The sequence below is a fragment of the Streptomyces sp. NPDC005794 genome (assembly GCF_042871445.1).
Classification (GTDB): domain Bacteria; phylum Actinomycetota; class Actinomycetes; order Streptomycetales; family Streptomycetaceae; genus Streptomyces.
Map to the genome: position 1 here is coordinate 468383 of NZ_JBIAIN010000002.1, position 54578 is coordinate 522960.

Genomic DNA, 54578 nt, shown 5'->3' on the forward strand with positions numbered 1-54578 from the left:
TGCTTCGCCAGGAGGCCCAGCAGATACGAATCGAAGGCGGGGGAGATGTCCACCCCGCGCTGCCGCACCGGCACCGGGGGAGTGTCCACGTGCTGGTAGAGCGTCGCGGTCGCCGTGTCCGAGCGGAACGGCGGCTGCCCGACCAGCAGTTGGTAGATGACGCAGCCGAGGGAGTACATGTCCGACGCGGAGTCGGCCGTACGGCCGAGGGCCCGCTCGGGAGCCAGGTACAGGCTCGTACCGACGATGTGGCCGGCCGTGGTCAAAGCCGTCGAGGGATCGTCGACGAACTGGGCGATACCGAAGTCCCCGATCTTCACCGACCCGTCGGCGTCCAGCATCAGGTTGCCGGGCTTGATGTCACGGTGGACGATGCCCTGCCGGTGTGCCGCGGCCAGACCTGCGGCGGCCTGTTCGGCGATACGGGCGACCTGCTCGGGATGGACCGACTCCTGGTCCTTCAGCAGATCGCCGAGGCTCTTGCCCTCGACCAGCTCCATCACGAGGAAGAAGCGGTCCTCCCAGGAGCCGAAGTCGAACACGGCCACCAGGTGAGGGTGGCTCAGACGCGCGGCCGTCTGCGCCTCGAGCCGGAAGCGCGCGGTCGACGAGGCATCGGCCTGATCGCCCAGCAGCAGCTTCACCGCGACGGCCCGCCCCAGCACTTCGTCCGTGGCGCGCCACACCTCACCCATACCGCCACGGCCGATGGGGGATATCAGCCGGTACCGTCCAGCAACCAGCACCTGTGCACACCAATCTCGAATTGTGGCCCGCTCCGACTGCCGCGGCGGCGACCTCCTCGGGCTCATCGCCTCGGTACGGTGCGTCGGGGTGCGCGGCATGATCAGGATATCCGTCCCCCGGACCTCCGCTCGCCCGGCCGGAGAGCGGGGCGCCGGATCCGGCCAACCGGGACGCCGTACCGGCCTGTTCTCACCCGGTGGAAAGCCAGTCGAGCACGGCGGCAGCGGTGAACTCCGCCTGTCCGCCCGGGAACAGCAGCTCCGCCTTCCCGAACGCATCCTCGTCCGCCGTCGCCGCGGCGTCAGGAACCGCGACGCAGCGCATTCCCGCCGCGTGAGCCGCCCGGACGCCCGGGACGGCGTCCTCCAGGACCACACACGAGTCCGGCGCCACGCCGAGCCGCCGGGCCGCCTCCAGGAACACGTCGGGCTCCGGCTTTCCGCGTGACACCTCCTCGGCGGAGACGTACAGGGGAAGGTGGGCGTCCAGCCCGGTGACGGCGAGCGTGGCGGCGATCGCGGCCCTGGACGACCCGGACGCCACCGCCATCGGCACCCCGTCCTCATGCAGCCGCTCGACGAGGGTGCGCATCTCGGGGAACGCGGTGGTGGACGTCCCGGCGAGCTCCAGGTACAGGGCGTTCTTGCCGGCGAGCAGTTCGTCGACCGGCGCCTCTATGGCGTACTCCTGGCGCAGGACGGTGAGGGTCTCGCGGGTGCTGATCCCGATGAACCGGGTGTGGTTCTCCCAGCTGAAGTCCCGCACGCCGTACCGGGCGAGAAGCAGGCGCCCCGCCTCGTAGTAGTTCGGCTCGCTGTCGACGAGGGTGCCGTCGAGATCGAAGAGGACGGACGGGGCGAAGGAGGACGGGGTGTTCATGGCTTCCAGCATGCCTGACGGTGATCAGCCGGGGCCCGCTGCCCGCCCCACCGCCTCGACCAGGGGCAGGACACGGTGCGCCACCCGCTCGCGCAGAGCCACGTCGGTCCGGGTCCTGACGACACCGGGCAGCTGGATCAGCTGCTGGATCACGTCCTCCAGGTGCCCGTTGTCGCGGGCCACGACGCGGGTCAGGAGGTCGCCGCCCCCGGTGGTCGAGAAGGCCTCGATGATCTCCGGGACGGCCGCGAGCGCGTCGCCCACCTCGTCCAGATGCCCCTGGGTGACCTCCAGGTGGACGAAAGCGAGTACCGGGTGGCCGAGGGCCGCGGGGGAGAGAGCCGGCCCCGTGCCGGTGATCACTCCGTCCCGCTCCAGGCGGTCGAGCCGGGCCTGAAGAGTGCCGCGTGCCAGGCCGAGGATGCGGGCGTACTCGCGCACACTGGTGCGCGGCTGCTCGATGAGCAGCCGAAGGATGCGGGTGTCGAGTGCGTCCACCGCCATGTCCGGCTGTGCTCCTCCAGGCTCGGTGATCGGTCGCCCGACTGTACCCAGAACAGGGCCGTGCACGGCGACGCCGTCCGGCACCACGGGTGGTCAGGGCGCGGCCGGTCCGGGCGGGGGCGCCCGTGGGATCAGCGGCCGGTGACGGGCGCGGTCGACTCGCGCCATACGACGGAGGTGATCAGGTCGTGTGGGGCGGCGTCGGGCTCCGGGGTACCCCGCAGGCCGTCCAGGAGCCTCCGGATCGCACGGCGGCCGAGCCGCTCGTGGTCGACCGCCACCGTGGTCAGTGAGGGAACCATGGCGGCACCGAGGGGGTTGTCGTCCCAGCCGGTGACACTCAGGTCCGCCGGCACCCGCCAGCCTCGTTCCACGGCGCCGCGGATGGCGCCCGCGGCGAGCAGATCGTTGGCGCAGACGACCGCGGTGACGCCGCAGTCGGCCGGCAGTCCGAGCACGGCCTGCCGCGCCTTGTCCGCCTGCCAGTCGCAGTCCGCGACGCCGTGGGACTCGAGCCCGAGACGCTCGACCGTCTCCAGATAGACCTGCCGGCGCAACCGGGCCGAGGTGTGCGCGCGGTCCCCGGCAGCGTGCAGGAAGCGGCGGTGGCCCTGCTCGGCCAGCCGCTCGATGATCTCGGCGAGCGTCGACGCGTCCGCGAGGTCGCCGATGCCACGCATCCGTTCGTCGTAATCGGCCTCGATCACAACCGGGATGCCCCCGGCCTGCCTCCGCGAGGAGAGCTGGGGCAGGGGCGTCAGCGACAGCATCCCCTCGAACAGTCCGGAGTCGGCGAGATCGAGCACACGTGCGGCCCTGGACTCCGGGGCACCCCCCAGCGTCACGACCTCGACGACGTACCCGGCCTCATGGGCGGCGGCCGCGGCTCCCGCGAGCAGTTCCAGGGAGCTGACCGCCGTACCCGCCGGGACCAGCAGCGCCAGTCGTCCGGTCCTGTTGTCCCGCATCGCCCTGGCCACCAGGTTGGGCCGGTAGTCGAGCTGGGCGATCGCCTGCCCGATGCGCTCCCGCAGGCCCTCGCCGATCGACCGGTCGGCACGCAGGAAACGCGAGACGGTCTGGTGCGACACCCCCGCGAGGCGCGCGACGTCGCGGATGGTCGGCCGGCGGGTCGGTGCTTCCCGGTTCACCCGATGCTCCTTCCTGGGGCCACCGCACGGTGATTGACACCTTGAGTGACCGTTCACTACCGTCTCGATCCGACACGGCACACGTCCATGAGCTGATCCACGTTATCAAGGGCTGGGGGAGGCATGGAATGGCAAGTGACCGTTCACATGGCTCTCTTCGCCCGGAATCCGGACACACGACAGACAGAGGGACGAGGAACGTGGTGACCAAGCACAGCCCGGTGGACCAGAACCCGACCGCCCCGGCGCCCGCGTCGAGCACCGGCACCCGAGCCGACCCCGGCGTGGTACCGGCCTTCACGGCCCCGCCCCCGGACCGCCGCCGCACCCGCTACGCGGTGGCCGGCACCGGCCACCGCGCGGGCATGTACGTCGCGGCACTGACCGGTGAGCACGCTGACGTCGGCGAACTGGTGGCGTGGCTGGACCCGAACCCCGCGAGGATGGACTACTACGACGCGTACGTCGGACAGGCGCTCGGCTCCGCCACCCCCGCAGGCCTGCCGCGCTACCGGCCTGAGGATCTGGAGACGATGATCGCCGAACAGGCCGTCGACACGGTCGTCATCACGAGTGTCGACCGCACGCACGCCGAACTGGTGGACCGCGCCCTGCGGGCAGGGGCCGACGTGGTGGTGGAGAAGCCGCTCACGACGGACGCGGCCGGGTGCCGACGGATCACCGCGGCCGTCGCCGACACCGGCCGGGACGTGGTGATGACCTTCAACTACCGCTACGCGCCCCGCAACTCCTCGCTGCGCCGGCTGATCCGGAGCGGTGCGATCGGACAGGTGACGGGCGTGCACTTCGAGTGGGCGCTCGACACCATGCACGGTGCGGACTACTTCAGGCGCTGGCACCGCGACAAGGCCAACTCCGGCGGCCTGCTCGTGCACAAGGCGAGCCATCACTTCGACCTGGTCAACTGGTGGCTGGACGACGTCCCCGTCCGCGTCTACGCCTCCGGCGCGCTGAGGTTCTACGGCGACAGGAACGCGGCCGGCCGGGGTATGGGCCCGCGTCCTGAGCGCGGAACCGGTGCGCAGGGGGACCCCTTCTCGCTCGACCTGAGGGACGATCCCCGCCTGGAGGCGCTGTACCTGCGGGCCGAGGAGCACGACGGATACCTGCGCGACCAGGACCCGTTCGCGCCCGGCATCACCATCGAGGACAACCTGTCCGTCCTGGTCGACTACGAAGGCGGAGCGACGCTCAGCTACTCGCTCAACGCGCACAGCCCGTGGGAGGGGTACAAGGTCACCGTCAACGGCACGCAGGGCAGGGCGGAGCTCCACGTCGTGGAACGCGGCCACCTCCAGCTGGACACGAACGGCGGCATCGATCTCGATCCGTCGGCCGCCGGTACCGGCCTGGCCGACGATGTCAGGCCGACGGGCCACCGGCTGGTCCTGCAGAGGCACTGGAGCCGCGCCGAGGAGGTTCCCGTCCCGGAGGGCATCGGCGGCCACGGGGGCGGTGACGCGATCCTCCTCAAGGACGTCTTCCGGCGGGACCTGCGGGTAGGGCCGGATGCCCTGGGCCGGTCCGCCGGATATCTCGACGGAGTGCGTGCCGTCGCGGTCGGCGCTGCGGCGAACCAGTCACTCGTCACCGGACTCCCGGTCATGGTCGAGGACCTCGACCTGGGCGTTCGCCTCGCGGACGGCGCGTTCACGGGCGGCCCCGAGGTGTCACCCTGAGGCCCTGAGGCCCTGAGGCCCTGAGAGACGCGGAACGCTCGAGTCGTACGGCGACTTGACCGGCCCGCCGCTCTGCCGTGGCACGCGCGCGTGCCACGGCAGAGCGGCGTCCGCTGCCCGGATGCCGTTACCGGACGCCTTACCGCGGCCCGGACGGGGTCAGCCGGAGCAGGGTGCCCTCGCCGTTGCCCGAGAGGACGAGCGAACCGTCCGGTGCGGCGGCGATACCGGCGAAGCGGCGGGCGAGCCCCGGCAGGCCGTTGGCGAACAGCGCGGGTTCGGCGTCCGGCGGGAGCGGCACGGCCTCCGGCGACGGTCCGACCGGCAGGTCCTCCGCCTCGGTCCAGCTCGCCGCTGAGGTGAGGGAGACCGCGCGCACCCTGCGGTGCCGGGTCTCCACCGTGTACAGCTCGTCGCCCAGGACCGTCAGTCCCTGCGGTGCGCCGAGCCCGTCGGCGACGACGGTCGCCGACGCGTCCTGCTCCAGCCTGAGTACGGTGCCCGCCTGCTCGTCACTGACGTAACACCGCCCCGCCGCGTCGAAGGCCACGTCGACCGGCCGGCCGAGCCCTTCCGCGAGGACGGTGACCTTGTCGTCCTCGGCGACGGCCAGCACCCGGCCGCCGTCCGTCTCGGCGACGACGAGCGAACCGGTCGGGCTCACCGCGATGCCCATGGGCCGGTTCAGCCCTCCCACGCGCGTCCGCATCGACCCGTTCTCGGGGTCGCAGGTGCGGACATCACCGAACTGAGAGGTGATGTGCAGGAGTTCGCCGTCCGCGGCGATGCCGTGGACGAAGGGTGCCAGTACGCGACCGGTCGGTTCGCCCGTGCCCGAGCCGTCAGAGGCCTGCGCGTCCGGCTGGTCGGCCGGAGGGGTCGCCACCCGGTAGTGGTCGGCCGCGTACACCGTGCCGCCGAGATCGACCGTGACGCCGTAAGGGCCGTCGAAGCCGCGCGGCACGATCACCCGGGTCCTACCGTCGGGGTGCATCTCGGTGATGCCGCCACTGGCGTAACTGGAGACGAACATCCGGTTCTCCGCGTCGAACGCCGCGTTGTCCAGGCCCGCCAGACCACTGGTGACCAGGGTCCTGGCCCCGGTGCCGTGCAGGTCGATGCGGGTCACCCTGCCCTCCGGACCGAGCGACAGGACATGCAGTACACCGCCCTTGTCGAAGCGCACCGCGACCGGCCGGTCCACATGGTCCGCGACCAACTCGGGCTCGCCGCCGTCCGGTGGGATGCGCCAGATCTGCTCGCTGATCATGTGCGGGTAATAGAGGCAGCCGTCCGGCCCGCGCTGCATCGCGTTGCCCAGGGCGAGTCCCTCGGTGAGCACGGCCGGCTCACCGCCGTCCGGAAAGAGCTCCAGCAGACGGCCCTCGGGCTTCATCTCGTTGACGAACAGCCGGTCGCCGATGCAGGTGATGCCGTTGGGGTTCTTCACCTCGTCGCAGACCAGGGAGTACTCGCCCTGCGGAGTGCGCCGCCAGACCCGGCCCGGGACCAGGTCGGCGATGTACATCGAGCCGTCCGCCCCGAAGGCGAGGTCGTCCGGTGACTGGACCGGCCCGCCCGCCGGTACGACGACGTCGAGGTCACCTCCCGCGAGATCGACCGCGCTGATCCTGCCTCCCAGGAACTCGGCGACGTACAGCCGCCCGTCCGGGCCGAACGCGATGCCGTTGGATCCCCACAGCGGGTTGGCCGGGTTGAGCCTCTCGGCGGACCGGTGGCCGCTCGCCGGGGCGGTGCCGTCGAACCTGCTGGGGAACGGGGCTGTCTGCTCGTCCGTTGCGCGCACCGCGGTCACTCCGCCCCGGCCAGGACGTCGTTCATGCCGTCGCCCTCGCGCCAGCTTCTGAGCAGCTCGTGGAACGCGACCGGCCCGTCGCCGAAGGATTCGCTGCGGGCCCGGGGCTTGCCCTCGTTGTTGTAGTACCCGGGGGTGCACTCCGCCTGGAACGCGTGCAGGCTCGGCGCCTTCCGGCGGATCGTGGCCACCCAGTCCTCCTGCGCCTCGACGGTCGGCTCGATGAGCCGCGCCTGGCGCCTGCTGGACTCGGCGACGACCTCGGCGACGTGCGTGGCCTGTTCGTCGAGGATGTGCACGTAGTTGACGGCGCTCGCGTTCTGCAGCGGGCCGAGCTGGAAGAAGTTCGGGAAGCCGTGGCTGTAGAACCCGTGGAGCGTCTTCGGGCCCTGGGCCCAGGACTCCAGCAGGGACACCCCGTCCCGGCCGTGCACCGGGAGCTTCCCGGACATGACACCGGAGATGCCGACCTCGAACCCGGTCGCGAAGATGATGCAGTCGACCTCGTACTCGACGCCGCCGACGACCACGGAGTTCCTGGTGATGCGCTCGACCCCGTGGCTGTCCGCGGTGTCGACAAGAGTGACGTTGGGGCGGTTGAAGGTCTGGAGGTAGTGGTCGCTGAACGTGGGCCGCTTGCACATGTAGCGGTACCAGGGCTTGAGCTTCTCGGCGGTCTCGCTGTCCTCCACGACGGCGTCCACGCGGGCGCGGATCTCGTTCATCTTCTGGAAGTCGGCGATCTCGTAGGCCCGTTCGCGTTCCTCGGCCGGAACATCCGCGTAGGCGTCGGTCGGGATGAGCTTTTCCTGGAGGCGGGCCGTGCTGGTCCAGGCGTCGTTCACCAGGTCCTCGTCGACCGGTTTGCCGGTGACGATCTTGAGGAAGTTCTCCATCCGCCGCCGCTGCCAACCGGGCGTGAGTGACCCGGCCCACTCCGGGTCGGTGGGCCGGTTCTCCCGGACATCGACCGAGGAGGGGGTGCGCTGGAACACGTACACCTGACGCGCGTCGGCTCCGAGGTGCGGTACGACCTGGATGGCCGTGGCACCGGTGCCGATGAGTGCCACACGCTTGTCGGCGAGCCCCACCAGGCCGCCGTCCTGGTCGCCTCCGGTGTACTCGTAGTCCCAGCGGCTTGTGTGGAAGGTGTGGCCCTCGAAGTCCTCGATACCGGGAATGCCGGGCAGCTTCGCCTGGCTGAGGGTCCCGCTCGACACCACCACGTAGCGGGCCCTGATGTGGTCTCCGCGGTCCGTGGTGACCGTCCACTCCGACGCGCTGTCGTCCCAGCGGAGTTCGGTGGCCTCGGTCTGGAAGCAGGCGTCGCGGTAGAGGTCGAAGTGCCGTGCGATGGCCTGCGCGTGCTCGCGGATCTCCTCGCCCGGCGCGTACTTCCACTTCGGGACGTAGCCGACCTCCTCCAGCAGAGGCATGTAGGTGTAGGCGTCGATGTCGCAGTGGATGCCCGGATACCGGTTCCAGTACCAGGTTCCGCCGAAGTCCCCGCCCTTCTCGATCACCCGGATCGACCGGACACCGGCCTGGCGCAGGCGCGCCGCGGCGAGGAGACCGCCGAATCCGCCGCCGACGATCACCGCGTCGACCTGGTCCCGCAGGGGCTCCCGCGTGACGTGCGGATCGGCGTGGGGGTCGGCGTCGTAGTAGCCGAACTCACCGGCGGCACGCCGGTACTGGGCGCTGCCGTCGGACCGGATCCGCCGGTCGCGTTCCGCGCGGTACTTCAGGCGCAGTTCTTCGGGATCGAAGCCCAGCTCGTGCGTATCGGGGCCGTCGGGCGTGGGTGACGTGTGGAGGGAGGGCATGCAGGGCCTCATTCCTCTTGGGGTGGGATCGGAGCGGGTGTCGCTGTACTTCGCCGGGCAGAGGTGCGGAACGGATCGGGGGAGAGGCGGATCCGGGGCGGACGTACCGGTCCCCCCGGTGGCTACGAGGGACGGAGCCCGGAGGCCGCAATGAGCAACTCCCCTCGCTCCTCGCGGCACTTGGGACCTGCCCCGACCCTTGGAAGTGCATAGTACACAGCATGTGGTTGATGCATATTTTGAAGGGGGTGGAGGTGTCGCCCCGCCCCCTGGCCGGCCCGTGCCGCGCCCTCGGTCAAGGGGTGTTCAGACCGCGGACCAGCCGTTGTCGACCGGCAGGATGGCGCCGTTGATGTTGCTCGCGGCGTCGGACGAGAGGAAGACGATCGCCGCCGCCTGCTCCTTCGCCTGGGCGGGCGAACCGATGTTGCCCATGTAGGGGGCGAGGGCTGCGGGCCCGTGGGCACCCCGGTCGGCGTCGACCCGGATGTTGGTGACGGTGCCGCCGGGCGCGACGGCGTTGGAGCGGATGCCCTTGTCGCGGTACATGACCGCCAGGGACTTGGTGAGACCGGCGATTCCGTGCTTCGACGCCGTGTACGCGGCACCCGCCGCGCTGCCCCTCAGTGAGGCCTCGGAGGCGGTGAAGACGATGGCGCCCTTCCCGGCGGCGAGCATGTGCGGCAGCACGGCCCGGGTGAGGCGGAACGGGGCCGTGAGATTGATGCCGATGACGCGCTCCCACTCGTCGTCGCCGGTGTCGGCCGCCGCCGACATGCTGTCCATGACCCCGGCGTTGTTGACCAGGACGTCTATGCCGCCGAACTCCTCCACCGCCGTCGACGCGACCCGGTCGACGACGGTCTGGTCCCGCAGGTCCCCGATCACGCTCACCACGGTCCCGCCGGCCTGCTCCGCCTCCTCGGCGACGGCGCGTGCGGCCGCCTCGTCGACGTCGGCGATCACGAGGCGTGCGCCCTCCTCGGCGAACAGCAGGACGGTGGCCCGGCCGATGCCCGATCCGGCGCCGGTGACGATGATGCTGCGGCCCGGGCCGTTGCTGATGACGCTCACGTGGTGCTCCTCGCGTTCGGTGGCGGAGCAGGCACGCTACCTTTAATGGCGGACAGTGCCAAAATGGCGAGTGGCGCCAGAAAAGATATCGCTACGATGGGCTCAGCTCGATGGAAGGTGGCCGAGAACCGTGGAAACCGTGCACGTGGGAGCGACGCGAGATCCCGCCTCGGCCCCCGCCGGAACCGTGGCCGGCGCTGGAGCCCGTCTCGGACGTCCTCCGCTGACCGAACGGCGCAAGGCCGCGACCCGGCTGGAGATCGCCCGCGAAGCCGTACGCCTCTTCGCCGAGCGTGGTGTGGCCGCGACGACCGCCGACGAGATCGCTGCCGCCGCGGGGGTCTCGCAGCGGACCCTGTGGCGCTACGCCTCGTCGAAGGAGCTGTGCGTCGGCCCCCTGCTGACCTACGCGCTCGACTTCGTCACCGCGCTCATGAGGTCGTGGCCGCGCGACCGGCCGCTGGTGGAGGCCGTCGTGGGGACTTCGCCCTCGCTCCCGGAGGTGCCGGCCGGCACCGAAGCGGAAGCACTGCGCGATCTGGTCCTGCTCACCCGTACCGAGCCCGGACTGCGCGCCGTGTGGCTCCAGGTGCACCACGACGCGGAGCTGGTCTTCGCCGAGGTCATCGCCGAGCGGACGGGCCACGGGCCGGACGACCTCGAGCCACGGGTGCAGGCGTCCCTGCTCAACGGCACGCTCCGCATCGCGGTCGAGCAGTGGGCGTGGAGCGCGGACGCGCAGCCCGCTTCCCTGTCCCGCACCATCCACCGCGCGCTGGCCATGGCCCGGACAGGCCTGTCCGGCTGAGCGTCGCCGCCCCGCCCGGGAACGAAGGCTCAGGTCGTGTCCGCTCGCGCGGCCCGTCGTTGATCAGGGCATGAACCTGCGGTCCGTGTCTCTCGCGCTCGTTGCCCTGTTGGGTACGGCCGGTTGTGTCTCCGTCCAGGCCGAGGCGGAGAGGTCGGTGCCCGGGGCCTCCGTGCCCTCCGGTAACGCCCCGGCTGCGCAGACGTCCACGCCGCCCACCGCGCCTCCGGCCGTTCACGACGCCCTGGGCAAGGCCGAGGAACGGCCGGACCGCGCGGGCGGTAAGAAACGGAAGAAGGAGGAGGCGGGTGTCCCGGCCCGGCGTGCGGGCGCGGTCGCACCACCGGCCCGCCAGGAGGCCGGGAGTCAGCCGCGACGCGCGGATCCCGCCAGGCCCGAACTGCCGCGCGGCGCGGGTGCTCTCCGCCCGGTCCAGCCGTCGCAGACGTACGACATGCGCACCATCTGTGCGACGGGTGAGGGAGTCGCGTCCTCCGAGATCGTCGACCTGTGCCGCTCCACGTACGGACGCTGATGGCGCGTCGCGGCGGTGCGAGGCCGCTCGGGCCGCGGAGTGGAAGACGGCGAGGCCGGAGGAGTGGGCCGCGGCCAGGTCCTCGTCCGCGCCGTGGCCCGGCCGGTGCGGCACCCGGTTCCTCGCCACCCGGGAAACACCGTGCACCCCGATTGCGAGGAAGCGGTCCTCCCCATACGCGCCGGGGGCCGTGATCACCGTACCGACGGGTGCTCCGCCGTACGGCAATCATGAGCCGGCGCACCGGGCCTTGCTCATGCCCGAGGCACAACCGCCCGGCCATTGGTCAAGCCTTGGTAGGTAATCGAGGCGATTCACTGTACCAATGGCACAGTGCCTCAGTGATCTGTTGAGCCAACAGCCGAAGACGTGGTGTGATGGTCCCGTCGATGGCGCTGCGGATTCCGTGGCGCCCTTTTTCATGCGAAGGGGCGGGCAGTTGTGCTGAAGAGGGCGTTCGTGGCTCCGGATCCGGGACGGCTCCGGCTGCGCCACGCGACCAGGGCCGTCCTCGGTATCGGACTGGCCGTCGTCCTGTGCGGACTGGCCGGCCACTCGCTCGTCGGTGCCGTCACGGGCGGGCTCGCGGCGCTGCTGGCCCTTTTCACGGTGACCGACCCCACCGTGCGCGGGCAGGCGGTCACGACAGCGCTCCTGCCCGTCGCGGGGCTTCCCGTACTCGCCCTGGCGGCCGGACTGCACGACCTTCCCGTGGCACGTGACCTGGCCTTCCTCGCGGTGATGGGCATGGGCGTCTATGCCCGGCGATGGGGGCCACGCGGTCACTCGCTCGGGGTGTTCGCCTTCATGGCCTTCTTCATCACCCAGTTCCTCCACACCCTCCCGGGCCAGCTGCCCGAGCTGTACTCCGCTGTCCTCCTCTCACTGCTCGCCTCGTCGGCCGTCCGTTTCGGGTTCTGGTGCTACGAGCGACGGCTGCCCGTCGCCGCCCTGCTCGCGCCCGTGCCCGGCCGGGGGCTGGCCCGGACGACTACGCGTCAGGCGATCCAGGCGACGGCGGGCGGGGCCCTCGCGCTGCTCGCGGGCCAGTTCCTCTCCGGGGAGCGCTGGTACTGGGCCTTGGGCGCCACCTGGTGGGTCTTCGTCAACACGGCCTCACGCGGCGAGACGCTGGTCCGCGGATTCCGCCGGGTGCTGGGGACCCTCGCGGGCATCCCCGTCGGGCTGTTCGTCATCGCTCCGCTGCACGGTTCGGCTCTGCCCTCCGCGGTCCTGGTGGCGCTCGGCGTCTTCGGCATCTTCTACAGCGCGGCCGTCTCCTACACCTGGATGATGTTCTCGGTGACGGTCCTCGCGGGGACGCTCTACGGCGTGCTGGGCGTCCTCGATCCCGCGCTGCTCGCTCTGCGCCTCACGGAGACCGGCGTCGGCGCGGCCGGAGCGATGGTGGCGGTGCTGTTCGTCCTGCCGGTCACCACCCACGCCACCACCGACGCCTGGATCCAGCGGGCCCTGCGCTGCGTGCACGCCTGTACGGCGGAGGCCGCCGCACGGCTCGCCGGCTCGGCGACCGCCGACCCCGCTCCCAGGGTCACCGAGCTGGAGGCGCTCCTCGGGCGGGTACGGCTGTCGCTCGGCCCGCTCGTGCATCCGCTGAGTCCGTTCCGCGCCCGTAAGGCACGGGCCGTACAGGTCCTCGCGCTGCTCGACGTCTGCGTACGCGAGGTGCGGGGTCTGGCGTCCGTCGCCGCGGACCCGGAGGCGTCCCACGACGCCCGCCTGGCCGCTGCCTGCTGGCGTGTGGAAGCCTCGGTGGAGGCGCTGACCGCGCCGGTACGGAGGCGCCGCGCCACGGCGGCCTGTGCCGACGTGCTCCCGCATGCCGGTGCGGCGGAACCCGCGCTGGCCCATCTGCACAGCCTGGAGAGAGCGCTCGCCGAACTCGCCACCCCCCTGCACAGCTCCCCGCGCGCTCCGCTGATCGGCGCCTGACGCCCTCCGCTCGCAGCCCTTTCCGGTCCGGACCGGAAAGGGCTGCCTGCTACCGTCGGCCGGGAAGATCGTGACGGACGTGAAGAGGGGTAGCGCGATGGGCGCCGACCACGCACAGCGGGCATTCATAGGGTCGTTCACCTCGGCGGGCGGCCGTGGCATCACCGTCGCCGCCGTCGACCGGGACACCGGGGCGCCGTCCGTGCTCGCGTCCACGGATGTCGTGGCCGACCCGTCCTTCCTCGCGGTCGGCCACGCTCCCGGGTCGGGCGACACCGTGCTGTACACGGTCAGTGAGACATCCGAGGGCGCCGTCGCGGCATTCGGCATCGACGGCGACGGCACGCCGCGGCTGATCGGAGAGGCGCGGTCGGTCGGCGGGAGCAGCCCCACCCACCTGGCCCTCGCCGCGGACCATCTGCTGACGGCCAACTACGGCTCCGGCAGCGTCACCGTGCTGCCCGTGCGGGACGACGGCTCGCCAGGCCCGGCGACCGACGTGCTGCGACACGAGGGTCGCGGTGCTGACGAAGGCCGCCAGTCGGGCCCGCACGCGCACCAGGTGCTGACCGACCCTTCGGGGAACTGGGTGCTGAGCGTGGACCTCGGTACGGACTCCGTGCGTGTCTGTGCGCTCGGCCCCGGCTCCCTGCGGCTGCATGCCGAGACGGCGCTGCGACCGGGGACCGGACCCCGTCATCTCGCCTTTCACCCGTCCGGGAGGCATGTCTACGTCCTGAACGAGCTGGAGCCGACGGTGACCGTGTGCCGCTGGGACGCGGTCGGCGGCCTGCTCGAACCGCTGGGGGAGACGCAGGTGCTGCCCTACGACCACGACGAAGGCGGTGCCGTGCGAACGTATCCGTCGGAGGTGGTGGTCTCGCACGACGGCCGGTTCCTGTGGACCGCCAATCGCGGGCACGACAGCATCTCCGTACTCACGCTCGACGAGACGGCCGAGAAGCCTGTGCTGGCGGCGGCCGTGGGCTGCGGCGGACGCTGGCCCCGCGATCTCACCCTCGACCCCAGCGGGCAGTGGCTGTACGTCGCCAACGAGCACTCCGGGAACGTCAGCTGGTTCGCCGTGGACGCGGAGACAGGCGTCCCGGCGCACGCGGGCTCCATCGAGATCCCGGCAGCCTCCTGCGTGGTCTTCGCCTGACGCGTACCGGGGGAGTGGCGGAGGTCATCCCTGCCGCGGCGGGTGGCGCGGACCGGGGAGGACCGGTCCGCACCACCCGCCGCGGCGGGCACGCGGGTGGCGTGAATCAGTGCGCCTGGGCTCCCTGCGGGGTCGCAGGCGTGATTCCCAGCGTCGTCGCGTACAGCGAGAGCACGAGCTTGCCGATGGCCGGGTACGCGCCGAGCGGCTCGGCGGTCGCGCAGCCGGCCTCCTTCGCGGCGGCGTCCAGCAGCCCCGCGTCGATCTCCGGACCCACCAGGTAGGGCGCGAGCGCGAGCTGCGCGGAGCCGGAGTCCTGCAGCTGCGCGGCGATCGAAGCGACCGAACCCTCCACGTCCAGGGCGGCGGCCATCACCGGAACGGCGAGACGGGCGGCCAGCAGCATGCCGGTGATCCCGGCGGCCTGCACGGCCTCCTCGCCGCCGACCGTGGCCAGCACGATGCCGTCGGCCGCGGTCGTCACGGTGAACAGCCGCGCCCGGTCGGCGCGCGCCAGCCCGGCCTCCGAAAGGCGTACGTGCAGCGCTTCGGCGAGCAGCGGGTGCGGACCCAGTACGTCGGTCAGCTCCGCCTGTGTACCGCTGTCCATCACTGCCTGCCGTATGCGCCGGATCAGGGCGCTGTCCGGCCCCGCGAGCAGCGGCACCACGACGGCGGACGGGCCCGACGGCTCGGCGACCTCGCGGCCCGCGGCGGTGGCCTGCTCGTAGCGCGCGACGCGCTCGGCGGCGGCATGGGTGAGTACGGAGGCGAGCGTGGGATATTCGGCGTCGTCGCCGTCGAGATAACCGATCTGCGCGTTCAGACCGGGCAGCTCGGAACGGGCGATGCTGATCACTTCCTCGGCCAGGCTGCGCGAGGCCGGGGAAGGGGTACCGGGAAGGGCAAGAACGAGCGCGGCAGCGCCCTCAGGTGCGACCACGGGCTCCGGGCGGCGGTGCCGTCCGGACTGGCGAGGTCGCGGCATTCGTACAGGCAGGCCGGAAGCGGGCCCAGTGGGGGTGCTCATGGCGCCGCATGCTACTGGTTTTGGGTGCCCCTCTGTTCGGGGAGGGGGCGGCCAGACGTTATCTGTCCTTATATGTCGGTTGTGCGGCATAGCGGGCAACTGGCCTGTTCTGTCCGGGCGGATGATCGCTCGAATCGGCTACGTTACTCCCGGTACGAACAGCAGGGTTGGGTGGGGTGGCAGCCGCAGCCCGGGACCGGCGAGAGCCCGGGCGATCTCCAGCGCCCCGTGCAGCGGGTCACCCTCCGCCGCGACCACGCGCGCCTGCGGGACCTGCTGGGCCAGTTCCCTGTGCAGAGGCCCGAGGAGAGGCTCGCCCATGCGGAACAGCCCACCGGTCAGAGCGACTTCACAGCCGTCGGGGCCGGCGTCCGCAGGGCGGGGGCTCACGGCGGCCGCCGCTTCGGCGATATGCGCCGCCGCTTTCCGCAGGATCCCCTCCGCGACCGCGTCGTCGACGGCGCAGGCCCCGACCTCGGGTGCGAACGAGGCGAGCAGCGCGGGACGGTCCGTACGCGGATAGAGCAGGCCCGGAAGGCCGACGGCCGGTCCGAAGACCGCCTCGAGCCGCGCCAGCAGCGCCGGCGAACCGCCGCGCCGGCCGTCGTGGGCCCGCATCGCCGCGTCGAGCCCCGCCCGGCCGATCCAGGCGCCGCCACCGCTGTCGCCCAGCAGATGACCCCAGCCGTCCGCCCGGCGCCACGTGGTGAGGTCGGTGCCGAGCGCGATCAGGCCGGTGCCGCCCGCGACGACCGCCCCGGGCCGCTGGCCCAGTGCCCCGGCGTACGCGGTCACCGCGTCGGCCGCCAGTGCCATTCGCCGCACGCCCAGCGTGTCCGCGAGTGCGCCGGGCAACCGGGCGCGCAGATGGTCACCGAGCGTCGCCATGCCTGCTGCGCCGATCGCCGCGGCGGTGACGGCCGCCCCGGGCCCCGCCTGCGCCAGCAGCCGGTGGACGGCAGGCAGCAGTTGCTCCAGGAGATGCCCGGCGTCGATGCCGTCCGCACCCGTCCGCACGGGTTCGGCGCAGTCGGCGGTGAACGGCGGAGGTCCGGCGTCCACCGTTCCGAGCGCCACACGCAGTCCTGATCCGCCCGAGTCCACCCCGAGGACGAACGCGGCACCGCCGACTGCGGACGAACGCCTGCGGGACCTCATGGACGGACTCCGGAATTCATCGAGGACTGACGACGAGCGGCACCCTATCCCTCAACCCCCGTCCCGTGGGGCCGCATGATCACTCGGGGGCGTGTGGGCCGGTAGAGTGACGCTGTGGCAGCGCGACCGTTGAGTGAACTTGTGGAGCCCGGCTGGGCCGAGGCGTTGGAGCCCGTGGCCGGGCGGATCGCGGCGATGGGGGACTTCCTCCGTGCGGAGATCGGCGCCGGGCGCACCTATCTGCCGGCGGGGAAGAACGTCCTTCGCGCTTTCCAGCAGCCCTTCGACGACGTACGCGTCCTGATTGTGGGTCAGGACCCCTATCCCACCCCGGGCATGGCCATCGGGCTCAGTTTCGCGGTGGCACCCGATGTGCGGCGGCTGCCGGGGAGCCTGGAGAACATCTTCAGGGAGCTGCACTCCGACCTCGGCCTTCCCCGGCCGTCCAACGGCGACCTGACGCCCTGGACGCAGCAGGGTGTGCTGCTGCTCAACAGGGCGCTGACCACAGCGCCCGGCAAACCCGCCGCCCACCGGGGCAAGGGGTGGGAAGAAGTGACGGAGCAGGCCATCCGTGCCCTGGCCGCACGGGGCAAGCCGATGGTGTCCGTGCTGTGGGGGCGGGACGCTCGCAACGTGCGGCCACTCCTCGGTGATCTGCCCGCGGTCGAATCCGCCCATCCTTCCCCCATGTCGGCGGACCGCGGCTTCTTCGGTTCGCGGCCTTTCAGCCGCACCAACGACTTCCTGGTCCGTGCGGGGGAACAGCCGGTGGACTGGCGTCTGCCGTGAGCAGGGCCCCGGGCAGGGTGCGTTCGCGCACGTCGTCACCCTGCCCCTCCAGAAGGCGTCGGCGGGGGACGAGCCGGGCGGCAGCCGGTCAGTCGAGCACCGCCGCACGCACGCACAGCACATCGGGCAGATGCGAGACCAACTGCTGCCAGCTGTCGCCGTCGTCCGCGCTCGCGTACACCTCGCCGTTGCGATTGCCGAAGTAGACCCCTGCCGGGTCGGCGTCATCCGTGCAGAGCGCGTCACGCAGCACCGTGCCGTAGTGGTCGCCTTCCGGAAGGCCCTGGGCGAGGGGTTCCCAGGTCTCTCCCGCGTCCTGCGTACGGAACACCCGGCATCGGTGTCCGGCCGGGACCCGGTCCGCGTCGGCGTTGATCGGGAAGACGAAGAACGTGTCCGCCCGATGCGGGTGCGCGGCGGCGGCGAAGCCGAAGTCCGAGGGCAGGCCGGCGCCGATGTCCTTCCAGTGCTCCCCGGAGTCGTCGCTCCGGAACACGCCCCAGTGGTTCTGCAGATAGAGCCGGTCGGGGTCGGCCGCGTCCCGCGTCACCTTGTGCACGCACTGGCCGAACTCGGGGTCCGGGTCCGGCAGGAAGACGGCGGAGACGCCCTTGTTGGACGGTGTCCAGCGCTCGCCGCCGTCCTCGGTGCGGAACACTCCCGCCGTGGAGACGGCGACGGTCACCGCCCGGGCGTCGCGCGGGTCGGTCAGGATGGTGTGCAGTCCCTCGCCACCCCCGCCCGGCACCCACTTGGACCGAGTCGGATGCTCCCAGAGCGGGCGGACCAGCTCGAAGGACTCGCCCCGGTCCTCCGACCGGAAGAGCGCGGCCGGCTCGGTCCCCGCGTAGACGACGTCCGGGGCCTCGGGACCGGCGGGGTGCAGCTGCCAGACCCGCTCCAGCGACGCGTCGGTGAACTGCGGGAACTTCACCGCGGGTTGGTGTGGTTCCACCCACGTCGTGCCCAGGTCGTCGGAATGGAAGACCGAAGGGCCCCAGTGCGCGCTGTCACCGCCGACCAGCAGCCGGGGCGTCCGTCCCCGGGTGTCGATGCCGATCGAGTAGATCGCCTGGGCGTTGAAATGCGGATCGCCGAACGTCCACCTGCCGCCGTTTCTGCGGCCGATGAAGAGTCCCTTGCGGGTGCCTACGGTGAGCAGTACATCGGTCATGACAGGACCTCCCGAAACGCCTTTGTGCCGGATAAGGGCCAGTCTGCACCGGGCCACTGACAGTGGTCGGGAAGTGCGGTGTCGTCCCAGGTCACAGCGGTCGCGGCGGGCGCACGCGGGCTACGGCGCGGGACGCCCACCGGGACACCCGCACGTCCTGGAACAGCGCGACGAACGTCTCCTCGTCAGCCGGTGTGTACGGGGTCGGCAGCAGGCGGGCCGTCCGTACGACAGCAGTACGGCCCCGCCTCCTCAGCGCGCCGGCGGGGCCGTACTGCTGCGGACCACCAGGCTCGTCGCCAGGTCGACCCGGGTGGTCGCCGGCTGCTTGCCCCGGCCCAGGTCGAGGACCAGACGGGCCGCGGTCTCGGCCATCTCTATCAGCGGCTGGCGCACGGTGGTGAGCGGCGGACCGATCCAGCGGGTCAGCGGCAGGTCGTCGAACCCGACCACGCTGAGGTCCTCCGGGATCCGTAGCCCCAGCTCTCGCGCGGCCTCGTAGACACCGAGCGCCTGCAGGTCGTTCCCGGCGAAGACGGCGGTGGGCGGTTGCGGCAGGCGCAGCAGTTCGAGCGCCGCCGTGTAGCCGTCCTCGTGGTTGAACTCGCCCTCCCGGACGAGCTCGGGATCCATCGGAATGCCCGAGGTCTCCAGGGCGGCGCGATAGCCGTCGAGCCGGGCACGGCTGCACATCATGCGGGTCGGGCCGCCGACGATGCCGATCCTGCGGTGGCCCAGACCCGTCAGGTGGCGGGTGGCGGCAAGGCCGCCCTGCCAGTTGGCCGCCCCGACCGAGGGGACGTCGTCCCCGGGATCACCCGCCGGGTCCACGACGACGAACGGGATGGAACGGCTGGTCAGCTGGGCGCGCTGCGCGGCGTCGAGGTCCGAGAGCACCAGGATCACTCCGGCCGGGCGGCGCGCCAGCACGCCGTCCACCCAGGTCTGGCCGGGAGTGAGCCGGCCCGCGCTCTCCGAGAGGACCAGGCTCAGGCCTTCCTCCCTCGCGACGTTCTCGACTCCCCGGACGACCTCCATCGCCCAGGCGCTGTCCAGCTCGTGGAAGACCAGGTCGATCAGCTGGGACTGCTGGGAGGCTCCCCGCCTGCGGCGGTAGCCGTGCCTCAGCAGCAGTTCCTCCACCCTCGTGCGCGTACCGGGGGCGACGTCGGCTCGGCCGTTCAGCACTTTCGAAACTGTCGGAGCTGAAACTCCGGCCGCTCGGGCGATCTCTGCCAGCGTGGCGGTGCTTTCCGACGACTCGTCGCCGGACGCCTTCTCCTGTGGGGGCTGGACCTTTGCAGGGCTCATGCACGAATCGTAGCTCCCCCGCAGCCCTGGATACGCGTCTGGGAAAGGTTGGTAAATCCTTGCTCCTGCCCTCTTGACGGGCGTGAAACACGACCGTACCGTTCCGGCAACATTCGAAAAGCACGCCGAAACATTCGACAGAGGGTGCGGTCATGCGTTCGGGGATATTCACTCAGGGCACACGTTCGGCAAGATGGGTCGCGGCGGGCGCGGCGATGGCCATGGCCGGTCTGCTGGCCGGCTGCGGCTCCGGAGGCGGCGGGAGTGACAGCGGAACCCTCACCGCCTACGTCTACGGGGACGACGCGGTCAAGGTCCAGCAGGCGGCGGTCGACACGTTCAACAAGACCTCCAAGGTCAAGGTGAAGCTGGTTCCGGTTCCCGGCGCCGACTACGTGAACAAGCTGCGCAGCGCCATGGGCTCGCCCAACGCGCCTGACGTCTTCTACAACTGGGGCGGCGGTTCCATCAAGCCGTACGTCGACTCCGGGGACCTGGTCGACCTGACCTCGACGGTCAAGAACGACGCCGCGCTCAAGGACGGCTTCATTCCTTCGATCATGACGGCCGGCAGTCTCGAAGGGAAGATCTACGGGGTGCCCATGCGCGGCATGCAGCCCGTGATGCTCTTCTACAACAAGACCCTCTTCGCCGAGCACAAGATCGATCCGCCCAAGACCTGGGAAGACCTCCAGGCGGCGATCAAGACCTTCAAGGCCGCCGGCATCATCCCCTTCGCGCTCGGCGGCGCGGAGAAGTGGCCCGAACTGATGTGGATGGAATACCTGCTGGACCGGATCGGCGGCCCGGAGGTCTTCAAGAAGATCCAGGACGGCGACACCGACGGCTGGGGTGACCCCGCGGTGCTCACGACGGCCCGGACCGTCAAGGAGCTGGTCGATCAGGGCGCCTTCGGCAAGAACTTCAACTCCGTCGACTACGGCAGCGGAGCGGCGCCGACCCTGCTCAGCAAGGGCAAGGCCGCGATGCACCTCATGGGCTCGTGGGAATACTCGACCCAGCTGGGCAAGGCCCCCGAGTTCGCCGAGAAGGACCTCGGCTGGACCACCTTCCCGACGGTGACAGGCGGGGTCGGAGACCCGGCCAACATCGTGGGGAACCCCACCAACTACTGGTCCGTCAACGCCCGGACCAAGCACAAGGACACCGCCATCGCGTTCCTGAAGACGATGGCGTCGAAGACCTACGCGCAGGCCGTCGTCGACAACGGTGACGTTCCCACCACCTCCAACGCGGCCTCGATGCTGAGTGATTCCCCCAACCCGCAGTTCGCCACCGACCAGTACGAAATGGTGCAGAAGGCCCCGAGCTTCACCCTGTCGTGGGACCAGGCACTCGAAGCCCAGTACGCCACGCCACTGCTCACGGAGATCAGCAAGCTGTTCGCCGGCAAGACGACCCCTGAGCAGTTCGTCGAAGCAATGAAGGCCGCAAAGTAACGATGCCCCCTCACACTCCGGTCGCGAAGAGGCACGGAGACAGGAAGGCGGCCGTCGGCCACGTCGGCCGCCCGCCGGTCGCCTGGGCCGTCCCCGGCATCCTCTTCTTCGCCGTCTTCGCGATCGTTCCACTGGCGATCGCCGTCTACCTCTCCTTCACCGAATGGGACGGGCTCAACTCCCCGACCTTCACGGGCCTGGACAACTGGACCCGGCTGTTCCATGACTCCGAGTTCGGCCAGGCCGCCTGGCTGAGCCTCCTGCTCACCACGATCAGCTGGGTCTTCCAGACTCCGGTGGCCCTGCTGCTGGGTGTGTGGGCAGCGGGCCGTCAGCGCAGCCGTGCGTTCCTGTCCGCGATCTTCTTCATCCCGCTGCTGCTCTCCACCACCGCCATCGCGATACTGTTCCGCGCCCTGCTGGACCCCAACTTCGGCGTCATCCAGACGATCGGACCCTGGCTCGGCATCGATCCCAACGTCATGGGGTCATCCACCGGCGCCCTGCTCGTGGTGGCGTTCGTCGGCGGCTGGCAGTTCATGCCCTTCCACACGCTGATCTACCAGGGCGGCGCCCGCCAGATCCCGGAGGTCCTCTACCAGGCCGCCTCCATCGACGGCGCGGGCATGGTGCGGCAGTTCTTCCACATCACCCTGCCGCAGCTGCGCCACACGATGACGACCTCGTCGATCCTGATGATCGTCGGCTCACTGACGTACTTCGACACCGTGCTCATCATGACCAAGGGCGGCCCGGGCACGGACACGACGATCCTGCCCTACCTGATGTACCGCACCGGCTTCCAGACGTACGACCTCGGCTATGCGGCGGCCATCGCCACGGCGCTCGTCGTCGTGGCCACCAGTATCTCGCTGATCATGGTCCGTCTCAGCGGCTTCGGGTCCATGCGGTCCACCCGGGAAGGTATGTGACGAGATGTCGATCGACACCCGCCCCGCTTCGCCGCGGCAGCGCGCGACACCCGACGCGTCGCGTCGTGGCCGCCTGGTCCGCCGGCGCAGGTCCTGGGGCAATCCCGTGGCCGGCATCGGCTCGCTGATCTGGCTGGTCATCGTCCTGGTGCCGCTCTACACGCTGGTCTCCGCGTCGCTGATGCGGCAGGACGAGGCCCTGAACGGCGACCCGCTGGCGATCCCCACGGATCCGACGCTCGAGAACTACGGCTTCGTGCTGGACAGCGGGTTCCTCGCGCTGATCGGCAACACCGCGATCGTCGCGGTGGCCACGGTCGCCATCGTGCTGGTGCTCTCCGTTCCGGTGGCGTACGTCGCGGTGCGCGCCCGCAGCCGTCTCTCGTCGCTCGCCTTCCGGACCTTCCTGCTCGGTGTGGCCATCCCGGCGCAGGCGGTGATCGTGCCGCTGTATCTGATGATCGGCAAGATGGGGCTGTACGACACCCTGTGGGCGATCATCCTGCCCACCGCCGCCTTCGCGATGCCCGTCGCGGTCCTCGTGCTCAGCGGCACGATGCGCGACGTCTCCGAGGAGATGTACGAGGCGATGGCCCTCGACGGTGCTTCGCCCGTGCGCATGCTCTGGCAGCTGGCGGTGCCGCTGTCCAAGGCCGGGATCAGCACGGTGGCGATCTTCTCCGCCCTGCAGGCGTGGAACGGCTTCCTGTTCCCGCTGATCCTGACGCAGTCAGAGGAGCAACGCGTACTGACGCTGGGACTGTTCAACTTCATGAGCCAGTTCGGAGTGAACATCCCCGCTGTACTGGCGGCGATCATCCTCTCCGTCATACCCATCTTCGCCGTGTACCTCGTGGCGCGGCGGGCGCTGATCAACGGACTGATGGGGGTGGGCGGCAAGTAGCACATCGACGCCGCCCCGGACCACGCACTCATGAGAGGAACCCCTGCCGCCATGGCAATCCACCCCACCCCGCACACCCGCCGGTCCGATCCGCCCCCCGCCGTCGACGGCCCGTGGCGCGACCCTTCGCTCAGCCCCGAGGAGCGGGTGGCCGACCTCGCGGCCCGGATGACGCTCGAGGAGAAGGCCGCCCAGCTCTACGGAATCTGGGTGGGCGCCGACGCGGAGGGCGACGGAGTCGCACCGCATCAGAACGACATGGTCGATCCGGTCGACTTCGAGGACATCACCACGCGCGGACTCGGCCAGCTCACCCGCCCGTTCGGCACCGCCCCGGTCGACCCGGGCGTCGGCGCCCTCTCGCTGGCCACGGCCCAGGCCAGGATCTCCGAGGCGGGCAGGTTCGGTATCCCCGCCCTCGCCCACGAGGAGTGCCTGGCCGGCTTCACCGCCTGGGGCGCGACCGCCTATCCGGTCCCGCTGGCCTGGGGTGCGGCCTGGGACCCGGAGCTGGTCGCCGAGATGGCCCACCGGATCGGCAGCGACATGCGGTCGGTCGGCGTCCATCAGGGACTCGCTCCGGTCCTGGACGTGGTGCGGGATCTGCGCTGGGGCCGCGTGGAGGAGACCATCGGCGAGGATCCCTACCTGGTCGCGACCATCGGTACGGCCTACGTCCGGGGCCTGGAGTCCTCCGGGATCGTCGCCACGCTCAAGCACTTCGCGGGCTACTCCGCGTCGGCGGGCGCGCGCAACCTCTCCCCGGTAAGGGCGGGCGCCCGCGAGATGGCCGACGTGATCCTGCCGCCGTTCGAGATGGCGATCCGCGACGGCGGCGCCCGGTCGGTGATGCACTCGTACGCCGAGATCGACGGCCTGCCCGTCGCAGCCGACCCCGCCCTGCTGACCGGGCTCCTCCGCGACACCTGGGGGTTCGGCGGAACGGTGGTCGCCGACTACTTCGGCATCGGCTTCCTGGAGACGCTGCACAAGGTCGCCGCCGGACGCGGTGACGCCGCGCGGCTGGCCCTCACCGCCGGCGTCGACGTGGAGCTGCCCACCGTACGGAGCTACGGTGACGCGCTCGTCGCCGCCGTACGCGAGGGACTCGTGGCCGAGGAACTGGTGGACCGCGCCCTGCACCGGGTCCTGCTGCAGAAGTGCGAGCTGGGCCTGCTCGACCCGTTGCGACCCGCCCTCCCCGCGGTGCTGGACGGCGTGGACCCGGAGCGGGCGCGCGGCACGGTGGACCTCGACCCGCCGCGTAACCGCGCCCTCGCCCGGTTGCTCGCCGAGCGGTCCTGCGTCCTGCTGGCCAACCGCGAGGGCGCGCTTCCGCTGAGCGGCACCGGACGGATCGCGGTGGTGGGACCCCGCGCCGAGGACCCGCTGGCCATGCTCGGCTGCTACTCCTTCCCCAGCCACGTCGGGGTCCAGTACCCCGAGGCAGCCATGGGCATCGACGTGCCGACGGTGCTGGAGGCGCTCCGCGAGGAGTTCCCGGACGTCGGCGTCGACTACGCGCAGGGATGCGAGGTGGACGGTACGGACGCCTCCCGGATCGAGGAGGCCGCCGCGCTGGCGGCCGGGGCCGACGTCTGTGTGGCCGTGCTCGGCGACCGGGCCGGGCTGTTCGGCCGCGGTACCTCCGGCGAGGGCTGCGACGCCTCCGACCTGGCGCTGCCCGGGCTCCAGGGCGAGCTGCTGGACGCGCTGCTCGCGACCGGCACGCCCGTCGTCCTGGTGCTGCTGACGGGACGTACGTACGCCCTCGGCGGACGGGCGGACCGGCTGGCCGGCTGTGTGCAGGCGTTCTTCCCCGGCGAGGAGGGCGGCCCGGCACTCGCGGGTGTGCTCTCGGGCCGGGTCAACCCCTCGGGGCGTCTGCCTCTGAGCGTGCCCCACGGGCCCGGCGGCCAACCGTGGACGTATCTTCAGCCGCCGCTCGGCCGGGCCAACGGGGTCAGCAACCTGGACCCGACCCCGCTCTATCCCTTCGGTCACGGACTCTCGTACACCTCGTTCGCCTGGGAGGCCGGAGCCGACGTACCGGCCGAGCTCCGCACCGACCAGGAGACGGACCTCGCGATCACGGTCCGCAACACCGGTGACCGCGACGGGGCCGAAGTGGTCCAGCTCTACGTCCACGATCCGGTCGCCCAGACCACGCGCCCCGAGGCCCGGCTGATCGGATACGCCCGGGTGCCGCTCGCCGCGGGGGAGTCCCGGAAGATCAGCTTCCGATTTCACCCGGACCTGGTCTCCTTCACCGGGACCGGCGGGCGCCGGATCGTCGAGCCCGGCGACCTGGAGCTGCGTTTCGCCACGTCCAGCGATGTGGCCGACGTCAAGCACACCGTACGGCTGCGCCTCACCGGGCCCGAGCGGACCGTCGACCACAGGCGTCACATGGTCTGCGCCACATCGGTCGAGTCGCTGATCGCGCAGAACTGACGTCCGGGGGCCTCGGTCTCCCGGACACCCGCCCCGCGCACCTTTCAGGGGTGCGCGGGGAACGACGTCGAAACTTTCGAACGCCACCCGGCGTGCTCGGGCTACGGCGCTGACCTTCGCCGACGGAGCGGTACGCGTCCCCCGAGGCCCCGGTCTCGGCGTCGGACCGGACCGGGGCGCCCTCGCCCGCCTGCACGAGCGGCGCATCGCGTGCGAGCACACCGGTTGCATGCGGCGGATCGACCCTCCTGCGAGAAGAAGACGCCCCGCTGGTAATCCGCCGGGGCAGCCGCGTTCCTGGCCGGCCGCCCCAGCCACGTACGCACATCGAGGAGTTCTCATGGCACCGCTCGACTGGGCCGCCCTGGGCGGCTACTTCCTGGTGATGCTGCTCATCGGCCTCTGGTCGCACCGCCGCGTCGGCAATGTGAGTGACTGCCTTGCCGGGGCCGAAGAAGGCGGGGGCGCCCAGGTGCCGAGCGCGCACCATGAACACGCAGTGGGCCCGCAACGCCTCGGACAACGTCAACCGCACCGGCACCGCTCATGAGATCGGCCGGGCCGGCGTCCACGTACTGAAATTCTGGATGGTCGACCCGACCGTGGTACTCCAGAACCTCGTGGTGCATACCGGCGGCCTCAAGCCCAGCTATCTGGGCCCGCCGGAGAGTCTCCGGCTGAGCTGACCGGAGCGGGACGAGGAGGCGGCAGGGATGAGCGTCGAGATCAGGGACACCGAGGGACACGGTGCGAGGCTGGAGGTGGCCCCCGGGCCGGCGGCGGGTCCTCTCCAGGTCGGCATCCGGATCGAGGGCTCCTCGGCGCACGCCTCCTGGTCCTGCACCCCGGCTGCGGCCAGGGAGCTGGCCGCCTCTCTCGTCGCGGCGGCCGCCGAGGCGGAGAGCGCGCGGCGGACGGAGCCCGTCACCGTCAAGGCGCGTGAGCTGCTGCGTGGTGACGTAAGGGACGGCGACCGGCTCATGACGGTGGAGGCCGTCAGGACGGACGGGGCGGGCGTCCAGGTGACCTGGACCTCCGGAGGCGGACGCAGCTGGACCCAGATGTACGACGCCGAGGCCGGCATCCGGCTCCGGCACCGGCGGCTTTCGTAGTACGGCACATCTCGTAGTACGGTGAAACTCGTAGTACGGTGGATCTCGTACGAAGGGACGGCCCGGTGCGCCCGGGCCGTCGTGCCGCCCGTCGCGTCCCGAGGAACCGGAGTCCCCTGTGAGTGCACTGTTCGAGCCCTACACCCTGCGGTCGCTGACCATTCCCAACCGGGTCTGGATGGCCCCGATGTGCCAGTACAGCGCGGAGGCGTCCGGCCCGGACGCGGGCACGGCCAACGAGTGGCACTGCGCCCACTACGGCGCCCGCGCCGTCGGCGGAACCGGCCTCGTCCTGGTCGAGGCCACCGCCGTCAGCCCGGAAGGCCGGATCAGCCCCGCCGACCTCGGGATCTGGAACGACCGCCAGGTGGAGGCGTTCCGCCGGATCACCGGCTTCCTCGCCGGTCAGGGAACGGTCCCGGGCATCCAGCTCGCCCACGCCGGACGGAAGGCGTCGACCGACCGCCCCTGGCGCGGTGGTGCCCCCATCGGTGTCAGTGACCCCGAGGGCTGGACGCCGGACGCACCGAGCCCTCTCGCGTACGACGAGGCTCACACGGTGCCCACCGAGCTGAGCACCGAGGACATCCAGCAGGTCGTACGGCAGTTCGCCGACGCCGCCCGCCGGGCGCTCGACGCGGGCTTCGAGGTCGCCGAGATCCACGGGGCGCACGGCTACCTGATCGGTGAGTTCCTGTCCCCGCACAGCAATCACCGCACCGACGCCTACGGCGGCTCCTTCGAGAACCGCACCCGCTTCGCGCTCGAGGTCGTGGACGCCGTGCGCGCCGTGTGGCCCGAGGAGCTCCCGCTGTTCTTCCGCATCTCCGCCACCGACTGGCTGAGCGAGAACGCGGACGACCCGCGCGAGGGCTGGACCGCCGACGACACCGTCCGCTTCGCACGCGAGCTGCTCGCTCACGGCGTCGACCTGCTGGACGTCTCGACCGGCGGACTGGCACCGAAGGCACGGATCCCCGTGGAGCCCGGCTACCAGGTGCCGTTCGCCGAGCGGGTGCGCAACGAGACCGGCCTCCCGGTGGCAGCCGTGGGGCTGATCACCGACCCCGTGCAGGCGGAGAAGGTGCTGGCCGACGGACGCGCCGACGCGGTCCTGCTCGGCCGGGAGCTGCTGCGTGACCCCTACTTCGCCCGCAACGCCGCACGCGCGCTCGGCGGCGACGTCCGGGTGCCCGAGCAGTACGGTTACGCGGTGTGACATCGCGTCCCTGGGTACGCTGAGCGGCGATGTTCACTCCCCAGGGCCCCACGCTGCGCGAACTGGCCGTACAAGCGCTCTCCTCGACGATGCGCGGTTACGACCTGCTCGCCCCGAAGTTCGACCTGACGCCCTACCGGACCCCGGACCGGGTGCTCGAAGCCGTCGCCGACGCGGTGCGGCCCCTCGGGCCGTTCGGCCGGGGTCTGGATGTCTGCTGCGGCACCGGGGCGGGGGCGGGCGTGTTGCGCACGCTGTGCCGGGAGCGGGTCACCGGCGTCGACTTCAGCGCCGGCATGCTGGACGTCGCCCGGGCTGCGGACACCGGGGAGGCCGGAGGTCCTGCGATGGACTGGGTCCGGGCCGACGCCCTCGCGCTGCCGTTCACGCAGGCCTTCGATCTGGCCCTGAGCTTCGGGGCGTTCGGCCATTTCCTGCCGGAGGAACGCCCGGCGCTGTTCGACCAGGTGTACGCGGCGCTGCGGCCCGGCGGCCTGTTCGTCTTCCCGGTGGGCGCCCCGCCCGCGGTGGGCTCCCGGGCCTACTGGTCGCTGCTCGGCTTCGACCTGGCCATGCGGGCACGCAACGCGCTGTGGCGCCCGCCCTTCGTCATGTACTACCGCACGTTCCCGCTCGCGGATGTGGTGGACGACCTCGTACGGACCGGATTCACGCTGCGGCTGCTGCCGCTGGAGGAGTTCGGGCGGCGGCCGGACGGCAGCCCGCGCGTCCGGCTCGTGGTGGCGGCCCGTGGATAAAACTACGACGACTCTCGTACAATGAGAGCCCCTGGACGAAGTGGAGCCACAGTGACGACGAACGCCGCTCGCGTGCTCGCCCACCCCTCGCGCGAGGAGATCCGCGTCGAGGGCGTGCTCCACGCGCTCTCCGATCCGATCAGGCTCCGGATCGTGCGCCAGCTGGCCGGCGCGACCGACGAGCAGGCCTGTTCCCGCTTCGATCTCCCGGTGTCCAAGTCCACCACCACGCACCACTTCAGGGTGCTCCGCGAGAGCGGCGTCATCAGCCAGTTCTACCGCGGCACGGCCAAACTGAGCTGTGTGCGGACGGAGGACCTGGACGCCCTCTTCCCCGGCCTGCTGGACAGCGTGCTCGGCGGTGCGGACCGGCAGGCCGAGCGCCTCGGCAAGGGCTGACGCGCGCTACGGGCGGTCGCCCCGGGCCGCGTCGAGCAGCCCGGACCAGTCGGGGATCTTCACCTGCCCACGTCCGAGCGAGCGGCCCAGCGCAGCCTCCGCGCGTTCGATGGACAGCCAGCCGTCCCATTCCACGGGGTGCAGCCCCTGAGCCCGCAGAGCCTCCAGCGGATCGGCGGGCACCTCCCGGCGGACGAGCTGGGGTGCGTCCTCGACGAGTGAGGCGACCGTCTCCTTGGCGCACGACCTGTTCGAGCCGATCACCCCGGTGGGGCCACGCTTGATCCACCCGGCGACGTACTCCCCGGGTGAGGCCGTCCCGTCCCTGGTCACCCGCCCCGCCCGATGCGGCACGGTGCCGTGCACCGGGTCGAAGGGCAGGCCGGGCAGGGGCGTCCCCCGGTAGCCCACGGCCCGCAGCACGAGCTGGGCCTCGATGTCCTCGTACGTCCCGGTGTCCCGGACGCCTCCGGCACCGTCCGGAGCCGTCCGCGCGAAGCGCACCCCTGCGACCCGCCCCGCCCGCTCCAGCAGCTCCACCGGGCGCAGGAAGAACCGGAGCCGGACGCGGCGCTCGCGGTCGAGCGCGGTGGGCGGTGGATCCGCCGCCCACCCGCGCAGCACGTCCAGATTCCGCCGGACCACGGCAGGCAGTGCCGCCCCCGGGCCCTCCGCCGCACCCGTGTACGCCGGATCGCGCGCGAGCTCCACCCCGTCGACGACGATCCGTGCCCGGGGGAGCGAGCCCAGCTCGCGCAGTTCCTTGGTGGTGAACCTGGCCTGCGAGGGTCCGCGCCTGCCGACGATGTGCACGTCACGCACCCGGCTCGCCTCCAGCGCGTCCAGAGCGGCCCGCGGCACGTCCGTGCCCCGCAGCTCGGCCGCGCCGCGGGCGAGGATCCGGGCCACGTCGACCGCCACGTTGCCGACCCCGACCACCACGGCCGAACGGGACAGGAGCGGGAAGCCGTCGACGGCCGCGTCCGGGTGGGCGCTGTACCAGGAGACGAACTCGGTGGCGGAGAAACTCCCCGGCAGCCCCTCACCGGGAACGGCGAGCGGCCGGTCGGCCGCCGCGCCCACGCAGTAGACCACCGCGTGATACAGCTCCTTGAGCCGGGCGGGTGACAGCCCGCCCGCGCCGCCGACCTCGACATGACCGACGAAGGTGATCCGGTCGTCCTCCAGGACCGCCCGGAGACTGCTCTGCAGCGACTTGATCTTCTCGTGGTCGGGCGCCACGCCGTAGCGGACCAGGCCGTACGGTGTGGGCAGCCGGTCCAGCACATGCACCCGCACATCGGGCACCCGGGACTGCTGCAGCAACGCCTGGGCCGTGTAGACCCCGCTGGGGCCCGAACCGACGACGGCGACACGGAGCACGGCGCACCTCCTCCCGGACGATGGCTCCAGCATGGCACCGCCAGGCGGAATCGGGGAGGAGTGCGGCCCGGCAGCCTCAGGTCATCAGTCCGCGCATCCGGTCGATCTCCACCGTCTGCTGGGCGACGACGTCGTTGGCCATCTCCTCCACCAGCACGTTGTTGCCGTCCGCGAGAGCTTCGGTGGCCATGGTGACCGCACCCTGGTGATGGGTGATCATCAGCTCGAGGAACAGCCGGTCGAAGGCCTTGCCCCGCGAGGCACGCAGCTGCTCGATCTGCGCGTCGGTCGCCATGCCGGGCATCGTGGAGTGGTCGTGCGTCTCCTCGCGGTCGTCCCCGCCGTTGTTCTTCAGCCAGCCCTCCATGGCGCCGATCTCCGGCTTCTGGGCTGCCGAGATGCGTTGCGCGAGCCGTTCGACCGAGGTGGCGGACGCCCGTCCGGGAACGAGGGCGGTGAACACGAGGGCTTGTTCGTGATGCTCGATCATCATGCGGGCGTAGCGGAAGTCGGCGGAGTTGGGCGTGTCGTCCCCGGCGGCCTTCGCGGCTTCCTCGGCCGACAGCGTCCTGGCCGGTTCGCCGGGCTTTCCGGGCGCCACGACCGAAATGCCCTTGTCCGCCCCGGCGTCGGCCGCTTCGCCGCTGCCGTCGTCGCAGCCGCCCAGGGCGAGAACGGCGGCCACGAGTGTCACCGCCAGGGCGGCTGAGCGCACGCGTGTGGTTCGACGGGGCATCAACACGGCGACCTCCAGTGCCACATGAGTCTGTTGCAGACCGTCCTAACACCTTCCACCGGCCCGTGATCAAAAACTTTTATTACGTCTCTGTTGCCATCTGTTGGTGTGTACACGCGAGGGACGATACTGCCGGGGTCCAAGAACCGTTCGTCGACGAACGGATACCAGGGAGGACGCAGTGACCTCGTTGCACACCACCAGCGTGCGGCGCAGACGTCTGGGCGTGGCGGCAGCCGCGGCCGGGCTCATCGCCACGCTGTTCACGGCCGGACCCGCGGCCGCGACACCGGACCCGGGCGACGCCGCCACCACCCGCAGCGGTGTTTCCGCGAGCGAGCAGGCCGAAGCACGGGCCGCGATCGAGAGCGGCGAGATACCCGGCGTGGACGAGATCGTCCACAGCGCCAACATCGAACACCTCACGAACGTCCCCAAGGACGCGCTCCAGGGGACCAACACGGACCTGGCCTTCCAGGGCACCTACGCCTACGCCGGGAACTACGACGGCTTCCGTATCTTCGACATCCGCAACCCGAAGAAGCCGAGGACCGTCGCGCAGGTCCTGTGCCCCGGTTCGCAGAACGACATCTCGGTCTCCGGGAATCTCCTCTTCCTGTCGACCGACTCCTCCCGCAGCGACAACTCCTGTGCCAGCACCACCCAGCCGGCCACGGAGAAGTCCTCCTGGGAGGGCATGAAGGTCTTCGACATCAGCGACAAGCGCAACCCGAAGTACGTCGCCGCCGTCGAGACCGCATGCGGTTCGCACACCCACACGATCGTCCCCGAGCGCAAGAGCGTCTACGTCTACGTCTCGTCGTACTCGCCCAACGAGACGTTCCCGGACTGCCAGCCGCCGCACGACGGGATCTCCGTCATCAAGGTGCCGCGCAGCACTCCCGAGGACTCCCGGATCGTGAACTTCCCGGTGCTCTTCCCGGACGGTGGTAACCCGGGCGCACCGGCCAACCCCGGCGTCTCCAAGACCACCGGTTGCCACGACATCACCGTTCTGCCGTCGAAGGACCTGGCAGCCGGGGCGTGCATGGGTGACGGCCTGCTGTTCTCGATCAAGGACCCGCAGAACCCGAAGATCATCGACCGGGTCCAGGACAACGTGAACTTCGCGTTCTGGCACTCCGCGACCTTCAACCAGGATGCCGACAAGGTCGTGTTCACCGACGAGCTCGGCGGCGGCGGCGCGGCCACCTGCAACGACGAGATCGGCCCGAACCGCGGGGCCGACGGCGTCTACGACATCACGGGCAAGGGGGACCACCGCAAGCTGGTCTTCCGCAGCTACTTCAAGATCGACCGCCCGCAGGCGGACACCGAGGTGTGCGTCGCGCACAACGGCTCGATCATCCCGGTCAAGGGCAAGGACCTGATGGTCCAGGCCTGGTACCAGGGCGGGGTCTCCGTGTGGGACTTCACCGACTCCTCGAAGCCGAAGGAGATCGCGTACTTCGAGCGCGGTCCTGTCTCCACGGACGCGGTCACCACGGCCGGACCGTGGTCGGCGTACTACTACAACGGCTACATCTACTCCAACGACATCGCCAAGGGCTTCGACGTCCTGAAGCTCAACGACCGGCGGACAGACCCGGCGCAGAAGGTGCGGCTGCCGGAACTCAACGTGCAGACGCAGCCGGACTACTTCGGCCGCTGACACACCGGATTCCCCCGCAGGTGAAAGCGAGTGCCCCGCCGGGCTGTTCCCGCCCGGCGGGGCACGTTTATCTCATTGACCCATGGGCGGCGCGGGGACATGCTGTACCCCTGATTCCGGCGATGCGGGGGATCGCCGGAATCAGTCGCGGGGCCACGGGCCGCCCGGCAGCTCAGGCGGCCGGACGGACGCTCGTACCCGCGGCGGTGGACCACTCCACCAGCAGGCGCTGGTACTCCGTCTCGTCGTCGGCGGACAGCAGTCCGCCCGAGCGCTGCCACAGGTCGCGAATCTCTTCGTTGACGACGGAGGCGGGGCGCACGGCGACGGACGTGTTCGGATACGGGGACATGTCCACCAAGCTAAACCCCTTTCGGGCTTCCGGTCCCCCTCAGGAGCAGGGACATCCCTCACACCGCCTCCCGGAATCCCTCATGGAACGCGGGGGGCCGGCCCCGTGAGTTCCACCAGGCGAAGCGCCCGGAGCCCTTCCGGCCGCTCCGCCACGGGCAGGTGATCCACGAAACGGACCTCACAGCCCAGAGCGGCCGCACCCCCGTCCGCGTGGCGGTCGTCACCCACCATGACCACCTCCGCGGGATCGTGCCCCAGCAGCGAGCACGCCGTGCGGAACAGGCCGGGGTCGGGCTTCTGCATGCCGTGTTCGTAGGACAGGACGTAGGCGTCGACCCACTCGTCCAGGCCGTGCGCGCGGAAGACGGGGCGCAGGTCCCAGCCGATGTTGCTCACGACACCGATCGAGGCGCCGTTGTGACGCAGCCCGCGCAGTACCTCCGCCGCATCGGGATACGGCTGCCAGGCGGCGGGGTCTCGGTGACGGTCGTACAGGGCGTCGTACAGACCGGGGTCCGGAAGGGCGACCCGGCGGGCCATGCCGGTGTACGCCTCCCGGTGCAGCTGCGCCGTGCGGTCGCGACCGGCCCACACCGCGGCCAGTGCCGGGGGCACCTCCTCCGGGTTCGGCCCCCCGGGCAGCGCCCCGGCGGCCGTCAGACGCCGCGCGTACTGCTCGAAGTCGGCCTGTTCCACGGTGGTGCCGCGTGCGTCGAGGACGGCGCGCAGCCACGACGCGACGGACTCGATCCGGAAGAGCGTCCCGGAGAAGTCGAAAAGTACACCCTTGATCTGCATGCGCCGATCATCGCGGTCCCGGGTGAGGCCTCACAAGGACGGACCGTTGCCACCGGCCGCCCGCCGTCCCGCGTACGCGGTGTATCCGACGGCGGAGAACGCGACCAGGGCGGCTCCCAGGAGCACTCCGCCCAGTACGTCGGTCATCCAGTGCACACCCAGGTAGAGGCGCGTGAGGGCCACACCGGCGACGGAGACCAGGGCGAGCATCAGTGACCCCCACCACACCGGGGACTGTGCGCCGTGCAGGCGCAGCAGCCACATCAGGAGCCCGCAGGCGACCGCCGCGCTCATGGCGTGCCCCGAGGGGAAGGCCGCGTAGTTCGCGGAGTCCACCGGGTCGGGCCACTGCGGGCGTTCCCGGCCCACGGCCGCCTTCAGCCCCTGCTGCAGGAGGGTGCCCAGCAGGCTGGTCGCTGCCACCCACCCGGCGAGCAGGCGCGCACCGCGCCACCACAGGGTGATCACGACCACGGCGGTCAGGGCGCGCATCGTCCAGGGATCCCAGACCCAGTCCGTCAGCACCCGGCTGACCTGGACCAGCCCCGGCTCGGCCACCGCTCTGCGGTGCAGTGCTTCGGCCACCGTGGTGTCCAGCGCGATCAGAGGTGACCAGCGGACCGCGACCAGCACCAGGAGAACGAGGGACAGGGAGGCACACGCGAGGCCCGCGATCAGGAGGGGGGCTCGGGTGCGGGGAGGGAGGGGAGGGGAAGGCATGGGGTCGATACTCGTTCATGATCCGCGCGTGAAGCTATCCCAGAGCTCTGAGGCCCGGCACGAAGGCCACCAGCAGGGGTACGACGGGCACCAGCGCGGCGGCGGCGGTCAGCCGCAGCCGACGGCCCGCGGTGAGCCGTTCCACCGGAGTGAGCAAGCGGTTCACCCTCAGCGGCATCTGGGCGCCGGAGGCCGGTGCCGGGCCGAACACCCCGCGGTCCTCGTTGAGTTCGACCAGAGCGAGTGCGATCGTGAGGCGTCCGAAGCGCCGCGACGCCACGTCGTCCGCGGCGAGTTCCACGAGGCGGTGCATCTCGTCGCGGAACGCGGCGAACACCGGCACCTGGGGGAACCCGGTCGCGAGGGCGCCCGAGCAGTGCAGGAGCCAGTCGTGGCGGGCCTGCGCGTGGCCCTGCTCGTGTGCCAGCACGGCATCGAGCTGACGGCCCTTCAGCCTGCTGAGTGCCGCAGTGGTGATGACGAGTTGGGGCGCCGCTCCCGGAAGCCACCACGCATCGGGCCTTTCGCCCTCCAGCACCACGAGGCGTCCGCTGCCGGGCTCCTCACCCGGCATCAGCGGGGAACGGACCAGCAGTTCGGTTCGCCGTCGCTTGCGACGGGCCCGGGCCCGGTGGATCTCCCGTGCGAGCATGGCTGCGGTCCACACCCCACCGAGCGCCAGCAGCACCGCGATGACAGCCGACCACGGTCCGTACGCGCCCAGGGCGTACGCCTCGACGACGCCGTGCGGGGCGGGTGCGAAGACATGGCCGCGGACCGCCTGCCACGCGGCAGCCGCACTGAAGGTCATGGAGAGCCCGAACGACAACAGGACGCCCGCGACCACGCACTGCCACACCCACAGGGCCACGACCGGTTCACGCTCCGGCCAACGGGCCCTCGCCATCAGGCCCGGGGCCACGACGGCGGCCAGTGCACCGAGCAGCAGGAGCGCGAGGGAGACCAACATGGGCGTCAGCCTATGAGTGCCGCGGTGTCCACGGGTACGGCCGCGCGCCTCAAGTGACGTACGACACGGGGCGCGGGGCCCGCTGTCTCACAGGGTGAGCAGCATCGCGAACATGGCTGTCCCCATGGTCAGCCTGCACGCCAGGGCCAGCTCCGGCCGCGCGCCCCGGGCCGCAACGGTCATGCCGCCGCCGGCCGGCACCCCGGCAGGTGCGCCGGCCGACGCGGCAGCCGGTATGAGCTGCCCCGCCGATCGCAGGACGTACAGCGCGTAGTAGGCCAGCAGCACTCCCGTGAGCACCGGGATGCCTCCGGCCGTCCCCGCGCCGTGTCCCAGGTGGCCGCCCCCCGGGCCGTGGGCCGCTCCCGGTGCCATGGCCACGGCCATGTAGACCATGGCCAGCGAACCGACCAGGTGATGCAGATGGTGGCCGCCGCGCCTGGCGGACACGGCCGCGTGCAACGAGGCGGCGCCGAACACCACCGCGTACACCACCCACATCCATTCCGGGAGCGTCAGCAGGACGGCGGGCACCGCCATCGCGGCCATCCCGAACCCCATCAGCGCCTCGGCGCGCGCCGATCCGCGTTCCCGCTCCGTGCCGTTGAGCGCCCGCGACAGGCAGTAGGCCCCCGTGGCCCCGCACAGCACCATGAGAAGCCAGCCGGACAGCACCGGTCCGTGCACAGTGCACCTCCCCCTACGGCGGATCACGCCGGTGTCGTCCCATCGATGCCCCGTTCCCGCCACTCCTACCGGGGCGCATTGGCGTATTGAGGGGAGCGCGCCGGGCCTGCGAGGGGCGGGAACGGCCGGGTTAGTCTCGGGAAAGCACAGTCGGCAGCACACCACCGGAGAAGCCACATGGACATCGCACCGGCCACGGCACGGGCAGAACTGACCTTCCGCGACGCGACCGAGGACGATGTGCCGGTGCTGGTGCGACTCGTCGAGTCCGCCTACCGGGGCGACGCGAGCCGGGCCGGGTGGACGACCGAGGCGGACATCCTTCAGGGGCAGCGCACCGACCCCGACGGGGTGCGCGAGGTGCTCGCGGCCCCCTCGGGCCGGGTCCTCGTCGCCGAGCGGGACGGCGAGCCGGTCGCCTGCTGTCAGCTCGAACACCGGGGGAAGGCCGCCTACTTCGGCATGTTCGCGGTGAGTCCGGAGCTGCAGGGCGCGGGCCTCGGCAAAGTGATCATCGCGGAGGCGGAGCGCACAGCACGCGAGAGCTGGGGCGCGAGTGAGATGCACATGACGGTGATCTCCGTCCGCGAGGAGCTGATCGCCTGGTACGAGCGCCGGGGCTACCGCCGTACGGGAGAGCTGACGCCCTTCCCGTACGGCGACGAGCGCTTCGGTATCCCGCAGCGTGACGATCTCGCGTTCGAGCTGCTGGTCAAGGAGCTCTGAGGTCCTTCGTCCGGATCAGGCCGGTCAGGCCGGATCAGGGTGCGGTGCCAGGGCACCTGAGCCCAGGACGATCCCTGCGAGGCTCTGGCATGCGGCGGGCCCGGGAGCGGCTCAGGAGGTGAAGCGGCCCGCGCGCCGGATCTCCGGATAGTCGGTCGTCGCGCCGTCCAGCCCCAGCGCGCGGACCAGGCGCAGATGGTCCTGGGTGTTGACCACCCAGCCGATCACCTTCAGGCCCTCCGCGTGGGCCTGCTCGACCACTTCGAGGGTGAGGCGGCGGATGTTCAGGGCGAGCGTCGCCGCGCCCACCGCCTTCGCCCGGTCCACCACGTCGCCTTCCCAGCGGCTGGCGATGAGCACCGTCCGCACGCCCGGGACCAGCTGCGCGATCTCGGCCACCGCCTCGTCGTGGAACGAGGACACCTCGACGCGGCCGGCCAGGTCGCGGCGCAGCATCACCTCGGCCAGCGCCCTCGCGGCCGCCACGTCCTTGATCTCGGCCTGGACGGGCGAGCCGATCGCGTCGAGCACCTCCTCGAAGACGGGGACCTGTTCGCCCTGCCCGGCGTCGAGCTCGCGGAGCTCCGCCATCGTCTTCTCGGCGATCAGCCCCCGCCCGTCCGTCGTGCGGTCCACGGCGGCGTCATGCATCACGGCGAGCGCGCCGTCCTTGCTCAGATGGAGATCCAGCTCGACGGCGTCCATGCCGACCTGCTCCGCGTGTGCGAACGAGCGCAGCGTGTTCTCCGGCTCGACACCCATGACCCCGCGATGACCGATGGTGAGAAAAGTCAAGGCACTCCTGCTTCCGTCCGTCGTGTTCGCCCCCGTGCGGCTTCTGCCCTCAGGGAACCAGTTCTTGCCTGCAGAACGGCCACTGCCCTGCCAGTCCGGTGGAAGGAGTTGTCACACGGATGTGTGGCAGGAAAAATAACGGTGAAGATGAGGGTCGGCAGGATAATTTTCTGTTCTCCACTTGTCCGAAGGAACCGTGCATGGATACGGTTGCTTGACGCGAGGTTCTCCCGTGAAGGAAGTGTTATGACGGAAATTCTTGAGCATGCCACCGCCACCGGTGCGATAGCTGCTTCCCAGCGGGTCGTGGAGCACCCGGCCTGGCCCGCGCTCAAGAGTGCCGTGGAAGAGCTCCGCCCCTGGCAGTCCAAGGACGGTTCCATCGACTTCGCGGCGGACGGCGCACCCTCGGCCGCGACGGCCGGAACCGTGATCGAACGCGTGATCACGGCGGTCGAGCAGCTCTCTCCGCTGCTCCCGCACGACGAGGCCTACCACCGCGCGCTCGTCACCGACCTTCGCCGCTGGACCGCGGACGGCTTCGGCGTCCCGGACTTCCTCGACTCCCTGCTCGCCTTCCAGCCCGCCAGGAACCGCGCGGACGGCCTCCAGCACCTGGTCGTCTTCGCGATGTACACGCAGAACGGAAATCCGGACCGCAATCTCGAAGCAGTCGTGCTGCGGATGGTCTGGCCCGAGTGGCTCGCCGACCTCGAGGCCACGCGTTACGACAACCCACTGTTCTGCGGCATCACCTTCGAGGACTTCACCGCCGGCTACGACACCAACTCCGCGGTGCTCTTCCCCGAGACCATCGCCGTGAGGGAGGCGCCGGAGCGCTTCAGCTGGGGCGGCATCTTCTGCGACCGCGAGGCCGCGCGCTTCCGCCGCGTGACCGAGGCGTCCGTCGACCTGCTGGGCGTCGAGCTGCCGGACGACATCCGCGAGATGATCGGCGACCAGAAGCGCTGCGAGCAGGCCTTCGTGCTCTGGGACATGGTCCACGACCGTACCCACAGCCACGGCGACCTTCCGTTCGACCCCTTCATGATCAAGCAGCGCCAGCCGTTCTGGATGTACGGGCTCGAGGAGCTCCGCTGCGACCTCACCGCCTTCAAGGAGGCCGTGAAGCTGGAGGCCGACGGCTTCGGCCAGGGCCGTGACGTCCAGTTCGCCGTGCTCTTCGACCGGATGTTCCGCTTCCCCGTCACCGGTGAGCGTGTGCGCAACTACGACGGCCTCGGCGGTCAGCTGCTCTTCGCCTACCTCCACAAGCACGACGTGGTCCGCTGGACCGACAACACGCTCAAGATCGACTGGGCCCGTGCCCCGCAGGTCACCAACCAGCTCTGCGGAGAGATCGAGAAGCTCTACCGCGACGGCATCGACCGCCCCAAGCTCGTGCACTGGTTCGCGGCGTACGACCTGGTCGCGACCTATCTCGCACCCCACCCCGGCTCCCGCTGGGCCAAGGGTCCGGACGCGCTGGACGTGACACAGCCGCCCCGTAAGCTCGTCGACGACGTGCTTCCGGACGAGTTTCCCCTGAGCATGTTCTATGAGGCGCTCTCGAAGAAGCTGAAGCATGTGATCGCCTCCACCAAGGGGATCACCGCGGCGGACGCCGGGCGGGCAGCAGCGTGAGCGCGGGTTCTGAGGAGGCGGTGGCGATGAACGGAACAGGCAGGGCCGACAGCGGAGCGCTCGAGGGCGCGGTCGTGGCGGTGGCCGGAGCGGCGGGGCCGGCGGGCCGTGCCACCTTGCTCCGGCTCGCCGAGGCGGGCGCGACCGTGGTCGCCTCCGACGCCAATCCCGAGCGGCTCTCGGAGGCCGTCGACGCCGCGCGGTACGCGCACGGCGGGGCGACCGTCACCGGGGACACGGTCGATCTGCTCGATCTGGAGGCCACCCGGGACTGGGTCGTCAAGACGGAGAGGGAATTCGGCCACGTCGACGGTCTGGTCCACCTCGTGGGCGGCTGGCGTGGCGGTTCCGGCTTCGCGGACACCAGTCTCACCGACTGGGACTTCCTGGAGAAGCTGCTGATCCGTACCGTGCAGTCGACTTCGCTCGCGTTCCAGGACGTCCTCCAGCGCAGCGACCGCGGCCGGTACGTGCTGATCAGCGCGGCCGGGGCCAGCAGCCCCACCGCCGGGAACGCGGCCTACGCCGCGTCCAAGGCGGCGGCCGAGGCCTGGACGCTCGCCCTGGCGGACGCCTTCCGTAAGGCGGGGGGCGACGGGGGCCCGACCTCGGCTGCTGCGATCCTGGTCGTCAAGGCACTGGTGCACGACGCGATGCGCGCCGAGCGCCCGAATGCGAAGTTCGCGGGATTCACAGACGTCACGGAGCTGGCCGAGGCCATCGCCGGAGTCTGGGACAGGCCCGCCGGAGAAGTGAACGGAAAGCGTCTGTGGCTGACCCCGCAACCGTAAGGACCGATGCGCGACGTCATCACGACCCGCAGGTACGCGGGTTCGCCAGTGACAACTACGCGGGTGCGCACCCGGAGGTACTCGCGGCCCTCGCCCTCGCCAACGGCGGCCACCAGGTCGCCTACGGCGAGGACGACTACACCGGCCACCTCCAGCGGATCATGCACAGCCACTTCGGCCCCACCGCCGAGGCCTTCCCGGTCTTCAACGGCACGGGGGCCAACGTCGTCGCCCTCCAGGCGCTGACCGACCGCTGGGGCGCGGTGATCTGCGCCGCGTCCGCCCACATCAACGTGGACGAGGGCGGCGCGCCGGAGCGGATGGGCGGGCTGAAGCTGCTCTCCGTCCCGACGCCCGACGGGAAGCTGACGCCGGAGCTCATCGACCGCGAGGCGTACGGCTGGGACGACGAGCACCGGGCGATGCCCCAGGTCGTGTCGATCACCCAGAACACCGAACTGGGCACGGTCTACACCCCCGGCGAGATCCGCGCGATCTGCGAGCATGCCCACGAGCGGGGCATGAAGGTCCACCTGGACGGGGCGCGGATAGCCAACGCCGCCGCGTCGCTGGACGTGCCCATGCGCACGTTCACCAACGCCGTCGGCGTCGACGTCCTCTCCTTCGGCGGCACCAAGAACGGCGCGCTCTTCGGCGAGGCCGTCGTCGTCCTGAACCCGGATTCCGTCCGGGCCATGAAGCATCTGCGCAAGCTGTCGATGCAGCTCGCCTCCAAGATGCGCTTCGTCTCGGTCCAGCTCGAGGCGCTGCTCGCACGGGACCTGTGGCTGCGCAACGCACGGCACGCCAACGCCATGGCCCAGCAGCTCGCCGAGGGGGTCCGGTCGGTGGACGGTGTGGAGATTCTCTACCCGGTCCAGGCCAACGCCGTCTTCGCGCGGCTGCCGCACGAGGTGAGCGAGCGGCTGCAGAAGCGGTTCCGGTTCTACTTCTGGGACGAGAAGGCCGGCGACGTCCGCTGGATGTGTGCGTTCGACACCCGCGAGGACGACGTGGACGCCTTCGTGCTGGCGCTCAAGGAAGAGATGGCCAGGCAGTAGCGGCATAAGTATGCGGCCGACTGGAAATGTATTGCTCCTGGTCGGCCGCTTCGCTACGCTCCGTGGGTATGAAGCTGATCCAGGACGCTCCTGAACTCTCCGCCTATCTCGCTGCCGACGAGGTCATCGACCATCACCATCCGCTCGTGAGGGAGACGTCAGAGCGCCTCGGCTCCGGAAAGGCAGACGCATACACATACGCGTCCGATGCCTTCGCGTACGTACGCGACGCCATCCCCCACTCGATGGACGTGGGGGACCCACGGGTCACGTGGCGCGCCTCCGACGTCCTCGCCGAGCGCACCGGAATCTGCTACGCCAAGGCCCATGCCCTGACCGCTCTGCTGCGGGCGGCGGGCATCCATGCCGGCCTCTGTTACCAGCGGCTCGTCCCGGGGGACGGCGTGGGCCTCGTCGTGCACGGCCTGGTCGCGGTGCGGCTTCCCGGGTGGGAGCGGTGGATCCGGCAGGATCCGCGCGGAAACGTGGGAGGGATCGACGCCCGGTTCTCGGCGGGTGCGGAGCGGCTGGCCTGCGTGACACGGCCGGAGCTCGACGAGACGGACTATCCGCAGATCCATGCCGCGCCGCACCCGGTGGCCCTCCGCGCGCTGCGGAGCTCGCGCGACGGTGCGGAACTTGTCAGGAACCTGCCGACCGCGCTCTGAGCCCGGCGCGCCCCCCCGGGACGCGCCGGGCACGGCGCCGCACCGCCGCGCGACGGATCAGCCGAGCTCGCGTGCCTCCGCGGGCGTCGGAGCCGTACCGCCGAGGTGCGCCGGAACCCACCAGGTGTCGGCCGCGTCCTTGGGGCGCACCGGATAAGCGCGCTGCGCCGCCTCGAGGAGCTCCTGGACGCGTTCACGCAGCCGACGGGTGATCGCCCCCGCGTACTGGTCGGCGGGGGCCTCCACGGCCTCGCCCACCCGGATGGTGATCGGGGTGTGGCTGCGCCCGAAGTTGCGCGGACGTCCCTTGGTCCACAGTCGCTGGGTACCCCACAGCGCCATCGGGATCAGCGGTACGCCCGCCTCCTGGGCCAGCCGCGCGGCGCCCGACTTGAAGCTCTTCAGGGTGAAGGACTGGGAGATGGTCGCCTCGGGGAACACACCGACGATCTCGCCCGCACGGAGCGACGCCAACGCGTGCGCGTAGGCGTCCTCGCCCTGGTTGCGGTCCACGGGGATGTGCTTCATGCCGCGCATCAGAGGTCCGGACACCTTGTGCCGGAACACCGACTCCTTCGCCATGAAGCGGACGAGCCGCTTCTGGGGCAGGGCGCCGAGTCCGGTGAAGATGAAGTCCAGATAGCTGATGTGGTTGCTGACCAGAACCGCGCCACCGGTCTTCGGGATGTGCTCCGAACCCTGGGTGTCGATCTTCAGGTCGAGCGCCTTGAACAGCGTGCGAGCGGCGCCGATGACCGGCCGATAGACGAGCTCTGCCATCTGGATGAAGACCCTTCTTCAATGCCTGGGGAGGGTTCTCCCGGCGGAAGTTACGCAGCCGTAGGTTTTCGGCATTGTGGCGATCGTGCCCCATGCGCGACGCCGTGGCCAGCCCCAAAGGCCCAAGGACGAGAGATTCTCGTCACGTGAATCTTCCGGGAATGTAATGCGGCCGCAGGGCGCTGACCCTTTGCGCAGAGCTCTGAGAGGGAGGACGGGATGGACGGTCGGACGGCCACCGGCACGCTGGACGCGGCCCAACTCGGCGCGGAACTGGGGGATCGGGCCACATTGGTGCAGTTCTCCACCGCGTTCTGCCAGCCGTGCCGCGCCACCCGGCGCACACTCGCGGAGGTGGCCGGGATGGTCGAGGGCGTCGTCCATGTCGAGATCGACGCCGAGGAACGACTGACGCTCGTGCGCAGCCTCGGTATCAGCCGGACCCCCACGGTCCTGGTGCTCGACGCGACGGGCCGCATCGTCCGCCGGGCCGCGGGGCAGCCGCGTACGGCGGATGTCGTCGCCGCGCTGGGGCGGGCGATATGACGGACCGTGACGCATCTCCCACATGACGGGACGCACTTGACTGCACACGCCACGCATCGTCACTCTGACGCTATGCCGCCAGAACTCCTTCTCTTCGGCCGGGTCCACATCGACCTCGCGCGCCACGCGAGCGCGCGCTGTCCGGGTGCCTGAAGAACCCGTGGACCTGTACGCCTCCTCGCAGAAGGACCTCTCATGACGGCTACGCCCGACCTTGGTACTCCCCGGACGGCAACCCCCGGACTTCTCCGCTCCGTCTTCCGGCAGCACGCCGCCGGCGTCGCCGTGATCACCGCCGCCGGAGCGGGCCCCGTCGGCTTCACCGCGACCTCGCTCAACTCCGTCGCCGCCGAGCCGCCGCTCATCTCCTTCGGGGTGGGCACCACGTCCTCCAGCTGGCCCGTGGTCGCGGAGGCGGAGCACATCGGCGTCCACATACTCGGCGAGGGCCAGCAGGAGCTGGCCGCGACCTTCGCCCGCAGCGGCGCCGACCGGTTCGGCCCGTCCACCGACTGGCGCAGGGGGCCCGAGGGGGTGCCGCTGCTCGGGGGAGTGGTGGCCTGGCTGGTGTGCCGGGTGGTGGCCCGGATCCCGGCGGGGGACCACCGCATCGTGATCGCCGAGGTCGTGGCCGGGGACCCGTCGGGAGGCGGCCGCCCGCTGGTCTACCACCAGGGCAGTTTCACGTCTCTGCGAGACTGAGGGCGAGCAGGTCGCGCAGGAACGTACCTCGTTGGCTACGTCACAGTTCCAAGCGCTTGCTCATGGGTAACGTACTGGGTGTACTGGCGAGTAATATTTCACCGGGAGCCGGGTCGCCCCCGACCGGAATCCGCCCGATAAGGCGCCTATGCTGCGTGCAACAAGGCAGCCCAGAAATGACGATGCAGTAGGAGAGCCGGCGTGAGCTTGAGGATCGTTGTCTGTGTGAAGTACGTGCCCGACGCCACCGGCGACCGGCACTTCGCCGATGACCTGACCCTGGACCGTGACGACGTCGACGGTCTGCTGTCGGAGCTCGACGAGTACGCGGTCGAGCAGGCACTGCAGATCGCCGACGAGGCGGACGACGCGGAGATCACCGTGCTCACGGTGGGTCCCGAGGACGCCAAGGACGCGCTGCGCAAGGCGCTGTCGATGGGCGCCGACAAGGCCGTCCACGTCGAGGACGACGACCTGCACGGCACCGACGTCATCGGCACCTCCCTGGTCCTGGCCAAGGCAGTGGAGAAGACCGGTTACGACCTGGTCATCTGCGGCATGGCGTCGACGGACGGCACCATGGGCGTGCTCCCGGCGCTGCTCGCGGAGCGCCTCGGCGTCCCGCAGGTGACGATGCTCTCCGACGTCTCGGTCGAGGAGGGCACCGTCAAGGGCCGTCGTGACGGCGACTCCGCGAGCGAGCAGCTCGAGGCGTCGCTGCCGGCCGTGGTCTCCGTGACCGACCAGTCGGGCGAGGCCCGCTACCCGTCGTTCAAGGGCATCATGGCGGCCAAGAAGAAGCCGGTCGAGTCCCTGGACCTCGAGGACCTGGAGATCGAGGCGGACGAGGTCGGCCTGGGCGGTTCCTGGACCGCGGTCGACTCCGCGGCTGAGCGTCCCGCCCGTACGGCGGGCACGATCGTCAAGGACGAGGGCGAGGGCGGCAAGCAGCTGGCCGAGTTCCTTGCGGGCCAGAAGTTCATCTGAGCCCCGGCTGTTCCCTTCCCCGCCCCGCACTCCCTCGCACGCAGGAGATTGAAGTCCCATGGCTGAAGTTCTCGTCTATGTCGACCACGTGGACGGTGCCGTCCGCAAGCCCACCCTGGAGCTGCTGACGCTCGCCCGCCGCATCGGCGAGCCTGTCGCCGTCGCCCTCGGCAACGGGGCCGCCGACACCGCCGCCGCGCTCGCCGAGCACGGCGCGGTCAAGGTACTCACCGCCGACGCCCCGGAGTTCGCCGACTACCTCGTCGTGCCGAAGGTGGACGCGCTCCAGGCCGCCTACGACGCGGTGTCCCCGGCCGCCGTGCTGCTGCCCTCCTCGGCCGAGGCCAAGGAGATCGCGGCCCGCCTCGCGCTCCGCATCGGTTCCGGCATCATCACCGACGCCGTCGACCTCGAGGCCGGTGACGAGGGCCCGGTCGCCACGCAGTCGGCGTTCGCCGCCTCGTACACCACCAAGTCCCGTGTCTCCAAGGGCACTCCGGTCATCACGGTCAAGCCCAACTCGGCAGCCGTGGAGGCCGCCCCGGCCGCGGGTGCCGTCGAGGCACTCACGGTCTCCTTCTCCGCGACGGCCACCGGCACCAAGGTCCTCTCGCGCACCCCGCGTGAGTCGACCGGTCGTCCGGAGCTGACCGAGGCCGCGATCGTCGTCTCCGGTGGCCGTGGCGTCAACGGCGCGGAGAACTTCGCGATCATCGAGGCGCTCGCCGACTCCCTCGGTGCGGCCGTCGGCGCCTCGCGTGCCGCGGTCGACGCCGGCTGGTACCCGCACACCAGCCAGGTCGGCCAGACCGGCAAGTCGGTCTCGCCGCAGCTGTACATCGCTTCGGGTATCTCCGGTGCGATCCAGCACCGGGCCGGGATGCAGACCTCGAAGACCATCGTCGCGGTCAACAAGGACGCCGAGGCCCCGATCTTCGACCTCGTCGACTACGGCGTCGTCGGCGACCTGTTCAACGTCGTCCCGCAGCTCACCGACGAGGTCAAGTCCCGCAAGGGCTGACCCTGCGGGAGCTCTGCCCGTACGACGGCCCGGGGCCGCGTGGTGTTCTCACCGCGTGGCCCCGGGCCGTTTCCGGTCACCATTGACGCAGGACCAGCAGACTTATAACTTCACTATGCGGATGCAGGATTCCGGGAAGCGGAATTACGGAACAAGTGGAGGGTACGGTCATGGGCCAGCAGGAGAAGGTGGCAACGAGCCTCGCCGGCACGGTTGGTGAGGAGATCAGCGCCTCCCTCACGTCGGTGGACGCCGAACTCGCCCGCCGCTACCCAGGGGACCCCGGCACGCGTCAGCCCGTCCACACCGTCTATGTGCCCGCCGACGGCTTCACCTCCACCACCCTGCGCACCTGGGGTGACCAGGCGCTGGCGGCGCTCGACGAGCACGCCGCCGACGCCGCCTCGTTCGCCGCGGTCCTCGGGATCCCGCAGGAACTCGCCGAGCCCGTCCACGACCGTGTACGCGCCAAGCTGGAGCGCGAGCCGGTCGAGGACCTGCGCATCGACTTCGAGGACGGCTATGGACCCCGCCCCGACGCCGAGGAGGACGAGGCCGCCGCCCGCGCGGCTCGTCTGGTCGCCGACGCGTTCGGCGGCGGGACCGCGGCTCCGTACATGGGCATCCGGATGAAGTGCATGGAGGCCGCCGTACGCGACCGGGGCATCCGCACCACGGACATCTTCCTCACCGGCCTGATGCGGGCCGGAGGCCTTCCCGACGGGCTCGTCCTGACGCTGCCCAAGGTGACGTACCCCGAACAGGTCACCGCCTTCGCACGCCTGCTCGAGGCCTTCGAGGAGACCCATGGTCTGCCGGCCGGGCGCCTCGGGTTCGAGATCCAGATCGAGACCAGCCAGTCCATCCTGGCGGCGGACGGCACCGCCGCCGTGGCCCGCATGATCGACGCCGCGCGGGGCCGGGCGACCGGTCTGCACTACGGGACCTTCGACTACAGCGCCTGCGTCGGTGTCAGCCCCGCCTACCAGGCCAGCGACCACCCCGCGGCCGATCACGCCAAGGCCGTCATGCAGGTCGCGGCGGCCGGGACCGGCGTGCGGGTCTGCGACGGCTCCACGAACGTCCTTCCGGTCGGCCCCGCCCAGCAGGTCCACGACGCCTGGCGCCTGCACTACGGCCTCACCCGCCGCGCTCTGGCCCGCGCCTACTACCAGGGCTGGGACATGCACCCGGGTCACCTGCCCACCCGGTACGCGGCCGTCTACACCTTCTACCGCGAGGGCCTCGGTCAGGCCGCGGCCCGGCTCGCCGCCTATGTGGCCAAGGCCGGCGGTGACGTCATGGACGAACCCGCCACCGCCAAGGCGCTCAGTGGCTATCTGCTCCGCGGCATCGACTGCGGCGCCCTGGACACCGCGGAGGTCACCGGCCTCACCGGTCTGACCCGCGCGGACCTGGACGGCTTCGCCTCGCCGCGCCGTGGCGGGCTGACCGTGACGGCGCCGTAGGCGTTCACGCCGGCGGGATCTCCCCCGAGCCGCGCGGGACGAGCCGGGTGGGGAGCTCCACCCTGGCGGGGGCGTGGGCGGCGCCGTCGAGGCGGCGGAACAGGTGTTCCGCCGCCGTACGGCCGACCGCTGCGGCATCCTGCGAGATCACCGTGATGCCGAGCAGGTCTGCGAGCTCGATGTCGTCGAAGCTGACCAGGGCGATCCGGCGGTCGCACTCGGCGAGGACGCGGACGGCGGTGACCGTCACCCGGTTGTTGCCCGCGAAGAGCGCGGTCACCGGCTCCGGGCCGGACAGCATGGCCTCGGCGGCGGCTCTGACCCGGACCGGGTCGGTGGGGCCGAGGGAGACCCAGGCGTCCTGGACCTCGACCCCGGCGTCGGCCAGGGCCGTGTGGTACCCGCGCAGTCGCTCCTTCGCGGTGTGGATGCGCGGCTGGTCGCCGATGAAGCCGATCCTGCGGTGGCCGTGCGCGATCAGGTGGGCGACCCCCGCGCGCGCTCCGCCGAAGCTGTCCGAGAGGACCATGTCCGCGTCCACCCGGCCCGCCGGACGGTCGACGAACACGGTGGCGATGCCCGCCTTCATCTCGGGCTCCAGATAACGGTGGTCGTCGCCGGCCGGGATCACGATGAGACCGTCCACCCGGCGGGCGCAGAGTGCGAGGACGAGCTCCTGCTCGCGCTCCGGGTCCTCGGCGCTGGAGCCGTTGATCAGAAGTGCGCCATGGGCACGGGCCACTTCCTCCACGGCGCGGCTCAGCGGGCCGTAGAAGGGATCGGCGAGGTCTTCCAGCACAAGGCCGATGGAAGCGGTGCGGCCCTTGCGCAGGACACGCGCGCTGTCGTTGCGGCGGAAGCCGAGGGCCTCGATGGCCTCCTGGACGCGGCGCTCGGTGTCGGGGGTGACACCGGGCTCGCTGTTCACCACACGTGAGACCGTCTTGAGGCCGACTCCGGCTCGGGCCGCCACGTCCTTCATGGTCGGCCTGTTGCCGTAGCGGGACTCGGAATGACGGGCGGTCTCGGCCACGGTGCGCTGTCCTGTCGTCGGGAACGGGTGATTCCGGCCTTCACCGGTGATGCCGGAGAGGGGCCGGAATGCTGTGGCATCGAGCATAGGCCCTGGACAACGTTGTCAAGAGAATGGAGACTGGGTGGACCATCTGACGTAAGTCGCAGGTCCTGCGCCTCACCCCTCCGGAGAGTCCACACCGATGCATACCGACCTCGTCGCCGCGCTCGACATCGGCGGTACCAAGATCGCTGGGGCGTTGGTCGACGACGGCGGATCCCTTCTCGTACGGGCGCAGCGCCCGACGCCCGCCCGCGAGGGTGCCGAGGACGTGATGGGTGCGGTGAGCGACGTCCTGGCGGAGCTGATGGCCTCCCCCCTGTGGCACCGCGCGCGTGCGGTCGGCATCGGCAGCGCCGGGCCCGTGGACGCCTCGGCCGGCACGGTCAGCCCGGTCAACGTCCCGGGCTGGCGAGGCTTTCCGCTGGCGGACCGGGTGGCCGCGGCAACCGGCGGGCTGCCGGTCACACTGGTCGGCGACGGGGTCGCGATGACGGCGGCCGAGCACTGGCTGGGCGCCGCCCGGGGCTACGACAACGCGTTGTGCCTGGTCGTCTCCACCGGCGTCGGCGGGGGACTCGTACTCGGCGGGAAGCTGCATCCGGGCCCCTCGGGCAACGCCGGTCACATCGGGCACATCAGCGTCGACCTGGACGGCGACCCCTGTCCGTGCGGCGCGCGCGGCTGCGTGGAACGTCTCGCCAGCGGGCCGAACATCGCCCGCCGGGCCCTGGAGAACGGCTGGAGCCCCGGTCCGGACGGCGACGCGACGGCCGCCGCGGTGGCCGCTGCCGCGCGGGCAGGAGACCCGGTCGCGGCCGCGTCGTTCGAGCGGGCCGCCCAGGCACTCGCCGCCGGAATCGCGGCCACGGCCACCTTGACCGACATCGACATCGCAGTGATCGGAGGGGGAGTCGCGGGCGCGGGCGAGGTGCTCTTCGCGCCGCTGCGCAGGTCCCTTCGCGACTACGCCACGCTCTCCTTCGTCCAGGAACTCACCGTCACCTCCGCGGTGATGGGCGCCGACGCGGGTCTGGTCGGCGCGGCGGCGGCGGCCTCGCCGGTCCGTCCCGGCGCCTCCGCCTCCAACGGCGTGCGGGCCGTAGCCGCCCCGTAGGGGGCCATGGGCCTTACCGCACACCCATCGGCGTACCGTTCGCTCGCCGCTCCAACGGCTCCGGCGCAACTGTGTCACCCCTGCGGGGTTTCCGGCCCGTGCCGCCGCCCAGGCCCAGCTCGGGCAGGTGGCCGACGCGCACCACCGCCTCGCCCTCATCTGGGCCGACGGCGGCTCCACCGGCCCCCTCGTCGAGTACTGCCTGGCCACGCTCGCCCTGGTCCTCGCGATCGTCAAACGCAGCGGCGACATGCGTGGCTTCGTGGTCCTGCCCAAGCGGTGGATCGTCGAGCGCCTCTTCGCCCACCTGATGCGCACCCGCCGCCTGGCACGCGACTACGAACGCCGCACCACCAGCGCCGAGGCGATGACCTACTGGTCGATGACCCTGCTCATGACCCGCCGCCTCGCGCGGCCGCGGTCTTCGCGAGCATGCCGGCCAGGCGCGGGTTCGGCCAGCCAGCCGCGCGCAACCAGGCGTTTCGCCTTCGACCGCAGTGCCTCCACCTTGGCCGGCACCGCGTCCCCCAGACCGAACATCACGGCCATCTCCTGGCGGGTCAGCGGCCCTTGAAGGAGCCGATCCCGGTCCGAGAGAGCTTGCAGAATGCGCTGGTAGTCCACCGACAGCACCGACCAGGCCAGCCCCTCACGCCACACCGGCACCTGCGACTTCGGCTTCGCCGAGTCCCGGGGCGCCGACCCGCCCGCAGCCGGCGGATCCGGGACGTCCTCCGTGTCGGCGGTGCTGCCGCAGTCCGGAGCCAGGACCGCATCGACCCGCCTGCGGGCGATGACCCACTCCTGCCATTCCAGCTCGGCTACGGCCAGTTCGGCCTGGATGCGGTCGGCCTCCTCACGCAGCCCGTCGACCCGAAAGCGAGCTGCGAGCTCATGCTGTTCCAGCAGTCCGACAACCGACGGTATCCGCAACCTCCCGGGGAGCGACGACACGACAGGTCACGACTCCCACTGAATCACCGCACTTACTCCTGACCAGAGCAAACGCCGCCCTCAAGTCCGGAAGGACAACAACTTCTCAACGAGCCGCTGGCCGCCGGATCCATGCTTGGAAGGCTCAGCGAACCTCGCCCGACGCCCCGCCTGCGAGAAGTCGACGAAACCGCCTACAAAAAACTCCAGCAGGCTCCGTGCTTCCTTGCCGTCAGGCTTCCGCGGTCCTGACAGCACGCAACCCCAGCCTCCCGGCGAACACGCACAGTCATTCCCTCGTCCCCCAAGCGCCAGAACTGGCGACACTTGAATACGCGAGTCCACCAGACCGAGGCCGAGATTGTACGGAAGGGGGTGCTCCTCAAGTTCTTGGGTGCGTCGCCTTTCTGACACCGTTGTATGTGCACCCGGCGCCGATCCGGCTGTGTGCCGCCACTTGTTGATCTTGTTTATCAATTGGCCATAGACGGAACTGGGGCTCAAGCGGAATGGCATCCGGGGAGACTCGAGGATCGGGGATGTGTGAGTTCCGGGCCTGGCGCCGTCGGCGGCGATCTCCCGCTCGGCGGAGTCGCAGGTCAGAGTCCCACTGCCCGAGAGATGGCCAGGCTCGCCGTTCGCAGCGCGACTTGAGCGGCGACCCGGGACCCTCCTTCGTCGGGCGCGACCAGTGACAGCGCGCCCAATGAGTCACCGCGCCGGTTCAGGATCGGGGCGGCGACTGTGGACATCGCGGTGGGCTCGGTGCGCAGTGGGTTGGGCACAGTCATGGCACATACGCCCTCCCGGCGGATGGTGGCCATGAGTCGGCGGAGGTGGCCCGCGTTGGTCGCGCCGGCCAGAGCCTCGTCCTTCACCTGCTCGGGGGCGTGGGTCAGCAGGGCGATGCCGATGCCGGTCTCGGTGAGGGGGAGGCGGCCGCCGACACGGTACTTGACCGCTGCCGCGTTCCGCGCTGACAGGCGCTCGACGAGGACGGCCTCGTGGCCGTCGCGTACTGCGAGGAGGATGTGCTGGCGGGTGACCTGGTGCAGGTCCTCCATGAACGGGAGCGCGGCGGCGCGCAGTCCGTGGCCGCGGGGTGCCAGCGAGGCGATCTCGAGCAGGTGCAGGCCGACGACGAAATCACCGTTGTCGAGGCGTTCGAGAGCACCCACACCTATCAGCTGGGTCGCGATTCGCGACGTGGTGCTCTTGGGCAGATCCGCCCGGGCTGCGAGCTTGTGGAGCGGCAGTCCCTCCCCGGCCTCGGCGAAGGCACCCAGGATCCGGAACGCTCGCTCCAGAATCGGCTCGCCGTGCAGCGGTCGTCCCGAGGTCCGTACTGGCGTGCCACTCATCGGAATCCCCGGTGCTCGGAGCTGGTCACGACTCGAATACTAGCGCCATGACTCACCCGTACGACGGCGCGCGGACGTCGGTCTCGATCGCTGGCGCCGGCCCCGCTGGGATGGCCGCCGCGAACGAACTTGCGCATCACGGCCTCCGATCCGTGGTGGCCGAGCCGCGCCTCGCGGGCTCCCACCTCAGGCCCCGCGCGAAGACCACGAGCGCGAGGACGAGAGAGCTGTTCCGACGCTGGGGCGTCACGGACGAGGTACGCCGACGCGGCGCCTCCTTCACCCACGCGGTGCCGATGTGTCGGGTTCTGCGACACCTTCGCCGAGTGGTCTGCCTCCTACGAGGTCGAGCGTCGTGGCATCGCCGAACTCGCCGACGCCTCGGCCGTCCGCAAACTGCAGGCCTCCGAACCGGAACGAGCAACCACCTCTCCGACCGGATCCGGGAGACCGAGCCGGAGGAGTTCCCTTCACTGGGGCTGGTACTGGGCTACTCCTACACGGGCTCGCCGGTGATCGCCGGAGACGGCACGGACGACCAGCCACAGCTCAGCCAGGCGAGCTGCGTCCCGGCGACCCTGCCGGATCGAGCTCAGGACCGTCTCCTGGTCCGGCCCGACCAGCGCACCTCCTGGCGCGGCCGTGACCTCGATGGCGCCGACCTGAGCCTGCTCTGTGCCACCACACAGCCGCAACGGCTCGCCCACCGTCAGCAGCGAGACAGGGCGGGAAGGAGCGCGCCTGTGCCCATGCACCGACTGACCGCGATCATCCTTGGCGCGCCCGCCGTCGCAGCCACGGTCGCGTACTGGACCGACTTCGGACTCACGCCGCTTGCCGGCGGTGGCGAGCACACCCGCCGCTTCAGCACCGCCGACGGCGAACAGCTCATGCTCGGGCACCCGCCGCGCCGACAACTCCTCGACATCGGTGTCGACGAGCCGGACGACCTCGACCGCGTCACCGGTAGCCTGCTCAGGTGTCGACCACCACAACGTGCTGGTCCAGAGCGCGCCGGTCGGCTTCCTCCTTCCTCCACGACACGTCCTGGCAGGTGGACGACGTCGACGAGGTGGGGCGCGGCGCCACAGCCATGTTCGAGGCCGACCCGGAACGGCACATGTGGGGCCTGGGCAGACATGCCATCGGGTCCAACTTCTTCTGGTACCTCAAAGACCCGGCCGGGTACTTCTCCGAGTGCCACTCCGACATCGACTGCATCGTCGACGACGCCCTGTGGACGCCAGGTGTGTGGGAGGCCACCCGCTCGCTGTGTCAGTGGGGAAGGACCGCACCCTCCGCCGTCGTTTCTCGCCCCGGACGACCTCGCCCCACTGATGACCGGAGCCCACGTCAAGAAACCACGGCGATGGTCGTGGAGAGTGATGTCCACCAGCGCATGTGGACATCGGAAATCAAAAGAAGGAGCCAGCAATAATGACTGATCCCGCACTGCGCAACGTCCATGTCCCGCACAACTATGCTGAGCAGCAAGCCGATCTCGGTGAGATCACCATGAACTACGCCGAGGCCGGCAGGCCGGACAAGCCCGCCGTGCTGTTGATCCCCGAGCAGACCGGCTCATGGTGGGGATACGAGGAGAGCATGAGGCTGCTCGCCGAGGACTTCCACGTGTACGCCGTCGACCTGCGGGGCCACGGGCGCAGCAGCTGGACCCCGAAGCGGTACAGCATTGACAACTTCGGCAACGATCTGGTCCGGTTCATCGCCCTGGTGGTGAAGCGCCCCGTCATCGTCGCGGGTAACTCCTCAGGTGGCGTCCTCGCGGCCTGGCTGTCGGCGTACTCCATGCCCGGGCAGGTCCGGGCCGTGTTGTGCGAGGATGCCCCGTTCTTCTCCTCCGAGCTCGTCACCACGTGCGGCCACTCGGTCCGCCAGGCGGCGGGTCCCTTGTTCGAGCTGTTCCGCACCTACCTCGGTGACCAGTGGAGCGTCGGTGACTGGGAGGGCTATCTTCGCGCGGCCGGCGCCTCGGCGACGCCGATGGCGCGGTCCTTCGTGTCGGACGAGATCCCGCAGCACATGAAGGAGTACGACCCGGAATGGGCGCGGGTCTTCTGGGAGGGCACCGTCGGATTGCACTGCCCGCACGAGCGGATGCTGCCCCAGGTCAAGACGCCGGTGCTCCTCACGCACCACATGCGTGGCATCGACCCGGACACCGGGAACTTGCTCGGAGCGCTCTCCGACGAACAAGCTGCCCGGGCCAGGCTGCTCATGGAGTCGGCGGGAGTGAAGGTCGACTACGAGTCGGTGCCGGATGCGGTTCACACGATGCACCAGTTCGACCCCCCTCGGTACGTCAAGATCTTCACACAGTGGGCGGCCACGCTGGCGGAGTGATCGGGTGGCGCGCTCTTCGAAGGTTGTCGGCCGGGGGTGGATGCGCGTGCGCATCGCTACACGTCGTGGCCGTACGGTCCTGACCTCGTCCGACGCCACGTCGCTCGTCGATGTCGCGGTAACGAGCCAGGGGGTGCTTCTGGCGGCGGGCATCTCCAAGGACACGTGGCGACGCGTCGAGGAGGGGATGGATGCTCGTGAGGTGACCTGGTGTTCTGTCCACGGAGGTTGGTGACAGGGATCACGGCTGGGGGATCTTGAACGAGTGAAGTTTCCCCGTGATCTTGAACACGATGTTGTTACGCCGCGAGGGTCTGGCCCTGTTGGTAGCGCAATCGGGTCTCGTGGGGCGTGAGGTAG

49 protein-coding genes and 5 pseudogenes (1 of these 54 cut by a window edge) are annotated in these 54578 nt (G+C 70.7%); 31 read left to right on the top strand and 23 right to left on the bottom strand.

Translation table 11 applies throughout. From position 1 onward, the window contains the following. The 4 genes from ACFYQ5_RS04465 to ACFYQ5_RS04480 all read right to left on the bottom strand — a co-directional run. A protein-coding gene (locus ACFYQ5_RS04465) for a protein kinase (RefSeq protein ID WP_389193120.1) crosses the window boundary here: on the bottom strand, positions 1–695 show its 5' portion. It extends 481 nt beyond the left edge of the window; the window shows 695 of its 1176 coding nt (coding positions 1–695); the start codon lies at positions 693–695; the stop codon falls past the left edge of the window. Between the two features lie 241 nt (positions 696–936). Beyond that, positions 937–1626: an HAD family hydrolase gene (locus ACFYQ5_RS04470; protein WP_389192953.1), complete on the bottom strand. Its 690-nt coding sequence runs from the start codon at positions 1624–1626 to the stop codon at positions 937–939. Between the two features lie 24 nt (positions 1627–1650). Beyond that, entirely contained in the window at positions 1651–2130 is a 480-nt protein-coding gene (locus ACFYQ5_RS04475; RefSeq protein WP_389192956.1) for an Lrp/AsnC family transcriptional regulator, read from the bottom strand. A gap of 131 nt (positions 2131–2261) precedes the next feature. Then, complete coding sequence (locus ACFYQ5_RS04480) at positions 2262–3281, bottom strand: LacI family DNA-binding transcriptional regulator (protein ID WP_389192959.1); 1020 nt, start codon at positions 3279–3281, stop codon at positions 2262–2264. Between the two features lie 203 nt (positions 3282–3484). Here ACFYQ5_RS04480 and ACFYQ5_RS04485 point away from each other — a divergent pair, with 203 nt between their 5' ends. Then, positions 3485–4981 (top strand): Gfo/Idh/MocA family protein, encoded by a 1497-nt coding sequence (locus tag ACFYQ5_RS04485; RefSeq protein ID WP_389192961.1) that lies wholly within the window; start codon positions 3485–3487, stop codon positions 4979–4981. A 139-nt stretch (positions 4982–5120) separates the two neighbouring features. Here ACFYQ5_RS04485 and ACFYQ5_RS04490 read toward each other — a convergent pair whose 3' ends face one another. From ACFYQ5_RS04490 to ACFYQ5_RS04500, 3 genes are all read right to left on the bottom strand, one after another. Further along, positions 5121–6788, bottom strand: coding sequence for an SMP-30/gluconolactonase/LRE family protein (locus tag ACFYQ5_RS04490; RefSeq protein WP_389192963.1), 1668 nt, complete (start codon positions 6786–6788; stop codon positions 5121–5123). A gap of 5 nt (positions 6789–6793) precedes the next feature. After that, positions 6794–8623, bottom strand: a complete 1830-nt coding sequence (locus ACFYQ5_RS04495; protein WP_389192965.1) for a flavin-containing monooxygenase — start codon at positions 8621–8623, stop codon at positions 6794–6796. 306 nt (positions 8624–8929) lie between these two features. Continuing rightward, positions 8930–9697 carry an SDR family NAD(P)-dependent oxidoreductase gene (locus tag ACFYQ5_RS04500; RefSeq protein WP_389192968.1) on the bottom strand — a complete coding sequence of 256 codons (768 nt, stop codon included), beginning with the start codon at positions 9695–9697 and terminating at the stop codon, positions 8930–8932. A 139-nt stretch (positions 9698–9836) separates the two neighbouring features. On the opposite strand from ACFYQ5_RS04500, the gene ACFYQ5_RS04505 reads away from it, so the two are divergent. The 4 genes from ACFYQ5_RS04505 to ACFYQ5_RS04520 all read left to right on the top strand — a co-directional run bounded on the left by ACFYQ5_RS04505 (position 9837) and on the right by ACFYQ5_RS04520 (position 14155). Next, positions 9837–10505, top strand: coding sequence for a TetR/AcrR family transcriptional regulator (locus ACFYQ5_RS04505; RefSeq protein WP_389193123.1), 669 nt, complete (start codon positions 9837–9839; stop codon positions 10503–10505). Between the two features lie 85 nt (positions 10506–10590). Beyond that, positions 10591–11040, top strand: coding sequence for a hypothetical protein (locus tag ACFYQ5_RS04510; RefSeq protein WP_389192970.1), 450 nt, complete (start codon positions 10591–10593; stop codon positions 11038–11040). Between the two features lie 441 nt (positions 11041–11481). Continuing rightward, positions 11482–12993 carry an FUSC family protein gene (locus ACFYQ5_RS04515; protein ID WP_389192973.1) on the top strand — a complete coding sequence of 504 codons (1512 nt, stop codon included), beginning with the start codon at positions 11482–11484 and terminating at the stop codon, positions 12991–12993. 97 nt (positions 12994–13090) lie between these two features. Continuing rightward, the gene (locus ACFYQ5_RS04520) at positions 13091–14155 is read left to right on the top strand and encodes a lactonase family protein (RefSeq protein ID WP_389193126.1); all 1065 of its coding nucleotides are present in this window, start codon (positions 13091–13093) and stop codon (positions 14153–14155) included. A 106-nt stretch (positions 14156–14261) separates the two neighbouring features. Here the strand turns inward: ACFYQ5_RS04520 and ACFYQ5_RS04525 are convergent, their stop codons facing one another. Together ACFYQ5_RS04525 and ACFYQ5_RS04530 are read right to left on the bottom strand one after the other, a co-directional pair. Then, a complete protein-coding gene (locus ACFYQ5_RS04525) occupies positions 14262–15185 on the bottom strand; it encodes a sirohydrochlorin chelatase (protein ID WP_389192976.1) in 924 nt (307 codons plus the stop codon). Positions 15186–15323: 138 nt separating this feature from the next. Further along, the gene (locus tag ACFYQ5_RS04530) at positions 15324–16343 is read right to left on the bottom strand and encodes an N-acetylglucosamine kinase (RefSeq protein ID WP_389192979.1); all 1020 of its coding nucleotides are present in this window, start codon (positions 16341–16343) and stop codon (positions 15324–15326) included. A 114-nt stretch (positions 16344–16457) separates the two neighbouring features. On the opposite strand from ACFYQ5_RS04530, the gene ACFYQ5_RS04535 reads away from it, so the two are divergent. Beyond that, positions 16458–17135, top strand: a complete 678-nt coding sequence (locus ACFYQ5_RS04535) for a uracil-DNA glycosylase (protein ID WP_389192982.1) — start codon at positions 16458–16460, stop codon at positions 17133–17135. Between the two features lie 88 nt (positions 17136–17223). Here ACFYQ5_RS04535 and ACFYQ5_RS04540 read toward each other — a convergent pair whose 3' ends face one another. Then, on the bottom strand, positions 17224–18309 hold the full coding sequence (locus tag ACFYQ5_RS04540) for a WD40/YVTN/BNR-like repeat-containing protein (RefSeq protein WP_389192984.1): 1086 nt from the start codon (positions 18307–18309) through the stop codon (positions 17224–17226). Between the two features lie 252 nt (positions 18310–18561). Further along, positions 18562–19620 (bottom strand): LacI family DNA-binding transcriptional regulator, encoded by a 1059-nt coding sequence (locus ACFYQ5_RS04545; protein WP_389192987.1) that lies wholly within the window; start codon positions 19618–19620, stop codon positions 18562–18564. A gap of 215 nt (positions 19621–19835) precedes the next feature. Here ACFYQ5_RS04545 and ACFYQ5_RS04550 point away from each other — a divergent pair, with 215 nt between their 5' ends. The 9 genes and pseudogenes from ACFYQ5_RS04550 to ACFYQ5_RS04590 all read left to right on the top strand — a co-directional run bounded on the left by ACFYQ5_RS04550 (position 19836) and on the right by ACFYQ5_RS04590 (position 28858). Then, positions 19836–21080 carry an extracellular solute-binding protein gene (locus tag ACFYQ5_RS04550; protein ID WP_389193129.1) on the top strand — a complete coding sequence of 415 codons (1245 nt, stop codon included), beginning with the start codon at positions 19836–19838 and terminating at the stop codon, positions 21078–21080. 2 nt (positions 21081–21082) lie between these two features. Then, entirely contained in the window at positions 21083–22012 is a 930-nt protein-coding gene (locus ACFYQ5_RS04555) for a carbohydrate ABC transporter permease (protein WP_389192990.1), read from the top strand. A 4-nt stretch (positions 22013–22016) separates the two neighbouring features. Next, the gene (locus ACFYQ5_RS04560; protein WP_389192993.1) at positions 22017–22916 is read left to right on the top strand and encodes a carbohydrate ABC transporter permease; all 900 of its coding nucleotides are present in this window, start codon (positions 22017–22019) and stop codon (positions 22914–22916) included. Positions 22917–22967: 51 nt separating this feature from the next. Next, complete coding sequence (locus ACFYQ5_RS04565) at positions 22968–25370, top strand: glycoside hydrolase family 3 N-terminal domain-containing protein (protein WP_389192996.1); 2403 nt, start codon at positions 22968–22970, stop codon at positions 25368–25370. A gap of 485 nt (positions 25371–25855) precedes the next feature. After that, positions 25856–26056 (top strand): annotated as a pseudogene (locus ACFYQ5_RS04570) (hypothetical protein); the annotation flags it as partial. A gap of 27 nt (positions 26057–26083) precedes the next feature. Beyond that, entirely contained in the window at positions 26084–26482 is a 399-nt protein-coding gene (locus ACFYQ5_RS04575) for a hypothetical protein (RefSeq protein WP_389192999.1), read from the top strand. Between the two features lie 118 nt (positions 26483–26600). Beyond that, positions 26601–27701, top strand: coding sequence for an NADH:flavin oxidoreductase/NADH oxidase (locus tag ACFYQ5_RS04580; RefSeq protein WP_389193001.1), 1101 nt, complete (start codon positions 26601–26603; stop codon positions 27699–27701). 29 nt (positions 27702–27730) lie between these two features. Continuing rightward, entirely contained in the window at positions 27731–28459 is a 729-nt protein-coding gene (locus tag ACFYQ5_RS04585; RefSeq protein ID WP_389193004.1) for a class I SAM-dependent methyltransferase, read from the top strand. 51 nt (positions 28460–28510) lie between these two features. Next, positions 28511–28858 (top strand): ArsR/SmtB family transcription factor, encoded by a 348-nt coding sequence (locus ACFYQ5_RS04590; RefSeq protein WP_389193006.1) that lies wholly within the window; start codon positions 28511–28513, stop codon positions 28856–28858. 6 nt (positions 28859–28864) lie between these two features. Here ACFYQ5_RS04590 and ACFYQ5_RS04595 read toward each other — a convergent pair whose 3' ends face one another. Further along, positions 28865–30241 carry an FAD-dependent oxidoreductase gene (locus tag ACFYQ5_RS04595; RefSeq protein ID WP_389193009.1) on the bottom strand — a complete coding sequence of 459 codons (1377 nt, stop codon included), beginning with the start codon at positions 30239–30241 and terminating at the stop codon, positions 28865–28867. A gap of 76 nt (positions 30242–30317) precedes the next feature. Further along, complete coding sequence (locus tag ACFYQ5_RS04600) at positions 30318–30977, bottom strand: DUF305 domain-containing protein (RefSeq protein ID WP_389193012.1); 660 nt, start codon at positions 30975–30977, stop codon at positions 30318–30320. 181 nt (positions 30978–31158) lie between these two features. On the opposite strand from ACFYQ5_RS04600, the gene ACFYQ5_RS04605 reads away from it, so the two are divergent. After that, entirely contained in the window at positions 31159–32649 is a 1491-nt protein-coding gene (locus ACFYQ5_RS04605; protein WP_389193015.1) for an LVIVD repeat-containing protein, read from the top strand. Positions 32650–32821: 172 nt separating this feature from the next. Here ACFYQ5_RS04605 and ACFYQ5_RS04610 read toward each other — a convergent pair whose 3' ends face one another. The 5 genes from ACFYQ5_RS04610 to ACFYQ5_RS04630 form a co-directional block, all read right to left on the bottom strand. Then, positions 32822–33001 (bottom strand): hypothetical protein, encoded by a 180-nt coding sequence (locus ACFYQ5_RS04610; RefSeq protein WP_389193017.1) that lies wholly within the window; start codon positions 32999–33001, stop codon positions 32822–32824. A gap of 80 nt (positions 33002–33081) precedes the next feature. Further along, positions 33082–33801 carry an HAD family hydrolase gene (locus ACFYQ5_RS04615; protein WP_389193019.1) on the bottom strand — a complete coding sequence of 240 codons (720 nt, stop codon included), beginning with the start codon at positions 33799–33801 and terminating at the stop codon, positions 33082–33084. A 30-nt stretch (positions 33802–33831) separates the two neighbouring features. After that, complete coding sequence (locus ACFYQ5_RS04620) at positions 33832–34521, bottom strand: phosphatase PAP2 family protein (protein WP_389193021.1); 690 nt, start codon at positions 34519–34521, stop codon at positions 33832–33834. Between the two features lie 34 nt (positions 34522–34555). Continuing rightward, positions 34556–35491, bottom strand: a complete 936-nt coding sequence (locus ACFYQ5_RS04625) for a M56 family metallopeptidase (RefSeq protein ID WP_389193024.1) — start codon at positions 35489–35491, stop codon at positions 34556–34558. 87 nt (positions 35492–35578) lie between these two features. Then, entirely contained in the window at positions 35579–36178 is a 600-nt protein-coding gene (locus tag ACFYQ5_RS04630; RefSeq protein WP_389193027.1) for a DUF5134 domain-containing protein, read from the bottom strand. A gap of 177 nt (positions 36179–36355) precedes the next feature. Between ACFYQ5_RS04630 and ACFYQ5_RS04635 the strand changes: the two genes are divergently transcribed. Further along, positions 36356–36904: a GNAT family N-acetyltransferase gene (locus tag ACFYQ5_RS04635; RefSeq protein ID WP_389193030.1), complete on the top strand. Its 549-nt coding sequence runs from the start codon at positions 36356–36358 to the stop codon at positions 36902–36904. A 111-nt stretch (positions 36905–37015) separates the two neighbouring features. Here the strand turns inward: ACFYQ5_RS04635 and ACFYQ5_RS04640 are convergent, their stop codons facing one another. Next, entirely contained in the window at positions 37016–37666 is a 651-nt protein-coding gene (locus ACFYQ5_RS04640) for a glycerophosphodiester phosphodiesterase (protein ID WP_389193132.1), read from the bottom strand. A 279-nt stretch (positions 37667–37945) separates the two neighbouring features. On the opposite strand from ACFYQ5_RS04640, the gene ACFYQ5_RS04645 reads away from it, so the two are divergent. From ACFYQ5_RS04645 to ACFYQ5_RS04660, 4 genes are all read left to right on the top strand, one after another. After that, entirely contained in the window at positions 37946–39343 is a 1398-nt protein-coding gene (locus tag ACFYQ5_RS04645; RefSeq protein ID WP_389193032.1) for a DUF6421 family protein, read from the top strand. Between the two features lie 26 nt (positions 39344–39369). Continuing rightward, entirely contained in the window at positions 39370–40134 is a 765-nt protein-coding gene (locus ACFYQ5_RS04650) for an SDR family NAD(P)-dependent oxidoreductase (RefSeq protein ID WP_389193035.1), read from the top strand. Continuing rightward, entirely contained in the window at positions 40113–41195 is a 1083-nt protein-coding gene (locus tag ACFYQ5_RS04655; RefSeq protein WP_389193038.1) for a threonine aldolase family protein, read from the top strand. Before ACFYQ5_RS04650 ends, ACFYQ5_RS04655 begins: the two co-directional genes overlap by 22 nt. Positions 41196–41263: 68 nt before the next feature. Beyond that, positions 41264–41863 (top strand): transglutaminase family protein, encoded by a 600-nt coding sequence (locus ACFYQ5_RS04660; RefSeq protein WP_389193041.1) that lies wholly within the window; start codon positions 41264–41266, stop codon positions 41861–41863. Positions 41864–41920: 57 nt separating this feature from the next. Here the strand turns inward: ACFYQ5_RS04660 and ACFYQ5_RS04665 are convergent, their stop codons facing one another. Continuing rightward, complete coding sequence (locus tag ACFYQ5_RS04665) at positions 41921–42643, bottom strand: lysophospholipid acyltransferase family protein (protein ID WP_359471524.1); 723 nt, start codon at positions 42641–42643, stop codon at positions 41921–41923. Positions 42644–42862: 219 nt separating this feature from the next. Between ACFYQ5_RS04665 and ACFYQ5_RS04670 the strand changes: the two genes are divergently transcribed. From ACFYQ5_RS04670 to ACFYQ5_RS04690, 5 genes are all read left to right on the top strand, one after another. Beyond that, on the top strand, positions 42863–43189 hold the full coding sequence (locus ACFYQ5_RS04670) for a TlpA family protein disulfide reductase (protein ID WP_389193044.1): 327 nt from the start codon (positions 42863–42865) through the stop codon (positions 43187–43189). Between the two features lie 195 nt (positions 43190–43384). Then, entirely contained in the window at positions 43385–43891 is a 507-nt protein-coding gene (locus ACFYQ5_RS04675; RefSeq protein ID WP_389193047.1) for a flavin reductase family protein, read from the top strand. Between the two features lie 201 nt (positions 43892–44092). Then, positions 44093–44878 carry an electron transfer flavoprotein subunit beta/FixA family protein gene (locus ACFYQ5_RS04680; protein WP_389193050.1) on the top strand — a complete coding sequence of 262 codons (786 nt, stop codon included), beginning with the start codon at positions 44093–44095 and terminating at the stop codon, positions 44876–44878. A gap of 58 nt (positions 44879–44936) precedes the next feature. Then, entirely contained in the window at positions 44937–45899 is a 963-nt protein-coding gene (locus tag ACFYQ5_RS04685) for an electron transfer flavoprotein subunit alpha/FixB family protein (protein WP_389193053.1), read from the top strand. Positions 45900–46069: 170 nt separating this feature from the next. After that, complete coding sequence (locus ACFYQ5_RS04690) at positions 46070–47368, top strand: DUF6986 family protein (protein ID WP_389193055.1); 1299 nt, start codon at positions 46070–46072, stop codon at positions 47366–47368. A gap of 4 nt (positions 47369–47372) precedes the next feature. On the opposite strand, the gene ACFYQ5_RS04695 is transcribed toward ACFYQ5_RS04690, so the two are convergent. Beyond that, positions 47373–48401 carry a LacI family DNA-binding transcriptional regulator gene (locus tag ACFYQ5_RS04695; RefSeq protein WP_389193058.1) on the bottom strand — a complete coding sequence of 343 codons (1029 nt, stop codon included), beginning with the start codon at positions 48399–48401 and terminating at the stop codon, positions 47373–47375. A 184-nt stretch (positions 48402–48585) separates the two neighbouring features. Between ACFYQ5_RS04695 and ACFYQ5_RS04700 the strand changes: the two genes are divergently transcribed. Both ACFYQ5_RS04700 and ACFYQ5_RS04705 read left to right on the top strand, forming a co-directional pair. After that, complete coding sequence (locus ACFYQ5_RS04700) at positions 48586–49560, top strand: ROK family protein (protein WP_389193061.1); 975 nt, start codon at positions 48586–48588, stop codon at positions 49558–49560. A gap of 103 nt (positions 49561–49663) precedes the next feature. After that, a pseudogene (locus ACFYQ5_RS04705) lies at positions 49664–49939 on the top strand (transposase); the annotation flags it as partial. Positions 49940–49952: 13 nt separating this feature from the next. Here ACFYQ5_RS04705 and ACFYQ5_RS04710 read toward each other — a convergent pair. Further along, a pseudogene (locus tag ACFYQ5_RS04710) lies at positions 49953–50487 on the bottom strand (hypothetical protein). Between the two features lie 605 nt (positions 50488–51092). After that, positions 51093–51854, bottom strand: a complete 762-nt coding sequence (locus tag ACFYQ5_RS04715) for an IclR family transcriptional regulator (protein WP_389193064.1) — start codon at positions 51852–51854, stop codon at positions 51093–51095. 110 nt (positions 51855–51964) lie between these two features. Here ACFYQ5_RS04715 and ACFYQ5_RS04720 point away from each other — a divergent pair. From ACFYQ5_RS04720 to ACFYQ5_RS04730, 3 genes and pseudogenes are all read left to right on the top strand, one after another. Next, a pseudogene (locus tag ACFYQ5_RS04720) lies at positions 51965–52072 on the top strand (hypothetical protein); the annotation flags it as partial. Between the two features lie 525 nt (positions 52073–52597). Then, a pseudogene (locus tag ACFYQ5_RS04725) lies at positions 52598–53206 on the top strand (hypothetical protein); the annotation flags it as partial. 85 nt (positions 53207–53291) lie between these two features. Then, positions 53292–54218, top strand: a complete 927-nt coding sequence (locus tag ACFYQ5_RS04730) for an alpha/beta hydrolase (protein WP_389193067.1) — start codon at positions 53292–53294, stop codon at positions 54216–54218. Positions 54219–54578 lie beyond the last annotated feature (360 nt).

Excerpts from the sequence above, each read along its gene's own strand:
- ACFYQ5_RS04470 (WP_389192953.1), bottom strand. The coding sequence starts at position 1,626 with ATGAACACCCCGTCCTCCTTCGCCCCGTCCGTCCTCTTCGATCTCGAC.
- ACFYQ5_RS04475 (WP_389192956.1), bottom strand. The coding sequence starts at position 2,130 with ATGGCGGTGGACGCACTCGACACCCGCATCCTTCGGCTGCTCATCGAG.
- ACFYQ5_RS04495 (WP_389192965.1), bottom strand. The coding sequence starts at position 8,623 with ATGCCCTCCCTCCACACGTCACCCACGCCCGACGGCCCCGATACGCAC.
- ACFYQ5_RS04520 (WP_389193126.1), top strand. The coding sequence starts at position 13,091 with ATGGGCGCCGACCACGCACAGCGGGCATTCATAGGGTCGTTCACCTCG.
- ACFYQ5_RS04525 (WP_389192976.1), bottom strand. The coding sequence starts at position 15,185 with ATGAGCACCCCCACTGGGCCCGCTTCCGGCCTGCCTGTACGAATGCCG.
- ACFYQ5_RS04530 (WP_389192979.1), bottom strand. The coding sequence starts at position 16,343 with ATGAGGTCCCGCAGGCGTTCGTCCGCAGTCGGCGGTGCCGCGTTCGTC.
- ACFYQ5_RS04540 (WP_389192984.1), bottom strand. The coding sequence starts at position 18,309 with ATGACCGATGTACTGCTCACCGTAGGCACCCGCAAGGGACTCTTCATC.
- ACFYQ5_RS04545 (WP_389192987.1), bottom strand. The coding sequence starts at position 19,620 with ATGAGCCCTGCAAAGGTCCAGCCCCCACAGGAGAAGGCGTCCGGCGAC.
- ACFYQ5_RS04550 (WP_389193129.1), top strand. The coding sequence starts at position 19,836 with ATGGCCATGGCCGGTCTGCTGGCCGGCTGCGGCTCCGGAGGCGGCGGG.
- ACFYQ5_RS04555 (WP_389192990.1), top strand. The coding sequence starts at position 21,083 with ATGCCCCCTCACACTCCGGTCGCGAAGAGGCACGGAGACAGGAAGGCG.
- ACFYQ5_RS04560 (WP_389192993.1), top strand. The coding sequence starts at position 22,017 with ATGTCGATCGACACCCGCCCCGCTTCGCCGCGGCAGCGCGCGACACCC.
- ACFYQ5_RS04565 (WP_389192996.1), top strand. The coding sequence starts at position 22,968 with ATGGCAATCCACCCCACCCCGCACACCCGCCGGTCCGATCCGCCCCCC.
- ACFYQ5_RS04575 (WP_389192999.1), top strand. The coding sequence starts at position 26,084 with ATGAGCGTCGAGATCAGGGACACCGAGGGACACGGTGCGAGGCTGGAG.
- ACFYQ5_RS04585 (WP_389193004.1), top strand. The coding sequence starts at position 27,731 with ATGTTCACTCCCCAGGGCCCCACGCTGCGCGAACTGGCCGTACAAGCG.
- ACFYQ5_RS04600 (WP_389193012.1), bottom strand. The coding sequence starts at position 30,977 with ATGCCCCGTCGAACCACACGCGTGCGCTCAGCCGCCCTGGCGGTGACA.
- ACFYQ5_RS04610 (WP_389193017.1), bottom strand. The coding sequence starts at position 33,001 with ATGTCCCCGTATCCGAACACGTCCGTCGCCGTGCGCCCCGCCTCCGTC.
- ACFYQ5_RS04615 (WP_389193019.1), bottom strand. The coding sequence starts at position 33,801 with ATGCAGATCAAGGGTGTACTTTTCGACTTCTCCGGGACGCTCTTCCGG.
- ACFYQ5_RS04620 (WP_389193021.1), bottom strand. The coding sequence starts at position 34,521 with ATGCCTTCCCCTCCCCTCCCTCCCCGCACCCGAGCCCCCCTCCTGATC.
- ACFYQ5_RS04625 (WP_389193024.1), bottom strand. The coding sequence starts at position 35,491 with ATGTTGGTCTCCCTCGCGCTCCTGCTGCTCGGTGCACTGGCCGCCGTC.
- ACFYQ5_RS04635 (WP_389193030.1), top strand. The coding sequence starts at position 36,356 with ATGGACATCGCACCGGCCACGGCACGGGCAGAACTGACCTTCCGCGAC.
- ACFYQ5_RS04640 (WP_389193132.1), bottom strand. The coding sequence starts at position 37,666 with ATGGGTGTCGAGCCGGAGAACACGCTGCGCTCGTTCGCACACGCGGAG.
- ACFYQ5_RS04645 (WP_389193032.1), top strand. The coding sequence starts at position 37,946 with ATGACGGAAATTCTTGAGCATGCCACCGCCACCGGTGCGATAGCTGCT.
- ACFYQ5_RS04650 (WP_389193035.1), top strand. The coding sequence starts at position 39,370 with ATGAACGGAACAGGCAGGGCCGACAGCGGAGCGCTCGAGGGCGCGGTC.
- ACFYQ5_RS04660 (WP_389193041.1), top strand. The coding sequence starts at position 41,264 with ATGAAGCTGATCCAGGACGCTCCTGAACTCTCCGCCTATCTCGCTGCC.
- ACFYQ5_RS04665 (WP_359471524.1), bottom strand. The coding sequence starts at position 42,643 with ATGGCAGAGCTCGTCTATCGGCCGGTCATCGGCGCCGCTCGCACGCTG.
- ACFYQ5_RS04670 (WP_389193044.1), top strand. The coding sequence starts at position 42,863 with ATGGACGGTCGGACGGCCACCGGCACGCTGGACGCGGCCCAACTCGGC.
- ACFYQ5_RS04675 (WP_389193047.1), top strand. The coding sequence starts at position 43,385 with ATGACGGCTACGCCCGACCTTGGTACTCCCCGGACGGCAACCCCCGGA.
- ACFYQ5_RS04685 (WP_389193053.1), top strand. The coding sequence starts at position 44,937 with ATGGCTGAAGTTCTCGTCTATGTCGACCACGTGGACGGTGCCGTCCGC.
- ACFYQ5_RS04690 (WP_389193055.1), top strand. The coding sequence starts at position 46,070 with ATGGGCCAGCAGGAGAAGGTGGCAACGAGCCTCGCCGGCACGGTTGGT.
- ACFYQ5_RS04700 (WP_389193061.1), top strand. The coding sequence starts at position 48,586 with ATGCATACCGACCTCGTCGCCGCGCTCGACATCGGCGGTACCAAGATC.
- ACFYQ5_RS04715 (WP_389193064.1), bottom strand. The coding sequence starts at position 51,854 with ATGAGTGGCACGCCAGTACGGACCTCGGGACGACCGCTGCACGGCGAG.
- ACFYQ5_RS04730 (WP_389193067.1), top strand. The coding sequence starts at position 53,292 with ATGACTGATCCCGCACTGCGCAACGTCCATGTCCCGCACAACTATGCT.